The 56,622-nt window shown below is 63.1% G+C and carries 51 protein-coding genes and 1 tRNA gene (1 of these 52 only partly in view); 36 read left to right on the top strand and 16 right to left on the bottom strand.

Annotated elements, in window-relative coordinates:
- Both FOY53_RS00260 and FOY53_RS00255 read left to right on the top strand, forming a co-directional pair.
- Window positions 1-18: the final stretch of a sulfotransferase-like domain-containing protein gene (locus tag FOY53_RS00260; protein WP_146584487.1), read on the top strand. 699 nt of this gene lie to the left of the window's left edge; 18 of the gene's 717 nt are visible here — the last part of the coding sequence; its start codon lies off the left edge, out of view; its stop codon occupies window positions 16-18.
- Window positions 19-199: 181 nt separating this feature from the next.
- Window positions 200-613 carry a DUF7282 domain-containing protein gene (locus tag FOY53_RS00255; RefSeq protein WP_146584485.1) on the top strand — a complete coding sequence of 138 codons (414 nt, stop codon included), beginning with the start codon at window positions 200-202 and terminating at the stop codon, window positions 611-613.
- 120 nt (window positions 614-733) lie between these two features.
- Here the strand turns inward: FOY53_RS00255 and FOY53_RS00250 are convergent, their stop codons facing one another.
- Window positions 734-1,960 (bottom strand): argininosuccinate synthase, encoded by a 1,227-nt coding sequence (locus FOY53_RS00250; protein WP_146584483.1) that lies wholly within the window; start codon window positions 1,958-1,960, stop codon window positions 734-736.
- Between the two features lie 127 nt (window positions 1,961-2,087).
- On the opposite strand from FOY53_RS00250, the gene FOY53_RS00245 reads away from it, so the two are divergent.
- The 3 genes from FOY53_RS00245 to FOY53_RS00235 are packed head-to-tail and all read left to right on the top strand — an operon-like array spanning window position 2,088 to window position 4,921.
- Complete coding sequence (locus FOY53_RS00245) at window positions 2,088-2,840, top strand: hypothetical protein (protein WP_146584481.1); 753 nt, start codon at window positions 2,088-2,090, stop codon at window positions 2,838-2,840.
- 39 nt (window positions 2,841-2,879) lie between these two features.
- Window positions 2,880-4,103, top strand: coding sequence for a threonine ammonia-lyase IlvA (ilvA, locus tag FOY53_RS00240; RefSeq protein WP_146584479.1), 1,224 nt, complete (start codon window positions 2,880-2,882; stop codon window positions 4,101-4,103).
- A complete protein-coding gene (locus tag FOY53_RS00235) occupies window positions 4,103-4,921 on the top strand; it encodes an SDR family oxidoreductase (RefSeq protein ID WP_146584477.1) in 819 nt (272 codons plus the stop codon). The genes ilvA and FOY53_RS00235 overlap by 1 nt, the downstream gene beginning before the upstream one ends.
- A 4-nt stretch (window positions 4,922-4,925) precedes the next feature.
- On the opposite strand, the gene FOY53_RS00230 is transcribed toward FOY53_RS00235, so the two are convergent.
- A complete protein-coding gene (locus FOY53_RS00230) occupies window positions 4,926-5,264 on the bottom strand; it encodes an Hpt domain-containing protein (RefSeq protein ID WP_146584474.1) in 339 nt (112 codons plus the stop codon).
- Between the two features lie 175 nt (window positions 5,265-5,439).
- On the opposite strand from FOY53_RS00230, the gene FOY53_RS00225 reads away from it, so the two are divergent.
- Entirely contained in the window at window positions 5,440-6,696 is a 1,257-nt protein-coding gene (locus FOY53_RS00225; protein WP_146584472.1) for a PP2C family protein-serine/threonine phosphatase, read from the top strand.
- On the opposite strand, the gene FOY53_RS00220 is transcribed toward FOY53_RS00225, so the two are convergent.
- On the bottom strand, window positions 6,687-7,121 hold the full coding sequence (locus FOY53_RS00220; protein WP_146584470.1) for an NUDIX hydrolase: 435 nt from the start codon (window positions 7,119-7,121) through the stop codon (window positions 6,687-6,689). The two genes, FOY53_RS00225 and FOY53_RS00220, sit on opposite strands and share 10 nt — an antisense overlap.
- A 77-nt stretch (window positions 7,122-7,198) precedes the next feature.
- Between FOY53_RS00220 and hslO the strand changes: the two genes are divergently transcribed.
- The 8 genes from hslO (at window position 7,199) to FOY53_RS00180 (ending at window position 17,528) form a co-directional block, all read left to right on the top strand.
- On the top strand, window positions 7,199-8,200 hold the full coding sequence (gene hslO, locus FOY53_RS00215; RefSeq protein ID WP_146584468.1) for an Hsp33 family molecular chaperone HslO: 1,002 nt from the start codon (window positions 7,199-7,201) through the stop codon (window positions 8,198-8,200).
- Entirely contained in the window at window positions 8,193-8,789 is a 597-nt protein-coding gene (locus FOY53_RS00210; protein WP_146584466.1) for a CoA pyrophosphatase, read from the top strand. The genes hslO and FOY53_RS00210 overlap by 8 nt, the downstream gene beginning before the upstream one ends.
- On the top strand, window positions 8,786-9,940 hold the full coding sequence (locus tag FOY53_RS00205; protein WP_146584464.1) for a CCA tRNA nucleotidyltransferase: 1,155 nt from the start codon (window positions 8,786-8,788) through the stop codon (window positions 9,938-9,940). The genes FOY53_RS00210 and FOY53_RS00205 overlap by 4 nt, the downstream gene beginning before the upstream one ends.
- A gap of 143 nt (window positions 9,941-10,083) precedes the next feature.
- Window positions 10,084-11,928, top strand: coding sequence for an ABC transporter ATP-binding protein (locus FOY53_RS00200; RefSeq protein ID WP_146584462.1), 1,845 nt, complete (start codon window positions 10,084-10,086; stop codon window positions 11,926-11,928).
- Window positions 11,925-13,769 carry an ABC transporter ATP-binding protein gene (locus FOY53_RS00195; RefSeq protein ID WP_146584460.1) on the top strand — a complete coding sequence of 615 codons (1,845 nt, stop codon included), beginning with the start codon at window positions 11,925-11,927 and terminating at the stop codon, window positions 13,767-13,769. The genes FOY53_RS00200 and FOY53_RS00195 overlap by 4 nt, the downstream gene beginning before the upstream one ends.
- Entirely contained in the window at window positions 13,766-15,613 is a 1,848-nt protein-coding gene (locus FOY53_RS00190; RefSeq protein WP_146584458.1) for an ABC transporter ATP-binding protein, read from the top strand. The genes FOY53_RS00195 and FOY53_RS00190 overlap by 4 nt, the downstream gene beginning before the upstream one ends.
- Before the next feature lie 106 nt (window positions 15,614-15,719).
- Window positions 15,720-16,937, top strand: coding sequence for a class I SAM-dependent RNA methyltransferase (locus FOY53_RS00185; RefSeq protein ID WP_146584456.1), 1,218 nt, complete (start codon window positions 15,720-15,722; stop codon window positions 16,935-16,937).
- A 90-nt stretch (window positions 16,938-17,027) separates the two neighbouring features.
- Window positions 17,028-17,528: a L,D-transpeptidase family protein gene (locus FOY53_RS00180; protein ID WP_146584454.1), complete on the top strand. Its 501-nt coding sequence runs from the start codon at window positions 17,028-17,030 to the stop codon at window positions 17,526-17,528.
- A gap of 60 nt (window positions 17,529-17,588) precedes the next feature.
- Here FOY53_RS00180 and dalA read toward each other — a convergent pair whose 3' ends face one another.
- Entirely contained in the window at window positions 17,589-18,140 is a 552-nt protein-coding gene (dalA, locus tag FOY53_RS00175) for a divisome-associated lipoprotein DalA (RefSeq protein ID WP_146584452.1), read from the bottom strand.
- 166 nt (window positions 18,141-18,306) lie between these two features.
- Between dalA and FOY53_RS00170 the strand changes: the two genes are divergently transcribed.
- Both FOY53_RS00170 and FOY53_RS00165 read left to right on the top strand, forming a co-directional pair.
- Complete coding sequence (locus FOY53_RS00170) at window positions 18,307-18,909, top strand: L,D-transpeptidase (protein WP_146584450.1); 603 nt, start codon at window positions 18,307-18,309, stop codon at window positions 18,907-18,909.
- Between the two features lie 150 nt (window positions 18,910-19,059).
- Window positions 19,060-19,257: a ferrochelatase gene (locus FOY53_RS00165; protein ID WP_146584448.1), complete on the top strand. Its 198-nt coding sequence runs from the start codon at window positions 19,060-19,062 to the stop codon at window positions 19,255-19,257.
- Between the two features lie 186 nt (window positions 19,258-19,443).
- Here the strand turns inward: FOY53_RS00165 and hemH are convergent, their stop codons facing one another.
- Window positions 19,444-20,508 (bottom strand): ferrochelatase, encoded by a 1,065-nt coding sequence (gene hemH, locus FOY53_RS00160; RefSeq protein ID WP_146584446.1) that lies wholly within the window; start codon window positions 20,506-20,508, stop codon window positions 19,444-19,446.
- 56 nt (window positions 20,509-20,564) lie between these two features.
- Entirely contained in the window at window positions 20,565-21,386 is an 822-nt protein-coding gene (locus FOY53_RS00155; RefSeq protein ID WP_146584444.1) for a methyltransferase domain-containing protein, read from the bottom strand.
- A 48-nt stretch (window positions 21,387-21,434) separates the two neighbouring features.
- On the opposite strand from FOY53_RS00155, the gene FOY53_RS00150 reads away from it, so the two are divergent.
- From FOY53_RS00150 to FOY53_RS00140, 3 genes are all read left to right on the top strand, one after another.
- Entirely contained in the window at window positions 21,435-22,130 is a 696-nt protein-coding gene (locus tag FOY53_RS00150; protein ID WP_146584442.1) for a ComF family protein, read from the top strand.
- A 32-nt stretch (window positions 22,131-22,162) separates the two neighbouring features.
- Window positions 22,163-22,420 (top strand): glutaredoxin 3, encoded by a 258-nt coding sequence (grxC, locus tag FOY53_RS00145; RefSeq protein ID WP_146584440.1) that lies wholly within the window; start codon window positions 22,163-22,165, stop codon window positions 22,418-22,420.
- A 100-nt stretch (window positions 22,421-22,520) separates the two neighbouring features.
- Window positions 22,521-22,958 (top strand): MarR family winged helix-turn-helix transcriptional regulator, encoded by a 438-nt coding sequence (locus FOY53_RS00140; RefSeq protein WP_146584438.1) that lies wholly within the window; start codon window positions 22,521-22,523, stop codon window positions 22,956-22,958.
- Between the two features lie 204 nt (window positions 22,959-23,162).
- Here the strand turns inward: FOY53_RS00140 and FOY53_RS00135 are convergent, their stop codons facing one another.
- Window positions 23,163-23,696 carry an EF-hand domain-containing protein gene (locus tag FOY53_RS00135; RefSeq protein WP_146584436.1) on the bottom strand — a complete coding sequence of 178 codons (534 nt, stop codon included), beginning with the start codon at window positions 23,694-23,696 and terminating at the stop codon, window positions 23,163-23,165.
- Between the two features lie 240 nt (window positions 23,697-23,936).
- Between FOY53_RS00135 and FOY53_RS00130 the strand changes: the two genes are divergently transcribed.
- Both FOY53_RS00130 and FOY53_RS00125 read left to right on the top strand, forming a co-directional pair.
- On the top strand, window positions 23,937-24,659 hold the full coding sequence (locus FOY53_RS00130; RefSeq protein WP_146584434.1) for a response regulator: 723 nt from the start codon (window positions 23,937-23,939) through the stop codon (window positions 24,657-24,659).
- Window positions 24,656-26,038, top strand: coding sequence for an ATP-binding protein (locus FOY53_RS00125; protein WP_186766464.1), 1,383 nt, complete (start codon window positions 24,656-24,658; stop codon window positions 26,036-26,038). Before FOY53_RS00130 ends, FOY53_RS00125 begins: the two co-directional genes overlap by 4 nt.
- A gap of 169 nt (window positions 26,039-26,207) precedes the next feature.
- On the opposite strand, the gene FOY53_RS00120 is transcribed toward FOY53_RS00125, so the two are convergent.
- Window positions 26,208-27,233, bottom strand: coding sequence for a fatty acid desaturase (locus FOY53_RS00120; protein WP_146584430.1), 1,026 nt, complete (start codon window positions 27,231-27,233; stop codon window positions 26,208-26,210).
- A gap of 351 nt (window positions 27,234-27,584) precedes the next feature.
- Here FOY53_RS00120 and hisS point away from each other — a divergent pair, with 351 nt between their 5' ends.
- The 3 genes from hisS to FOY53_RS00105 all read left to right on the top strand — a co-directional run bounded on the left by hisS (window position 27,585) and on the right by FOY53_RS00105 (window position 30,537).
- Window positions 27,585-28,907 carry a histidine--tRNA ligase gene (gene hisS, locus FOY53_RS00115; RefSeq protein WP_146584428.1) on the top strand — a complete coding sequence of 441 codons (1,323 nt, stop codon included), beginning with the start codon at window positions 27,585-27,587 and terminating at the stop codon, window positions 28,905-28,907.
- A 173-nt stretch (window positions 28,908-29,080) separates the two neighbouring features.
- A tRNA-His gene (locus FOY53_RS00110) sits at window positions 29,081-29,155 on the top strand.
- 683 nt (window positions 29,156-29,838) lie between these two features.
- A complete protein-coding gene (locus tag FOY53_RS00105) occupies window positions 29,839-30,537 on the top strand; it encodes a sugar transferase (RefSeq protein WP_146584426.1) in 699 nt (232 codons plus the stop codon).
- A 60-nt stretch (window positions 30,538-30,597) separates the two neighbouring features.
- Here FOY53_RS00105 and FOY53_RS00100 read toward each other — a convergent pair whose 3' ends face one another.
- Window positions 30,598-31,338 carry a metallophosphoesterase family protein gene (locus FOY53_RS00100; RefSeq protein WP_146584423.1) on the bottom strand — a complete coding sequence of 247 codons (741 nt, stop codon included), beginning with the start codon at window positions 31,336-31,338 and terminating at the stop codon, window positions 30,598-30,600.
- 140 nt (window positions 31,339-31,478) lie between these two features.
- Here FOY53_RS00100 and FOY53_RS00095 point away from each other — a divergent pair, with 140 nt between their 5' ends.
- The 4 genes from FOY53_RS00095 (at window position 31,479) to FOY53_RS00080 (ending at window position 36,136) form a co-directional block, all read left to right on the top strand.
- Window positions 31,479-33,620 carry a YjbH domain-containing protein gene (locus FOY53_RS00095; protein ID WP_246107230.1) on the top strand — a complete coding sequence of 714 codons (2,142 nt, stop codon included), beginning with the start codon at window positions 31,479-31,481 and terminating at the stop codon, window positions 33,618-33,620.
- Entirely contained in the window at window positions 33,617-34,270 is a 654-nt protein-coding gene (locus FOY53_RS00090) for a YjbF family lipoprotein (protein WP_222435203.1), read from the top strand. Before FOY53_RS00095 ends, FOY53_RS00090 begins: the two co-directional genes overlap by 4 nt.
- A gap of 116 nt (window positions 34,271-34,386) precedes the next feature.
- Window positions 34,387-34,644 (top strand): hypothetical protein, encoded by a 258-nt coding sequence (locus FOY53_RS00085; RefSeq protein ID WP_146584419.1) that lies wholly within the window; start codon window positions 34,387-34,389, stop codon window positions 34,642-34,644.
- A gap of 130 nt (window positions 34,645-34,774) precedes the next feature.
- Window positions 34,775-36,136 carry a polysaccharide biosynthesis/export family protein gene (locus FOY53_RS00080; protein WP_186766463.1) on the top strand — a complete coding sequence of 454 codons (1,362 nt, stop codon included), beginning with the start codon at window positions 34,775-34,777 and terminating at the stop codon, window positions 36,134-36,136.
- 36 nt (window positions 36,137-36,172) lie between these two features.
- Here FOY53_RS00080 and FOY53_RS00075 read toward each other — a convergent pair whose 3' ends face one another.
- From FOY53_RS00075 to FOY53_RS00060, 4 genes are all read right to left on the bottom strand, one after another.
- On the bottom strand, window positions 36,173-36,832 hold the full coding sequence (locus tag FOY53_RS00075) for an ATP-binding cassette domain-containing protein (protein WP_146584417.1): 660 nt from the start codon (window positions 36,830-36,832) through the stop codon (window positions 36,173-36,175).
- Window positions 36,825-38,462 (bottom strand): ABC transporter permease, encoded by a 1,638-nt coding sequence (locus tag FOY53_RS00070; RefSeq protein ID WP_246107250.1) that lies wholly within the window; start codon window positions 38,460-38,462, stop codon window positions 36,825-36,827. The genes FOY53_RS00075 and FOY53_RS00070 overlap by 8 nt, the downstream gene beginning before the upstream one ends.
- A 109-nt stretch (window positions 38,463-38,571) precedes the next feature.
- Window positions 38,572-39,780 carry an ABC transporter substrate-binding protein gene (locus FOY53_RS00065; RefSeq protein WP_146584414.1) on the bottom strand — a complete coding sequence of 403 codons (1,209 nt, stop codon included), beginning with the start codon at window positions 39,778-39,780 and terminating at the stop codon, window positions 38,572-38,574.
- A 12-nt stretch (window positions 39,781-39,792) separates the two neighbouring features.
- Window positions 39,793-40,401 carry a CDP-alcohol phosphatidyltransferase family protein gene (locus FOY53_RS00060; protein WP_146584412.1) on the bottom strand — a complete coding sequence of 203 codons (609 nt, stop codon included), beginning with the start codon at window positions 40,399-40,401 and terminating at the stop codon, window positions 39,793-39,795.
- A gap of 259 nt (window positions 40,402-40,660) precedes the next feature.
- On the opposite strand from FOY53_RS00060, the gene FOY53_RS00055 reads away from it, so the two are divergent.
- A complete protein-coding gene (locus FOY53_RS00055; RefSeq protein ID WP_146584409.1) occupies window positions 40,661-41,872 on the top strand; it encodes an NAD(P)/FAD-dependent oxidoreductase in 1,212 nt (403 codons plus the stop codon).
- 146 nt (window positions 41,873-42,018) lie between these two features.
- On the top strand, window positions 42,019-42,369 hold the full coding sequence (locus FOY53_RS00050) for a RidA family protein (protein WP_146584407.1): 351 nt from the start codon (window positions 42,019-42,021) through the stop codon (window positions 42,367-42,369).
- Window positions 42,370-42,387: 18 nt separating this feature from the next.
- Here the strand turns inward: FOY53_RS00050 and FOY53_RS00045 are convergent, their stop codons facing one another.
- Both FOY53_RS00045 and mdoH read right to left on the bottom strand, forming a co-directional pair.
- On the bottom strand, window positions 42,388-43,902 hold the full coding sequence (locus tag FOY53_RS00045) for an OpgD/OpgG family glucan biosynthesis protein (protein ID WP_222435202.1): 1,515 nt from the start codon (window positions 43,900-43,902) through the stop codon (window positions 42,388-42,390).
- Between the two features lie 59 nt (window positions 43,903-43,961).
- Window positions 43,962-45,575, bottom strand: coding sequence for a glucans biosynthesis glucosyltransferase MdoH (mdoH, locus tag FOY53_RS00040; protein ID WP_222435201.1), 1,614 nt, complete (start codon window positions 45,573-45,575; stop codon window positions 43,962-43,964).
- Between the two features lie 382 nt (window positions 45,576-45,957).
- Here mdoH and FOY53_RS00035 point away from each other — a divergent pair, with 382 nt between their 5' ends.
- From FOY53_RS00035 to FOY53_RS00020, 4 genes are all read left to right on the top strand, one after another.
- Complete coding sequence (locus tag FOY53_RS00035) at window positions 45,958-46,899, top strand: lysylphosphatidylglycerol synthase transmembrane domain-containing protein (protein ID WP_146584401.1); 942 nt, start codon at window positions 45,958-45,960, stop codon at window positions 46,897-46,899.
- A 107-nt stretch (window positions 46,900-47,006) separates the two neighbouring features.
- Window positions 47,007-49,040, top strand: coding sequence for an NADH:flavin oxidoreductase (locus FOY53_RS00030; RefSeq protein WP_146584399.1), 2,034 nt, complete (start codon window positions 47,007-47,009; stop codon window positions 49,038-49,040).
- Window positions 49,041-49,208: 168 nt separating this feature from the next.
- Entirely contained in the window at window positions 49,209-50,453 is a 1,245-nt protein-coding gene (locus tag FOY53_RS00025) for an aromatic ring-hydroxylating oxygenase subunit alpha (RefSeq protein ID WP_146584397.1), read from the top strand.
- A 13-nt stretch (window positions 50,454-50,466) separates the two neighbouring features.
- Complete coding sequence (locus tag FOY53_RS00020; RefSeq protein ID WP_222435211.1) at window positions 50,467-51,531, top strand: FAD-binding oxidoreductase; 1,065 nt, start codon at window positions 50,467-50,469, stop codon at window positions 51,529-51,531.
- Between the two features lie 14 nt (window positions 51,532-51,545).
- Here FOY53_RS00020 and FOY53_RS00015 read toward each other — a convergent pair whose 3' ends face one another.
- On the bottom strand, window positions 51,546-52,190 hold the full coding sequence (locus tag FOY53_RS00015; RefSeq protein ID WP_146584393.1) for a TetR/AcrR family transcriptional regulator: 645 nt from the start codon (window positions 52,188-52,190) through the stop codon (window positions 51,546-51,548).
- Window positions 52,191-52,429: 239 nt separating this feature from the next.
- On the opposite strand from FOY53_RS00015, the gene FOY53_RS00010 reads away from it, so the two are divergent.
- Both FOY53_RS00010 and FOY53_RS00005 read left to right on the top strand, forming a co-directional pair.
- Window positions 52,430-53,596 carry an efflux RND transporter periplasmic adaptor subunit gene (locus FOY53_RS00010; protein ID WP_146584391.1) on the top strand — a complete coding sequence of 389 codons (1,167 nt, stop codon included), beginning with the start codon at window positions 52,430-52,432 and terminating at the stop codon, window positions 53,594-53,596.
- 40 nt (window positions 53,597-53,636) lie between these two features.
- On the top strand, window positions 53,637-56,622 hold a 2,986-nt coding region (locus FOY53_RS00005; protein WP_146584389.1), incomplete at its 3' end, for an efflux RND transporter permease subunit.

Genomic DNA, 56,622 nt, shown 5'->3' with positions numbered 1-56,622 from the left:
GCGCACAGACTGCGATAGCCGCGCGCCGTCGGTCAGGCGAAAAAAATTCCGACATCCTGAAACCTATCGGCGGCTTCGCCCGTGGCTTTCTTTGCAAGCAGCGGCACGGTGCCGATCTGCGCAGGTCTTGTGTCCGGACTTTCGCGCCGACACAGACAGTGCCCGGGCCGCAAACCCGACACCAACAGGAGAGACCCGGATGAAGACTCTTATTATGACAGTTGCCCTGACCCTGAACGCCGGCATGGCCTTTGCCGCCGCGCACAGCATGGCGCCGATGATCGAGGCGTCGAATCAGGCCGTCGCAAACGGCATCGTCACTGCGGAAAAGGTCATCGCTCCGGCCAATGGCTGGATGGTTGTGCACCGCACCGATGCCGAGATGAAGCCCGGCCCGGTGGTCGGCCACGCACCCCTGCGCGAGGGCGAGAACATGGATGTCGTCGCGATCCTGACCGAAGAGGTCAAGCCCGGTGACATGCTGATGCTCATGGTGCACGCCGAAGATGGCGGCATGAGCATGGGCGGATTCGAGTACACGCTGGGTGCCAAGGAAGACGGCCCCCTCAAGGTTGACGGCGCTCTGGTGATGACCACCGTTACAGCAGAGTAGTCGTCGGGCGTCGTCTGGCTGCGGAGCGGGCGGCGCTCACTGGACCGCCCGGCCTTTGGGTCGGGCGGTTCTTTTGGTTGCCGGCTGTTCCGGGCAAATGAGCCGAGGCAGCCGCGGTTCTTAGCCCTTGACGCGGCGGTTGCGTGCCGCAAGCAGTTTGAGACGCAGAGCGTTCAGCTGGATGAACCCCTGAGCGTCCTTCTGGTCGTAGGCGCCGGCGTCTTCTTCAAAGGTCACATGCGCTTCGGAATACAGCGAGTGGTCCGACCAGCGGGCCACGGTATTCACCGACCCCTTGTAGAGCTTGAGGCGGACTGTTCCCGACACGTGTTCCTGTGACTTGTCGATCAGCGCCTGCAGCATTTCGCGTTCCGGGCTGAACCAGAAGCCATTATAGATCAGCTCGGCGTAGCGCGGCATGATCGAATCCTTCAGGTGTCCGGCCCCGGAATCCAGGGTGATCTGTTCGATGCCGCGGTGCGCCTCAAGCAACAATGTGCCCCCCGGCGTCTCATAAATGCCGCGCGATTTCATGCCGACAAAGCGATTTTCCACAAAATCCAGCCGTCCGCAGCCGTGTTTTCCACCCAGCTCGTTGAGCTTGGTCAGGATGGTGGCCGGTGACATCGCCTCGCCGTTGATTGCAACGGCGTCGCCGCGCTCAAAGGTGATTTCGACCATCTCGGGTGTATCCGGTGCCGCCTCGGGTGCGACAGTGCGCTGATAGACGTAATCGGGCGCTTCCTCGCCGGGGTTTTCGAGCACCTTGCCCTCTGACGACGTGTGCAGAAGGTTCGCATCCACCGAAAACGGTGCTTCGCCGCGCTTGTCCTTGGCAATCGGAATCTGATTTTCTTCGGCAAATGCCAGCAGCTTGGTGCGCGAGGACAGATCCCACTCGCGCCACGGCGCGATCACCTTGATCTCGGGGTTCAGCGCATAGGCGCTGAGCTCGAAACGCACCTGATCGTTGCCTTTGCCGGTTGCGCCATGCGCGACAGCGTCGGCACCCGTCATTGCCGCAATTTCCACCAGACGCTTGGAAATCAGCGGTCGCGCAATGGAGGTGCCCAGCAGGTAAAGCCCCTCGTAGACGGCATTGGCGCGGAACATCGGGAACACGAAGTCGCGCACGAATTCCTCGCGCACATCTTCGATAAAGATGTTTTCCGGCTTGATCCCCAGAAGAACCGCCTTTTCGCGCGCCGGGTCGAGCTCTTCTCCCTGGCCCAGATCGGCGGTGAATGTCACCACTTCGCAGCCATATTCGGTCTGCAGCCATTTCAGGATGATCGAAGTATCAAGGCCACCGGAATAGGCCAGAACGACTTTTTTGGGCGCGGACATGGGCGTTTCCTCTGCAAGGTTTGGCGCGCGGAGTATCCGCTTTTGCAGCCAACAGCAAGCATTGCCCCTATCCGGGCCCGCGCGCACATGGTAGCCCTCCACCCACACGAAAGGGATGGAGAGCGACATGAAGGGCTGGCAGATTTTTACCCATTCGGTGCGACTCGTCTTTACCAATCTGGATCAGGCGCTGCGCGTCTCTATCGTGTTGTATCTTGTGCTGGCGGCGAGTCAGATCGCAACCTATCTCAACCCGCCCGAGATGGTGGAAATGGACGGCATGGACATGCCGCTGATGTCACCCGGCTACATGTCGCAAAACCTGATCTTCGCCATCCTGGCGATCGTCGCCAGTCTGTGGATTGCGGTTGCCTGGCACCGTTTCGTCCTTGCCGAAGAATATCCCGAGGGCTGGATTCCGCGCTGGCACGGTGCGCACATGCTGGGGTATCTCGGCCGGTCCATCCTGCTCGGGCTTGTGGTGACGATCGGCGTGACCGTGGCCGCCATTCCGTTCGGGTTGATCGCGTCCGGCCTGCCGCCCTTGATGATGTTGCTGCCCTTTGTGCTGGTCGGGCTCGGCTCGTTCCTGTTCTTTCGCCTTGGGGTGATGTTGCCCGGCGCCGCCCTGGGACGCAAAATCACTTTTGCCGAAGCCTGGACCGCGACGCGCGGCGAAAGCGGCACAATCCTGACACTGGCGCTGCTGGTTGTCGGAGCAAGCTTTCTGATCCAGCTGCCGACAATGTTGAGCGGGAACCCGCATTCGCTGATCAGCCTGATTTACGGTCTTGTGGTCAACTGGTTCGCGACAATCATCGGGATTTCCGTGTTGACGACCCTGTACGGTCATTTCATCGAAAACCGCCCCATTGACTGATCTCTTGCACAATTCCTGCCCCTGGGCCACAGAGCGGGCATGAGTGATTTTCAGGACAAGGCGCAGGCCGCCACCGCCGCGATGCGTGACGTCTTTCCCGCAACGCCCCTGTTGCGGAATGCCCATCTGTCCGACCGTTTCGGCGCTGACATCTGGCTGAAACGCGAAGACCTGTCACCTGTGCGCAGCTACAAGCTGCGCGGTGCATTCAACGCCATGCGCAAGCAGAGCGCGGACCGGTTCGTCGCAGCTTCGGCCGGAAATCACGCGCAGGGTGTTGCCTTCATGTGCCGGCATTTTGGCAAGAAGGGTGTGATCTTCATGCCGGTGACAACGCCGCAGCAGAAGATCCAGAAGACCCGCATCTTTGGCGGCGATGCCATCGAGATCCGCCTGATCGGCGACTACTTCGATGATACCCTTCGCGCGGCACAGACCTATTGCACCGACCAGGGCGCGCATTTCCTCTCGCCTTTCGACGACGAGGATGTGATCGAGGGTCAGGCCTCGGTCGCGGTGGAAATCGAAGATCAGCTGGGCCGGATCCCCGACCACATCATCATTCCGGTGGGGGGTGGCGGGCTGTCCGCCGGCACGCTCGGTTATTTTGGCACCGACACACAATACAGCTTTGTCGAACCTCTTGGCGGCGCCTGTCTGCGGGCGGCACTACAGGCAGGGCGTCCCGTAAAACTGGGCCATGTCAACACTTTTGCCGATGGCGCTGCTGTTGGTCAGATCGGAGAGCGGACCTTTGCAAGGCTCAAGGACGTCGGTCTTGCCAATGCGCTGACCATCCCCGAGGACCGGCTGTGCACCACCATGCTCGAGATGCTGAACGTCGAAGGGATTGTGCTGGAACCCGCCGGGGCACTGGCCGTTGATGCGCTCAAGGATCTTGGTCAGGCGATCCGGGGCCGGACTGTGGTCTGCGTCACATCGGGTGGCAATTTCGACTTTGAGCGCCTGCCCGAAGTCAAAGAGCGTGCGCAGCGGTTTTCGGGCGTGAAAAAGTACTTCATTCTGCGCCTGCCGCAGCGCCCCGGCGCGCTCAAGGACTTCCTGAACGTGCTGGGCCCGGAGGATGACATCGCGCGGTTCGAGTACCTCAAAAAGTCCGCCCGCAACTTCGGCTCGGTCCTCATCGGGATCGAGACCACCGATGCCGCCAATTTTTCCAGTTTTTTTGCCAAGCTTGAGACGGCCGGTTTCACCTATCAGGACATCACCGATGATGAGGTCCTGGCGCAGTTTCTGATCTGATGATTTTTGCCGGCAGGACCGCGATCGTGACCGGGGCCGGGCAGGGCATCGGTCGCGCGATCTGCCACGCGCTGGCGGCCGAAGGCATGCGCATCGTGGTCAGCGACCTGAACGCGGACCTGGCGCAGAAGGTTGCGACCGAAATCGGCGGGCTGTCGGTAACATGTGACGTGTCGGATCCGGGGCAGATCGAACGGTTGATCGGTCAGGCACGCGCGGCCTTTGGCCGGATCGACCTGTTTTGTTCAAATGCCGGGTTTGCCGCCGGAGAGCCGGATGGCGCCATGTCGGCCTCCGATGACCAGTGGCAGGCCAGTTGGGATGTACATGTCATGGCCCATGTGCGCGCCTGCCGCCTGGTGCTGCCCGAGATGATCGCCCGCGGCGAGGGATGCCTCGTCAACATCGCTTCGGCGGCGGGTCTGCTGAGCCAGATCGGCGACGCCGCCTATTCGGCCAGCAAACATGCCGCCGTCAGCGTCGCGCAGTCTTTGGCGATAACGCACGGTGATCAGGGCATTCAGGTCAGCGTGGTCTGCCCGCTTTATGTGGCGACACCATTGTTGGGATACGATGATGACAGCCCGGAAGGCATGCCGAACAGTCGGGTGCTCCGTCCGCAGGAGGTTGCACGGGCGCTGGTCGAGGGTTTGCAGCAGGGGCGGTTCCTGATTCTGCCCCACCCCGAGGCTCAGACGTTTGCACAACGTCGTGCCACGGACATGGACCGCTGGATTGCCGGTATGCGCGCGCTGCGCCGTACCGCGCTGAAAGAGGGTGCAGAGGCCAGTCTGCGCGACCTGCACCGGTTGATCTGAGCCGTCACGATACGGTCAGCTGCGCCGCAAGGTCGCGCAGGAATGCCGTTCGCGACTCGGCAAACACCTCGTGAACCTTGGCGACCTTCACGGTCTGGTGCTGCCCGGCGGCAGCGGCCAGTTCGCCGGCCTGACACAGCCGCGCCATTTCCGAAAACCCGAGGTTGAGCGCGCTGCCTTTCAAGAAATGAAGCCTTTCCTGCAATAGCTGCGCATTTATGGTGACGGAGGCCAGATCACCGAGAGAGTCCTCGACTTCGGACAGGAACAGATCGACAACTTCCTGAAAGTCATCTGCGCCGATTTCACTGTGCAACTCATGTATTCGCTGCCAGTCGATCATGAAGCCGCCCTCCTGTTGACCCCAAGTCTGGCGCGCATTCGTAAAGGCTTGGTTAGCGGCCCCTCAGAAGACTAAAGTTTTAGGTTTTACCGGCTGTTAAAGGACGGCCCGATAGACCGGATGGCGGTGCCGGGACTTTACTGAAAGGGGAAGTGCTTTGAATGCGACGCAGGAAATGCCGTCTGATCCCGGGGCGTGTCCCGCCCGGCCGCGGCGTGTCCTTGTGGTCGACGACAGCCGCGTGCAGCTGAAGATCGTGTCGGCCATGCTCGAACGCTGGGGGTTCGAGGTGTTTCAGGCCGAAAGCGGTGAAGCTGCGCTGAGGCTTTGCGCGCAGGTGGCGCCGGATGTCGTGCTGTCGGACTGGATGATGCCCGGCATGGACGGGCTGGAGTTCTGTCGCAGGTTCCGCGAAATGCCGAGCGACGGGTACGGCTACTTTATCCTGCTGACGTCCAAGGCGGAAAAGGCGGCTGTCGCTCATGGGCTGGATGCCGGCGCGGATGATTTCCTGACCAAACCGGTGCATGCCGACGAACTGCGCGCCAGAATCAACGCCGGCACCCGCGTGGTGTCGATGGAGCGGGAACTGAGCGACAAGAACCGGATGATCTCCGAGACACTGACCAAGCTTCAGACGGTCTATGATGCGATAGATGCCGACTTGCGGCAGGCCCGCCGCATCCAGGAAGCACAGGTGCCGCAGCGGGTCGGCGTGTTTGGCAGTTCGCGCATGAGCCTGCTGCTGAAACCCTGCGGCCATGTCGGGGGGGATCTGGTCGGCATGTTCAGTCCGAGCGATGGACGTCTGGCCGCATACAGCATCGATGTCTCGGGTCACGGCATCACCTCCGCTTTGGTCACCGCGCGGGTCGCGGGGTATCTGAGCAGCGCGCATCTGGACCAGAACCTGGCACTGGCCCACGGCAGTGATGGGCAGCTTTTGCGTGAACCCGAGGATGTGGCGCGATTGCTGAACGACCGGCTCGCCCCTGATCCCGGGGTCGAGGAATACCTCACCATGCTCTACTTCAACGCGGATCTGACGACGGGTCGGGTGCGCATGGTTCAGGCCGGACACCCGCCGCCGCTTTTGCTGCGCGCCCGGGGCGAGGCGACATTCCTGGGCAGTGGCGGCCTGCCCATCGGTCTTGTGGACGACGCGGTCTATCAGGGGCTGGATATCGACATGCAGCCCGGGGACCGGTTGCTGCTGTATTCGGACGGTTTCACCGAAGCGGTGCTGAAAGACGGCTCCATGCTGGAAGAAGACGGCTTGCTGCAACTGGTGCAGGCCTGTGCCGCTGATGTGGAGGGGCCGGAGTTTCTTGAGGATCTTTTCTGGCGGCTCAATGCGGCAATGCCGAGCGATGTGCCGATGGCCGACGATGTCTCGGCAGCCCTGTTCGAATTTGATGTTGTTCAGAGGTAACGTTTCACGAAGTGCCGGTCTCCCGGATTTCCCAGGCTATGCACCGCCACCTCTGGCGGCATCCATACCGCGTGGTGGCCCGGTTCACTGGGCGGGCCCAGCTGATATACGGGAAAAGCGAGGTATATCGTGCAGAGCTTTTCTGCCCAGATGTCGTAATCGGGCATAAAGGTGAATCGTCTCAGCGCACCCAGTCGGCGGGCCCCCGCGATCCGCCAGCCGGTTTCCTCCAGCACCTCGCGGTGCAGGGCGCGCAACGGCGATTCGCCAGGGTCAATACCACCGCCGGGCAATTGATATTCCGGTTCCGGATCGGCCTGATGGGTCAGTAACAGCGCGCCATCGCGTGGCAGAATCGCATAGACTCCGGGCCGCAGGGTATACTCGCGGCCACGTTCGGGCGGTGTTCCGAAACGTCGTGTCATGGGCAACCCCCTTGGACTTGGCCTTGTTGTGCCTATATCGACGCGATATGCCAAGTCGCGGCAGATAAGGAAACCCCATGACTCTTGGAACGAAACTTGCCTGGGACGACACTGTCCTGCCCTTTCAGCTGGACCGCTCGGACATCCGTGGCCGGGTTGCGCGCCTTGATGGCGTGTTGGCCGGTGTCCTGAAGCAGCACGACTACCCGGAGGTCGTCGAGGGGCTCGTCGCGGAAATGGCTGTCCTGACCGCCCTGATCGGTCAGACGATCAAGCTGCGCTGGAAGCTGTCCCTGCAGGTCCAGTCCAACGGCCCCGTGCGGATGATCGCCACCGACTTTTACGGGCCGCAGGACGACGGCACCCCGGCCCGCATCCGCGCCTATGCCAGCTATGATGCGGATCGCCTCACTGCCGGGGCCCCGAGGGACCAGGTTGGAGAGGGATACTTTGCGGTTCTTCTGGATCAGGGCGAAGGCACAACCCCCTATCAGGGGATCACACCGCTGCACGGCAAGACCCTGGCCAACTGTGCCGAGGCGTATTTTGCACAGTCCGAACAGCTTCCGACGCGTTTTGCGCTCAGCTTTGGCCGGGCCACAGAGCCCGGTGGGCCCGAGCACTGGCGCGCGGGCGGCGTCATGTTGCAGCACATGCCCAAGGCATCGCCCTTTGCCCAGGAGCTTCCCGGAGAGGGGGGAACGGGCGACGGCGGGCTGTTGCAGCCGGCCGACCTGCTCGAGGGTGACGCCGAAGAAAACTGGAACCGGGTGAACATTCTGCTCGACACGGTTGAAGAGCTGGAACTGATCGGCCCGACGCTGCCACCGACCGACCTTTTGGTGCGGCTGTTTCACGAGGAACAGCCCCGTGTCTTCGATGCAATGCCGGTCCGCTTCGGGTGCAGCTGCTCGGAATCCAAGGTGCGTCAGAGCCTGTCGATCTATTCCGCCCGCGACATCGAAAAGATGACGACGGATGACGGCCGCGTCACTGCTGACTGCCAGTTCTGCGGCGCCCACTATGACCTCGACCCAAAGAGTGTGGGATTCGAGGCCGAAGGGCAGTCGGATGGCTGACCAGATTGACGTGCTGCGGCAGGCGCTCGCGCGACCCACCGCCGCGTCGTCGGATTTTGACCTCAACCCCGGCGCGGTGCCGCCCGAAGGGCGTCTGCTGCGCGCCGCCGGGGTTCTGGTGCCGGTGATCCAGGGGGCGCAGGGTCTGGAACTTGTCCTGACCAAGCGTTCCTCGGCCCTGCGCCATCACCCCGGGCAAATCGCGTTTCCGGGCGGCAAACAGGATGAGGCCGATGCCGATGTGATCGGCGCAGCCCTGCGGGAGGCGCGCGAAGAGATCGGGCTGCAGACCGAGCAGGTGACGCTGCTGGGGCAATTGCCGACGCATGAAACGGTGACCAGTTTTCTCATGACGCCGGTCGTCGGGCTCATCACCGGAGATTTCACCCCGGTCGCCGAACCGGGAGAGGTCGACGAAGTGTTTCAGGTGCCGTTTTCTCATGTCGCCAACCTGGACAACTACAGCGTCCAGTCACGGCGCTGGCGCGGGCAGCGCCGCCAGTATTACACCGTGCCCTACGGGCCGTATTACGTCTGGGGGGCCACAGCGCGAATCCTGCGCGGCCTGGCGGAACGTTTGGCGGCATGACGGTCATCCGCGCAGAATGGCTGACCGCGCGGGCGCCTCAGGCCGTTATGGCGGCCCTGACGGACGGCGGCCACCAGGCCTATGTCGTTGGCGGCTGCGTGCGCAACGCGCTGCTGGGCGCCCCGGTGGCCGATGTTGATATCGCCACCGATGCACGCCCGGCCCGGATCATCGCCCTGGCCCGGGAAGCCGGTCTGAAATCTGTGCCCACGGGCATTGATCACGGCACGGTCACGGTTGTGGCGGATGGTCGGGGCTACGAGGTCACGACCTTCCGCGCCGACGTGGACACGGACGGGCGTCATGCCGTCGTGCGGTTCTCGAATACGCTGGAAGAGGACGCGCGCCGCCGCGATTTCACCATGAACGCGCTGTATGCGGATGCCGATGGTCAGGTGATTGATCCGTTGAACGGGCTGGCCGATATCATCGCCCGCCGCATCCGGTTTATCGAGGATCCGGTCCGCCGCATCCGCGAGGACTACCTGCGCATTCTGCGGTTTTTCAGGTTTTCCGCCTGGTATGCCGCGCCCGAACTGGGCTTTGACGCAGATGCCCTTGCCGCGATCGCGGGCAATCTGGACGGGCTTGGGCAATTGTCACGCGAGCGCATCAGCGGCGAACTGACCAAGTTGCTGTCTGCGCCCGACCCCGCACCCGCGGTGGCCACAATGGCGCAGACCGGCGTGTTGCCCCGGCTCTTGCCCGGCGCCACGGCCGAGGCGCTGCCGCTGCTGGTCGATGGTGAAAACCAGACCGAAACGGGGCCGGAACCGATACGCAGGCTCGCGGCGCTGGGCGGGTTCGACAGTGCGCAATTGCGCCTGTCGCGCGCTGACGGCAAACGCCTTGCACTGCTCCGGGAAGGGGTCGGATCAGGAATGGGTGTGGCCGAACTGGCCTACCGATTGGGCTATGACACCGCCCGCGACGTCTTGCTGCTGCGCTCTGCCTTGTTGGAACAGCCGCTTGATCCGGACTCGCTGCGGGTTGCCGAGGTTGCCGCCCACCAGAAGTTTCCGGTGCGGGCACAGGATTTGATGCCGGGGTATAGCGGGCGCGAACTCGGCGCGCGGCTGGACCATCTGCAGGATCTCTGGATCGCTTCCGGTTTCTCGCTAAGTCGCGCGGACTTGCTGAAAAAGCCATAAGCCCCCGGCGCACGGAACACTCTTCTCGACCCGGCCTGAATATTCGGCGAGGCGCGCGCGTCCTTCAGACATGGCCTTTCCGACCACAATAAGGGAAAGTCCGGGTATTAGACCAAAAGCCGCGTTCCCGAAGGAAAGCATCTGTGTTCCGGTTCTTTGAAAATCTGGTGGACCCCTACACCACCTATCCGCACACCAACCGGCCGCCGACCCGGCTGTGGCGCTTCATGCTGGATTACACGAAACCCTTTCGCCGGGTGTTTGTCGGTGCCGCGGTGATGTCGGTTGTGGTGGCGGTGGTCGAACTCTGGCTGATCTGGGTCATGGGCTGGGTGGTCGATATCCTCGCGGGTGAACCGGCACAGGTCTGGGCGACGCACGGCACGGCACTGATCCTGCTGGCGCTATTCATACTGCTGATCCGGCCGGCGCTGCAGGCGCTGGACGTGCTGATCCTGAACAATGCAATCATGCCCAACTTGGGCACGCTGTTCCGCTGGCGCGCCCACCGCCATGTGCTGCGACAGTCCGTCGGCTGGTTCGAGAATGATTTTGCCGGACGCATCGCCAACCGCATCATGCAGACCCCGCCCGCCGCCGGCGAGGCGGTGTTTCAGGTCTTCGATGCCATCACCTTTTCGCTCGCCTATGTTATCGGCGCGCTGGTGTTGCTGGGGCAGGCCGATCCCTGGCTGATGCTGCCCCTGGTGATCTGGTTCGCGCTCTACGCGGCGCTGATGACCTGGACCATTCGCCGCGTCGGCCCCGCATCCAAGGCCGCGTCGGATGCCCGCAGCCTTGTCACCGGGCGCGTGGTCGACAGCTATACCAACATCCATTCGGTCAAGATGTTCGCCCACCACGATCAGGAAATCCTATACGCAAAAGAGGCAATCGACAGGACCCGCGCGACATTTCAGACAGAAATGCGGATCTACACGATCATGGATGTCACCCTGGTGGCGCTGAACGGTTTGCTCATCGTCGGTGTGACCGGGCTGGCTTTGACCCTGTGGATGCAGGGTGCGGCCAGTGTCGGGGCGGTGGCGGCAGCGACGGCACTAACCTTGCGGCTCAACGCGATGACCGGTTGGATCATGTGGGCGCTCACCAGCCTGTTTCGCGAACTCGGCGTGGTGGCCGAGGGAATGGAGACCATTGCCCAGCCTATCACCCTGACGGATTCGCCCGATGCCGTGCCGCTGAAGTTGACGAAGGGAGAGATCAGGATCCGGAATCTGTCACACCACTACGGTCGCGAGTCCGGGGGGCTGGACGACGTCTCGATCACCATTCGTCCGGGCGAAATGATCGGGCTTGTCGGCCGTTCGGGGGGTGGGAAATCGACTCTCGTCAAGTTGCTCCTGCGGTTTTACGACGCCGAACAGGGCTGCATTCTGATTGATGGGCAGGATATTTCACAGGTCACGCAGGACAGCCTGCGCCGTCATATCGGTATGGTCCAGCAGGATTCCTCGCTGCTGCACCGATCGGTGCGCGACAATATCCGTTACGGGCGCAGCGACGCGACCGAAGATGAGATCGTTCAGGCTGCCAGGCAGGCGCAGGCACACGACTTCATTCTTGGCCTGAGCGACAGTTACGGCAACACCGGATACGAGGCCCTGGTCGGAGAACGCGGAGTCAAATTGTCCGGCGGACAGCGACAGCGGATCACCCTTGCCCGCGTGATCCTCAAGAATGCACCGATCCTGTTGCTGGACGAGGCGACCAGCGCGCTGGATTCCGAGGTGGAGGCGGCGATCCAGGATACGCTTTATGGCATGATGGAGGGCAAGACGGTGATCGCCATCGCCCACCGCCTGTCCACCATTGCCCACCTCGACCGCATTCTGGTGATGGACCAGGGCCGCATCGTCGAACAGGGCAGCCATGACGCGCTTTTGGCTCAGCAAGGTCTATATGCAGGTTTCTGGTCCCGCCAGTCCGGCGGGTTTCTCGACACCAGGACAAGGATCGCGCCGTGAAACCTGCCCGTTGGATCGACCCCTTTGCCCTGGCGCCGGGCCCGCCGCCGCGCCGCCTCTGGCCGTTCTTTCGCTGGAGCCTTGCCGGCAGCGAGCCGGCCTTGTTGCTGTCCTCCGTCGTGTCCATCGTTTCGGGCATTGTCGAAGTGATGGCCGCGCTGATCTTGGGACGGGTCGTCGACGCCGCGCTGGGCTCGGCCGCGGACGCGGTGTTTTCCGATCAATCCGGGATCCTGCTGTTTTCGCTGCTGTTCTTTCTGGTGCTGCGGCCGGTGATCTTTGGCGCCAACGCTTACCTGCAATCCATCGTTGTGGCACCGAATGTCTTCAACCTCGTGCTGTCGCGGCTGCACCGCTACACCCTCGGCCAGTCCGTCACCTTTTTCGACGACGATTTTGCCGGGCGTATCGCCCAGAAAGAGATGCAGACCGCGCGGGCGCTGACGGATTCGGTGGTCGAAATCGTCCAGACGGTTTTGTTTGCGCTCGCGTCGGTGGTCGGGGCGGTGCTGATGCTGGGCACGGTCGATGTCCGCATCGCGCTGGGGCTGATCGTCTGGATTGTCGGGTATTTGCTGATGATCCGCTATTTCATGCCGCGCATCCGTTCGCTGTCCAAGAACCGCGCCAGCGCTCGGGCGATGGTGACCGGGCAGGTTGTGGACACCGTGACCAACATCAAGACGGTGAAGCTGTTTGCCCATGCCGATCACGAAGACCGTGCGGCGCTGGGCGCAATGGACAGGTTCCGGGACAGCTCGCTCGACTTCGGGCGGCTGTCGGTGACGTTTCGTTTCTGGCTGATGGCCGTCGCCGGTGTCTTGCCGGTGCTGCTGGTGGGCGGAGCGCTGTGGTACTGGTCGCTCGGCCTGGTCACCGCCGGGGACATCGCTGCAACCGGTGCGGTGGCGCTGCGTCTGGCGCAGATGACCGGTTGGGTCAGTTTCACGCTCATGGGGCTCTACGCCAATGTCGGCGAGGTCGAAGACGGCATGCGCACGCTGACGCCCGCGCACACCCTGATCGACCGTGCCGGGGCCGGTGATCTGGCCGTGGGGCAGGGGGCAATCACAATCGAGGATCTCGGCTTTGCCTACGGGCGCAGGACCGGCGGGGTCGAGCATCTGTCGTTGCAGATCGCGGCGGGCGAAAAGCTGGGCATCGTCGGCGCGTCCGGCGCGGGCAAGTCCACGCTGGTTGCGTTGCTGTTGCGGCTCTATGATGCGGAGCAGGGCCGGATCCAGATCGATGGCACCGATATCCGCGACGTGACTCAGGAAAGTCTGCGCCGCAATATCGGAATGGTCACCCAGGAGACCGCAATGTTCAACCGCTCGGCGCTGGACAACATCCGCTATGGCCGGCCCGAAGCGACACAGGCCGAGGTTGAGCGCGCCGCCGAACAGGCAGAAGCGCATGAATTCATCCTCGGATTACGGGACCACAAGGGTCGCACCGGATATGCTGCCCATCTGGGTGAGCGCGGGGTCAAGCTGTCCGGCGGTCAGCGGCAGCGCATCGCCCTGGCCCGAGCCATTCTCAAGGATGCGCCGATCCTGATCATGGACGAGGCCACGTCGGCGCTGGATTCCGAAGTCGAGGCATCAATCCAGACCGCACTCGACCGGGTGATGCGGGGCAAGACCGTTCTCGCCATCGCGCACCGGCTGTCCACCCTGTCGAGCATGGACCGGATCGTGGTTCTGGATCAGGGTCGGCTGGCCGAAATCGGCAGTCACGAAGACCTGCTTGCCCGGGGCGGGTTGTATGCGCGGTATTGGAACCGTCAGTCCGGTGGATTCATCGGCCTGGACATCAACACCATGGAGATGGCGGAATGACCGCAGCGTACCGCTGGTTTCTGAGCTTGATCGACCCGTTTGCGCCCGCAGACGGAGCGCCGCCACAGGCGCTCTGGCCCTTTGTCAGATGGGCACTGAACGGGGCGCAAAAGGCCATCGGCCTGACACTTGCCGTCACCTTCACGGCGGGGTTGTCCGAACTTGTGGCCGCGTCGTTCACCGGCTGGATCATTGATGGCACGGCGGCGGGCAACCACGCCGGATTCTGGGAACCGTTCTGGCCGGTGATCCTGTTCGGGGTGGTGTTCTTTCTGATCGTGCGGCCGATCCTGTTCGCGGCCGATGCCGGTGTCACCAGCATCCTGTTGGGGCCGCATCTGTTCCCGCTGGTGCTGAGCCGGCTGAACCGGCACACGCTGGGTCATTCGATGCGCTATTTCGAAAATGACTTTGCCGGGCGCATCAGCCAGAAGGCTTTGCAAACGTCACGTGCGCTGACCGATGTCGTGACCGAGGTGGCGGACGTCGGAGTCTACTCGCTGGCGGTTTTCGGGGGCTCCCTGCTGCTTATGGCCAGCATCGATTCGCGGCTGCTGCTGATCTTTGTCATCTGGGGCGCCCTCTACTTTTTCGCGCTGCGCCATTTCATTCCGCGGGTCAAACTGCGCTCGGCTGCGCGGGCCGGGGCGCGGACACAGGTCACCGGTCAGATCGTGGATACCCTGTCCAACGTCGCGGCGGTCAAGCTGTTCGCGCACAACACGTTCGAAGATCGCGCCACCCTGCGGGAGCTCGAAACCTTTCGTCGCAGGGCGCTGGAGTTCGGTGTGCTGTCCTCGACGTTTCGCATGGTGCTGATGACGCTTGGCGGCATGCTGCCGTTGTTCAGCATTCTCGGCGCGCTCTACCTCTGGACCGCGGGCACCGCCACGCCCGGCGACATCACCATGACGGCGATGGTCGCGACGCGTCTCAGCCAGCTTACCAACCGCATCGGGCGCGTCGCCATCTCGATCTATACCAATCTGGGGGAAATCCAGGATGGGATCGACACGCTGGCGCCGGCGCACGAAATCACTGACAGGCCCGATGCCGCCACGGCCGCCGCGGGCCAGGGCGCCCTCCGGTTCGAGCACATCCAATTCGCCTATGGCGGCAAGGTGACAGCGCTGCATGACCTGTCGCTGGACATCCGCGCCGGCGAAAAGATCGGCCTTGTGGGCGCGTCCGGGGCCGGGAAATCCACTGTCGTATCGCTGCTGCTGCGGCTTTACGAGGTGGAACAGGGTCGAATACTGGTCGACGGCACCGATATCCGCGACCTCACCCAGGAAGCGTTGCGCCAAAGCATTTCCGTCGTCCGGCAGGAAACCTCGATGTTCAACCGTTCGGCGCTGGACAACATCCGCTATGGCCGCCCCGACGCCACCGACGCCGAGGTATTCGACGCGGCCCGCCGCGCCTCGGCGCATGATTTCATCCTGACCCTGCAGGACCACAAGGGGCGCTCGGGCTATGATGCGCGCCTCGGAGAGCGCGGGGTGAAGCTTTCGGGTGGGCAACGGCAGCGGATCGCCCTGGCCCGCGCCATCCTCAAGGATGCGCCGGTGCTGGTGCTGGACGAGGCGACAAGCGCGCTGGACAGTGAAGTCGAGGCCGAGATTCAGGCGGCGCTGGCGCAGGTGATGCAGGGCAAGACGGTGATCGCCATTGCGCACCGGCTGTCCACCATCGCCCAGATGGATCGCATCATCGTGCTGGATCAGGGCCGGATCGTCGAAGCCGGCAGCCATGCCGATCTTTTGGCGCGCAAGGGCCTGTATGCGCGGTTCTGGGACCGGCAGTCCGGCGGGTTCCTGGGGGCACAGGCGGCGGCAGAGTGAGGCTGGCCAGCCTGTTGCGAACGACGGTGACACAAAAGCCGCTGGTGATGCGGGCGACGCGGCAGGCCCCTCGACGCTGGGCCGGAAACCGGGCAAGAGGCGGTCCATGAACACATTGCACATCGAGCGGCTGGGGCATCAGGGCGACGGAATCGCGCCCGGTCCCGTCTATGTGCCCGGCACCCTGCCGGGCGAAGAGGTGACGGGCGAGATCAGCGGCGGCGTCATGGCGGCGCCAAAGATCGTCACACCCTCGCCAGACCGGGTCAAGGCGCCTTGCAGTCACGCGAAATCCTGCGGCGGTTGCCAGCTTCAGCATGCAAGCGAACCGTTTGTCGCCGACTGGAAAGTGGGTGTGGTGCGTCAGGCGTTGCAGGCACATGGGATCGTCGCCGAGATGCGCCTCATCCAGACCTCGGCGCCACGCAGCCGCCGCCGCGCCAGCTTTTCCGCGAAGCGTACCAAGAAGGGCGCGCTGGCAGGGTTTCACATGAAGGGGTCGGATGTGGTGGTTGCGGTGCCGCACTGCCAGCTGGTGCATCCCGACATAGCCGCCGCCCTGCCGATGGTCGAACAGCTCGCCACCCTGGCGGCAAGCCGCAAAGGCGAACTTTCGGTGATGCTGACCCGGACAGATAACGGGCTGGACGTCGCGGTCAGGGGTGGGAAGCCGCTGGATGCCCAGCTTCAGGCCGATCTTGGCGACCTGTCCCGCCAGCACGACCTGCCGCGAATCAGCTGGGACGGAGAAGCTGCCCTGTTGTCGCGCCCGCCATTTCTGCGCATCGGCAAAGCCCGGGTCGTGACGCCCCCCGGCGCCTTTCTTCAGGCCACGCCGGAAGGCGAAGCCGCGCTCTGGTCCGCGGTGCAGGAGATCACCCGGGGCGCAAGCCGCGTGGCGGACCTGTTTGCCGGATGCGGCACCTTTGCCCTGCGGCTGGCCGAAACCGCAACCGTGCACGCAGTCGAAGGTGAGGCGGCAATGCTGCAGGCACTGGATGAGGGCAAGCGCAATGCCCAGGGGCTCAAGCCTCTGAGCATCGAGCGTCGCGATCTGTTTCGGAATCCGATGCTGCCGGAAGAGCTTGCGCGCTTTGGTGCCGTGGTGATCGATCCCCCGCGCGCCGGTGCCCAGGCCCAGGTCGAGCAGATCGCGCTGGCCCGTGTCCCGCGCGTCGCGCATGTTTCCTGCAACCCGGTCAGCTTCGCACGCGACTGCGCAACCCTGGTGGCGGCAGGTTACAGGCTGGACTGGGTGCAGGTGGTGGACCAGTTCCGCTGGTCAACCCATGCCGAGATCGTTGCCAGCCTTAGTCTTGGGTGACCGGTAAACGACGCGTGAACACCAATCTATCATCTGTCGTGACGTTGCTTTTCGGGTTATAAAGCGAAAAAAAACGAGCGGGCAGTGCAGATGAAATTATCCAGATTCGCGATTCTTGCAATGTTGGCGCTGTTGCTGGCAGGGTGCGGCGCGCCGAGCAAGTTCAGAACCTACAACGGTCCGGCGGTCACGCAGGTCGTGGTACAGAAAAGTGCGCGCAAGATGTACCTGCTGCACAACGGCAAGGTGCTGCGCGACTATGACATCGGGCTGGGCTTTGCCCCCGCCGGACACAAGCAGATCGAAGGCGACGGGCGCACACCCGAAGGCAGCTACATCATTGACCGGCGCAATCCGAATTCGCGGTTTCACCTGTCGATCGGCGTTTCCTATCCGAATGAACTGGACAGGGCCCTGGCCGATGAGTTGGGCAAAAGCCCGGGCGGCGACATCTTCATTCACGGGCGTCCGAAGCAATATCGCAACAATGTGCGTGACTGGACCTGGGGCTGCATTGCCGTCACCGACCGCGAGATCGAAGACATCTATGCGATGGTCCGCGACGGGACGCCGATCCACATCAATCCCTGATCCATTTTCCGTCCGGCGAAAAACCCTGCGCCCCGTGCGATCTGCGGGGGCGGCGGTGGTTCAGGACGGAAAGCCCACGGCCTGCGACGACTGCGATGCACCGCCGACGATCAGCGTCCACCAGATCTTGCCGTTGGATTCCTGGAACCAGGAAAACCCCAGATCGCGACCGTTGGCGTCAAGGATGACGTCACGGGTTGCGGGGGTTTCCATCCAGGCCGCCAGAGTTTCAAGCTCTGTCTCGTAAGTCTCGGATATATTCTCGCCCAGCATGATGCCGGTGTAACCGACCCGCTGCACCCGGTCGATCGGAGACGAGCCGTCCGAGCCGAAGTGCCATGGCCGGTTCTGCACCGACATGTCGCGCGAATGGGTGGCGGCTGCGGCGTTCAGCGCGGCGTTCAGTTGCAGCGCGGGCGCGCCACGGGCCGCGCGCAGCGAATTTACCGCGTCGAGCATGCGGAACTCGACCCGCGCCTCATCCCCGCTGGCGATTCGGTACACTTTTGGCAGCGGCTTGCCGTCCGGCCCCATCGTCGGGGGCAGAGGTTCCGGCGCACAGGCGGCGAGGGCCAGCAGAAGAGGTACGAAAAGGAATGAGATCCGCGTCATGAGCAAGCCACCTGAAGTTTTGTCCCGACCTGCCTTACCGTGTCGGGCGTTGCTTATCAAACCCACATCGGCGTGAGCCCGCCTTCTGACGGGGGTTTGATTTGCGACTGAGACATTCCGGACATATTATGCCCGGAATGTTTTCTGCAACTATGGAGTCGATGACATGACGAAATCGGCAAAACCGAATTTCAACCGTCGGGCGTTTCTGGCGGGGACGGCCGCGATGATCGGCGCGCCTACGCTGGCGCAGGACGTCAACGGCGCGGGCACCGTCGAGATCGAGCGCGATATTTCCAGCGCTGTACGTCGCAACATCTCCAGCTTCCGCTCGCTGGACTGGCAACCCTATTTCTCTAATCTGAACAAGGGCGCGATTCTGGTCGATACCACCAGCCGGGCGCTGCACTACTGGTCCGAGGACGGGGGCGGCTACAGGTTGTATCCGACATCGGTGCCCCTGACCGAGGATTTGACCCGCCGCGGTCGCACCAGCATCGTGCTCAAGGATCCCGAACCGGACTGGCGTCCGACCCCGTCCATGAAAATCCGCAATCCCGAGTGGCCGGACTACGTGCCTCCCGGTCCGGACAACCCTCTTGGTACCCGCGCGATGCACCTCAGCTGGACCTACTACCGCATCCACGGAACCCACGACACGCGCAAGATCGGGCGGCGATCATCCAACGGCTGCATCGGTCTCTACAACCAGCATATTGAAGAACTTTATCAGCTGGCGCAGGTCGGAACACAGGTGTTGCTAATTTGACGACATTCCTCTGACGACGGCAAGATCGGCCTCAAGATGAGTTTGCATTCCCCGGTTTATACTGCATAGAACGAGTCACGAGGTAAGTCTTGGGTGCCTGCCGTTTATCACTCCTTACAGGGTGCGGCAGGCGAATATCTGGAGGATACTATGAAGAAACTCGCTCTCGCCGCCGCAATGACCGGTGCTGCCACTTCCGCAATGGCCGGTTCGTATGCAAAAGATGACGTGATGATGGAGCCTGTTGTGGTCGTTGAAGAGACCCAGCAAGCGTCGTCCTCCTCGGGCATCCTGGTTCCGCTCCTGCTGCTCGCCCTGGTGGCCGCAGCTGTTGCATCCCAGAACTAAGTTTTCCCGCTTCGGCGGAAAACTGGAAAGGCGGTGCGCAAGCGCCGCCTTTTTCGTTGTGTGAACCTTGCCTGACGACCACTCCGGGGCAGGGCCGTACTCGGGGCCGCCTCCGGATATCCTTCCGGAATGCCCCCGGGTGATCTGTGCGGCCGTGTCAGGCCGCAGAGCGGGGGATCACTGCTCTCACTCCAGCCAGCCCGCCAGGTTCTCTTCGATCACTGCGGACAGCGCCCGGATATGCGCCGGATCGTCGTTCAGGCAGGGAATATAAGTGAACTGCTCGCCGCCGGCATGTTCAAAGCTTTCCCGGATCTCTTCATTGATCTCTTCCAGCGTCTCGATGCAGTCAGCCGAAAAGGCCGGGGCACAGATCGCAATGCTTTTCTTGCCGTCCTCCGAGGCGAGCCGTGCGACTTCCTCGACTGTGTAGGGCTTCAGCCATTCCTCGGGGCCGAATTTCGACTGAAACGTCGTCTTGATCTGCGATTCGTCCCAGCCCAGCCGTTCGCGCAGCAGGCGCGTCGTCTTCTGGCATTGGCAATGATAGGGGTCACCCTCGCGCAGATAGCGTTCCGGCACGCCGTGATAGGAACAGCACAGGATATCCGGCTTCCGCTCAAGCTTGGCATAAGCCGTCTCGATCGACTGGGCCAGGGCTTCGATATAAAGCGGGTGCTGGAAATACGGGTCGACCGTCCGCACCGTTGGTTGCCATTTCTCTTGCGCCAGAGCGGCAAAGAAGGCGTCGTTGGCCGTGGCCGAAGTCGCGCCGGCATACTGCGGATAGAGCGGAAAGAACAGGATCTTGCGGCATCCCGCCTCGACCATTGCCCGGACCTTTGATCGGGTCGAGGGGTTGCCGTAGCGCATGCAGTAATCAACGATCACCTGATCGCCATAGCGGTCCTGCATCGAGACCGCCAGGGCGGCGGTCTGCGCCTTGGTGATGGTCATCAGCGGGCTTTCTCCGGCCGCGTGGTTCCAGATCGACTTGTAGGCTTCACCCGACGTGAAGGGACGCTTGCTCAGGATCACCAGTTGCAACAGCGGCTGCCAGAGCCAGGGCGAATAATCAATCACCCGCCGGTCCGACAGGAATTCGCCGAGATACCGTCGCATCGACCAGTAGTCGTAGTTGTCGGGTGTGCCGAGGTTCGCCACCAGCACGCCGATCTTTGGCGTGGTCACATTCGGGTGATCCGACGGCGCGTGTCCGGGCCGGGCTGCGGTGGATTTTGCGTCCAGCATGGTCTGATCCTGATCATTCTTTGTACCGGTCGTAAGTAAAGTCTCTGACGCGCAGGTCAATCGCTCAGAGGTGTTTCCCGCGTCCCCAGCGCATCCGCGAGCCGTGCCGCCGCCGATCCCGGGCGCAACGGCTTCGGCTGGCTGGCATCCGGTGCCCAGCCGGTCAGCACGATGATATCAAAGGTGGCAGGTATGCGCCCGTCAGCATCGCCATAGGTCGCGGCGTAAAGCTCGGCCGCGCGCAGCAGGACCGCGCGTCGGGTCGGTTTGCGCAGCCGGGCGCTCAGGGCGTTGTTCTCGGCCATCGCGCGCAGGTCCTGCATCAGCCCGAGCGCCGAGCCGTAACTGACCCTGAGCGGCATCGAATCAGCCACCGGTAGCGCCAGCCCTGCGCGCTGCAGCAACCCGCCGAGATCACGGATCTCGCCCATGGGGGCAACGCGCGGCGACAATCCGCCGGTCACTTCGATTTCGGCCTGCCCCAGAACGCTGCGCAACTCGTGCAGCGTCTGACCGCCAAAGGCCAAAGTCAGGCACAACCCGTCCGGCATCAGGGCGCGGCGGCACTGGATCAGTTGACCGACAGGATCGTTGGCCCAATGCAGTGCAAGGCAATGCACCACGAGATCATGCGCGCCCTCGTCCAGATCCAGAACCTCGCCATCGTCCAGGATCCGGGCTTCGGGCCAGCTGTCGCGCCAGACCTGGGGAAAGGGCGTGACAATCGCCGGGGCCTTAAAGGTTTTGGTAATCATTGCCAGCCGATCCTGAACTTCGTCACGGACAGCTTCGTGCAGGAACAGCGCGGGGGCGGACTGGGCGCGGCGACGGTGCAGCCGCAGCGCAGCTAGATCGGTCAGGGGGATCGGTTGGCTCATGGAGGAGTAGATAGGATGCTGAGGCAGCGGTTGCAAACAGCCGTTCAGATGGTCTATCCGCCGCGCTGCCTTGTCTGCGGCGGTCTGGTGGAAAGCGACTTTGGTCTGTGCGGCACCTGCTGGCGCGATACGCCGTTTATCACCGGCCTGGTCTGTGACCTCTGCGGCGTGCCGCTGCCCGGGACGTCCGATCTGGCCGAACATTGTGACGAATGTCTGAAAACCGTGCGACCATGGGTCCGGGGTCGCGCCGCGCTCTGCTATCGTGACAATGGCCGAAAACTTGTTCTCGGGCTCAAACATGGCGATCGCCACGATATTGTGCCGACAGCATCGCTCTGGATGGCGCGGGTCGCGCGGCCAATGCTGACGCAGGACATGGTCATTGTCCCGGTGCCGCTGCATTTCTATCGTCTGCTGCAACGTCGTTTCAACCAGTCCGCGGTGTTGGCGCAGGCAATGGCGCGCCAGACCGGGCTGAGCTGCTGTCCCGACGCGCTGATCCGCACGACCCATACCGCGTCGCTTGACGGCAAGTCGCGGGAGGATCGCTTTGCCACCCTGTCAGGTGCGCTGGCGGCGCATCCGAAAGGGGCGCAGCACCTGGCAGGCAAAACCGTGCTTCTGGTCGATGACGTGATGACCTCGGGGGCAACGCTCAGCGCCGCGGCCGAGGTGTGTCTGGCCGCCGGGGCGAGGGAGGTTTGCGTCACGGTACTGGCGCGCGTTGCAAAGGATGCCTAAATCCCTGACAAAGGGCGTCAAAGGAAACCGACATGCAAACCGTTGAAATCTACACTTCGCCGCTCTGCGGCTTCTGCCACGCGGCCAAGCGGCTGCTCACCCAGAAAGGCGTCGCCTTTTCTGAAATCGACGTGCTGGCCCACCCCGAGCGCAAGCCCGAAATGATCCAGCGCGCCAAAGGCGGACGCACCGTGCCGCAGATCTTCATTGGCGAAAGCCATGTAGGGGGGTGTGATGACCTGTTTGCACTTGATCGGGCAGGCAAGCTCGACGTTATGTTGACCGGATGATGCGCAAGGCGCAGTTCGAACCGGAAACTTTGAACTGGCGAACGCCTGTGCGCAGGGGCGCCGCACCCGAAGATTTCATGCGACCCGCCACAGGCCCGGTATGAGCGACAGCAATGCCCTCGCCATATCGTTGTTCAGTGAGCTTTTGACGGCGGATCAGCTGGTGCGAAACCGGCTGACCCGTGTCCTGCCTGACCGGATGGAAATCTCGCATTTCTCGGTGCTCAATCATCTCGCCCGTGGCGGCGGCGAGCGCAGTCCGGCCCAACTGGCGCGCAGTTTTCACGTGACCCGTGGCGCTATGACCAACACATTGGCCAAGCTGGAAATTTCCGGATACATCCACATCCGTCCCGATTGGGACGATGCCCGCCGCAAGATGGTGTCGATCAGCCTGGCGGGCACGCGGGCGCGGGATGCGGCACTGGATGCGATCACGCCGTTGATGACCGAACTGGTCTCGGAGCTTGGCGATGCCAAGGTCCGCGCCGCTTTGCCGGTCCTGCGCGAATTGCGCACCAAACTCGAAAACGACTGAGAATCGCGCCTTCTGGCCTGATGGCGACAGAGGATGAGAGTATCCCTGTTGAGGCGTAGGCCGGGGAAATCATCGGCATCGGGAAAAACCCCGGAATCCGGGATGTTCAAACCGGTGGTGCAAGCAGCGCAAGCCGGTCGGGGCAGAGGCGTTTCCACCTCTGCCCGGTCCTGTCAGCCGCGGCGACCGCCATGCCGCGAGCCGTCATGCCCCTTTTCCCATGTGGCCCCGTCCACCATGGTCCGCCCGGTCCAGCTTGCCATCGTCATTGCGGTCCATCCGCGTGACAACGTCGCCGAACCGTTCGTCCATCTCGGCTTGTGTCACGACGCCGTTTCCGTCCTCGTCCAGAGTCTGAAATGCGTCGACCATCTGACTGCGCATCAGATCAAGGTAGATGGTCGCGAACTCCTCAAGCGAGATGTCGCCCTCGCCGGAGGCATCGGCGCCAGCGACTATCGTCGCCCGGAATGTGTCGATTTCCGCTTGGGTCACTGCGCGATCACCATCTGCGTCAACCTGTTTCAGCACCTGCCCCAGGAGGCCGCGACCGCCGTGATCTTCGCGACCACCGCGTGCACCCCGGAAATCGCCGCGGGCTCCGTCCGGAGCATGCGCTTCGATGACCGAGGACTTTGGTGTCGTGTCGATGGCCGTCTGAGCGGTGGCAAGGCTCAGCCCGCCAAAGACGGCGATGATGGCCAGGAAGCTGACGGGGAGGAATTTGGAAGGTTTCATGTCGTGTCCTTTCGGGTTTCCGACGAGGCAGCTGCGCCTCGGTGATCCACACTTAGGGGCTGTTGCGCGGTAAGGTTTGTCAGCGACACCGTCACTTTGTCGCCACCTGTCGCAGGAGCGCAGCCTGAGACATCTTGCGACAATCCAGGGCCCGACACGCCCCGTCACCGATTGGAAACTTCTGTGAAAAGGGGGTTATATCCGGAACAGTGGCGTCGCCGCCGCCTGAGGAGACAGCATATGACCGACCCGATTGCGCCGCAGATCCTGATCGTTGACGACGCGCGCGACATTCGCGAACCGCTGGGTCAGTATCTGCGCAAGCAGGGGTTCCGGACCCGGCTGGCCGCCCACGCGGCCGAGGCACGCGAGATTCTGGCAGAAGCGGCCATTCATCTGGTGGTGCTGGATGTCATGATGCCGGGCGAGGACGGGCTGAGCCTGTGCCGTTGGGTGGTCGCCCGCGGCGGACCGCCGGTGCTGCTGCTGACAGCGATGGCGGATGAAACCGACCGCATTGTGGGGCTGGAGCTTGGTGCCGATGACTACCTCGTCAAACCTTTCAATCCGCGTGAACTGCTGGCGCGGGTGCGCGCCATCCTGCGCCGCGCCCCGCCGGAACTGGCCGCGCCGCCCAGCGGGCGGCGGCAGTTTGCTGACTGGGTCCACGATCCTGACGCCCAGCACCTGACCGGCGCGGATGGTCGGGTCGTCGCACTGACCACAGCCGAAAACCGGCTGTTGGGCATTTTCCTCGACCAACCGCGCGCCGTGCTGAGCAGGTCGACCCTGCTGGATCTGACGGCGGGCCGCGAAGCAAAAGCGTATGACCGCGCCATCGACAACCAGATCAGCCGCCTGCGCCGCAAGATCGAATCCGACCCCAAAGCGCCGCAACTTCTGGTGACCGAATGGGGCGGCGGTTACCGGCTGGTTGCCGATGTGACGGACCCGCGCGCATGAAGCGCCTCGGACGCCTGTTCCCGGATGCACTTGCCGGCCGCATCGTCTTGCTGCTCACCACGGCCATCCTTGTTGCCAATCTGATCGCGCTGGTGGTGCTGGGTTTCCAGCAACAGCGGTTTGACCGCCAGGCCAGCGAAGACCGCGAGATCGAGCGGATCGCCGCGCTTGTCCCGGCAATGGAGGCGGTGAATGCACGGGTCCGGCAGGTGATCGCCCGTGACGCGTCGACGCGCTTTGCCCGCGTCAGCGTGGACGATGTCCCGCTGTTGAACGCGACGGGGTCTGACAGCCGGTCGCGATACATTGCGCAAGGACTGGCCGATACGCTGGGGCGTGACGATCTGGCCGTCGCCATCATCGACCGCCTGCCGCCCCGCGGCAGCCCGGATCACCGCAGCGCATTCCGCAAAGAGCGCGTCATTGGCATCTCTGTCCGGCTGAGCGCACGCGAGGGGCAGGGCGCATGGCTCAACGTGATGACAAGCGGCGCCTCACCGCGCCCGGGCCGTGTAGACGGCAAACCGTTCCTGACCATTCTCGGGCTGTCGCTGCTCTGCGTCCTTGGCATGGGATTTGTTCTGGCCCGTCGTCTGACAAAGCCGCTTGGGCAACTTTCCGAAGCGGCTCAGGCTGCCGGACGCGGCGACCGCTCTGCGCGGGTTCCCGAGGAAGGTCCGCGCGAGATGCGCGAAGCGGCCCGCGCCTTCAATGCCATGCAGATCGAAATCTCGCAGTTCGATGCGGAACGCATGCGGATGCTGGCCGCTGTGGGGCATGACCTGCGCACGCCGATGACCAGCCTGCGGATCCGGGCGGAAATGGTGGACGATGATCAGCAACGGGAAGCAATGGTGCGGACGCTCGACGAGATGACCGTCATGGCGGACGGCCTTGTCAGCTATGCGCGAGAGGGGCAGGACGGGGAAAAGATGCAGACGCTGGACCTTGGTCCGCTGCTGACTCAGCTTTGCGCCGACCGGGGTGCCGTCTGTGATGCCGCCTCGAACGTGCGGGTGACCGGCCGCCGCGTCGGCCTGCTTCGGGCTTTCGGCAATCTTGTCGACAATGCCTTGCGATACGGACAGGACGCCACCGTTTCCCTGTCTCGCGACCGGCAGGTTGCCATCGTGAGAATCACGGACTCAGGCCCCGGTATTCCGCCGGACCGGCTGGAGGACATGTTCCGCCCCTTCACGCGCGGGGATGACAGCCGCAATATCGAAACCGGCGGTGCCGGGCTCGGGCTGTCCATTGCCCAGACGATCATCCTTGCCCATGGCGGGCGGATCACCCTGGAAAACCGGGCCGAGGGCGGGCTGTGTGCAACCGTGACCCTGCCACTGCAACCCGCGCAGGACCCGGCGCCCAGGCTGTAACGCAGCAGGGTACAGGGCGAGAGGCCGCCGCAGCGGTCGCGCCGGAATGCGCGCGCATCTCAGGGTGACGCTACGCCGATGACTGGGGTGGGCAGCCTGCTTTCTCGTGCAAATTCCTGACGCGGAGCCGCACAGGCCAGAACCTGTGCGGATCTGGCCCGAGTTAGTCTCAGAGAGCCATCTTGCGTGCCGCAGCAAACGAGACCAGGCGGCGGCTCTTTTCGTCCCACAGATCCAGACTGGCGCACTTGAAGCTTTGAAGCAGCGTCATCCGGCTGCATTCCACCAGTTCCTTGTGATCGCGCAGAACTTCGGACAGGCGGTAGAACGGGATGCGGCTGTAGAGGTGGTGGACATGGTGAATGCCGATGTTGGCCGTGAACCAGCGCAGGATCGGCGGCAGGTCATAATGCGAACTGCCGTGTAGTGCTGCCTCGTGCAGCTGCCAGTCCGGATTTTGTTCCCAGTGGGTCGTCTCGAACTGGTGCTGGACATAGAACAGCCAGACACCGATCGACGCCGCGATCAGCGTGGTCGGCAGAAACACCAGGAACAGGGCCTGCAGGCCGCCGAAATAGACGATCAGGGACACCACGCCGAGGATGCCGAGATTTGTGCCCATCGCACTGATCCAGTATTTCTTGCCCTGGGTCATCAATCCCAGTGGCAACCGGTTCTGCAGGAAGAACAGGTATGTCGGACCAAGCCCGAACATCACCAGCGGATGTCGGTAGGCGCGGTACAGCAAGCGGCCGAAAGCGGTGCGCTGGTGATACTCTTCGATGGTGAGGGTCATCACGTCGCCGATCCCGCGGTGATCCAGATCGCCGGCATGGCTGTGATGAATGGAATGCGTCCGGCGCCACACGTCGTAAGGTGTCAGCGTGACCACCCCCAGTGCGCGCCCGATCCAGTCGCTCAGGTTCCGGTTGCCGTAGAACGAGCCGTGCCCGCAGTCATGCTGGATGCAGAACAGGCGCAGCAGAAAACATCCGTTCACCGCCGAAATCAGCAATGCCCCGACATAGGAATACTGCGCCACCCAACAGGCCAGCACCCAGAGCGCCACGAACGGGATCAGGCTGACCGCCAGTTCAAAGCTGCTGCGCAAGGTGTTTGGTTCGCGATACCGAGCGAGGATGCGCACCCAATCGGCGGGGGCACGGGTCGATCCGTCAATGGTGTGATGTGTCATGGCCTGCTTCGTATTGTTTCCTGCATTCGGATACGCGAACTCTGTTGCATAGCAAGCAAAAACACGCGTCCTGGCAAAAAGGAGCGGATTATGTCGGGCAGAAAGGCTCTTTGTTACAGTTGTAACCTCGTCTCCGCTAAAATCTTGCTAACGCGCTGCCTGCGGGTTCTGCCGGTCTTCCGCCTCCGGGCCCCGGTCCTGACGGTTCTGCGCCACCGGTCCGGCCCCTGCAGGCACAGTATTTCCAGTTGTGGCGGACACCCTTTCGCCGTACACCCGCCCTGTCAAAAAACCGGGGCACTGGGTCCGTCACAGACCTCCTTCGGGCAATGAATCAAGGGGCACGACACAATGGCAGGCGCCAAGACAAAGCTCAGCTTCGCAATCAGCGGCTTTCCGGAATTCACCCCCGAGCTGCGGGATGTGGAACGGCAGTGGCTCGCCACCCTGGCGCAGGTTTTCGAGAGCTATGGCTACGCCAACATTGAAACGCCCTCGGTCGAGACGGTGCAGACACTGGCCTCGAAGGGCGAGGATGTGGACAAGGAAATCTATGCCCTCACCCGTCTTGCCGCCGTGGGCGAAGGCACGGCCAAGCTTGCCCTGCACTACGATCTGACCGTGCCGACCGCGCGGTATGTGGCCAAGCAGCATGGCAACCTGACGTTCCCGTTCAAACGCTACCAGATGCAGCGTTGCTGGCGTGGCGAACGCCCGCAAGAGGGCCGCTACCGCGAATTCACCCAGTGCGACATCGACGTGATTGACGCGGACACGGTTTCGCTCGCTTATGACGCCGAGATGCTCGAAATGGCTGTCGTTGCCCTGACGAGGCTCAAGGTCGGGCCGGTGAAATTTCAGGTCTCCAACCGCAGGATCATGGATGGTCTTGCAACCCATCTTGGCCTGCCAGACGGCACGCTTCTGGCCCGCATCCTCGACAAGGTCGAGAAGCTGAGCACCGAGCAACTGTCCGAACGCCTGACCAGCGAACTGGGGCTGGACGCGGGCGGCATCGACACCTGCATCCGCTTCTGCCAGATCAAGGGCGGCCCCGATGCCATTGCCGATGGCATGGACGCGCTGGGCCTCTCCAATCCTGACGCCGATGCCGGGCGCGACGCGCTGTGCACATTGCTTGCCCGCGTCGAGAAGAGCCGCCCCGCGGATTTCATAATCGACGGGGATCTCGCGATCTCGCGCGGATTCGACTATTATACCGGTGTGGTCTACGAGGCGCGCTTTATCGATTTCCCCGGCTATCCGTCGATCTGCGCCGGCGGGCGGTATGAAAACCTTGTGGGCCAGTTCATGAAGCGCAAGCTTCCCGGCGTCGGCATCTCGATCGGGCTGACCCGGATCTTTACCAAGTTGCTGAGCGAAGGGCTTCTGGAATCCGGGCGTCGCAGCCCGACCGAGGTGCTGGTGGCCGGCGACGAGTCGCTTGCGGCGGCCGAAGCCGAGAGCCTTGCGGCGCAGATCCGCGCGACCGGCGCCAATGTCGAGATCCTGCCGGATGTCAGCCGACTGGACAAACAACTGAAATACGCCAATGACAAGGGCATCCCCTATGTCTGGATCGTCCGCGACGGGCAGCACATGCTCAAGGACATGACCACGGGCACACAACAGGACGTAACCGTGGAATCGTTCGCCGCTGCGCGGGCACATTAGGTCGGCTTGTAGGCCGTTAAATCCGCGCCCACGGCCAAGTCGGCCGGGGCGCTTGGTCTAACAGACTGATAAGGCGTGTAATTCACCTCATCACGGTTGGGGATTTAACTTCGATTTTCTGCCATAACCCTATGGACAACCATCGCCGCATTCGATAAATCCGGCGCACTGTGGCGACTGTAGCTCAGTGGTAGAGCTCTCGGTTGTGGTCCGAGTGGTCGCGGGTTCGAAACCCGTCAGTCGCCCCAATTACCCCCCGTTCAGAAAATTCGCTGTGCCTGTGTCCCTGGACGTGTCGGCGACAAGCGCCAGGTCGGGGCGCCAGGATCAATTCTCGCTGCGCCTGCCTGCACTGTCCGACACCATGCCTCCTTCGGTCCCGACTTGGACGGCAGCCGATTCAACACCGGCCAGCGGACCAGCATGGACCCGCGCAACCGCCCGAACCGCACGGACGCATGATGCCGGACTTGTCGGGTGTTCTTTTACCGCCGGAAAAATAAGCCTGTGCTTGCTTCCGACAGCAACCGCATAAAAAAATATCCACCGACACGGTGGACCATTTCCGGGGAAAGCTGCGTAAGACCCTGTCGCCGGATGCCCCCACGGCATGCGTAACACTCAACTTAATCAAGGTTATCAAAAGGTTAATTTCTCCCGCGCCTCCACCCATCCTTAACGGCGAAGGAGCTTGTGCGCCGGGCGCCACCGCATTTCCGAAAAATTGTACGCTTCACAACATTTTTTTTCCGCGCTCATACTTCCCAAGCTGACACACAAAGTCTAGGGAAGAGCGATATCGTGCCTTGTAAAACGTTAAATGTTAAATGCGGATTTTTTTGAAGGTTCTTTAGCAACCGTTCAAAGCATTGTACCCAACCGAAATGCACTAACTTATTGAAGATGCCGCGCTTGACCTGGAGTTTTCGTCATGAAACATTTACATACTGGTAATTGGATCGGCACTCTTTACGCCCCGTCCAAGTCAGTGGAGTCCGGACGGGAAGTCCAACCCGAAGGCATTTATGCCCGCTATGGGAAGCGCACATTTGATATTGTTCTGGCTCTGCTGCTTTTGCCGGTCATTGCCCCGGTGCTATTCGGCCTTTGGTTGATTGTGCGCCGCGATGGTGGACCCGGCTTCTTTGCGCACCGCAGGATTGGCCGCAATGGCAGGGTCTTTCCCTGCTGGAAAGTCCGCTCAATGGTGTTCGACGCCGAACGGAAATTGCGCGCTTATCTCGCCGAAAACCCGGAAGCGGCCCGGGAATGGAGTCGTGACCACAAACTGACAAACGACCCCCGTATCACCCCCTTTGGAAACTTCCTGCGCAAGAGCAGCCTTGATGAGCTGCCGCAGATCTGGAACGTTCTGAGGGGCGACATGAGCTTTGTCGGGCCACGTCCGATTGTCCGCGAAGAACTCAAGCGTTACGGCCCGTACAGGCGGATCTACATGTCCATGGCGCCCGGGATCACCGGACTGTGGCAGGTGTCGGGCCGCAACGATGTGACCTATGACGAACGTGTCCACATGGATGTCGAATATGTCGGCTCGATGACTTTTGTCACTGACACCAGGATCATTCTGGCGACCGCAAAATCGGTGATCAACCGGACCGGCCGGTAGGGTCATCGGAATAGACGTGAGCGAGACGAGCCTGTGACCCATCCAGCGTCCATCCGGCGGTCAGAAGAACGTCACAGCGCCACTCTCTATATGTGCGGCGGTGAGCCGCCCGGTGGCGTAGGCACCGGTATCGACTGCAATGCGCCCCTGAGCCGATTGCGGAACGTCAGTGATCGTGTGCCCATGCACCACCCAGACGGAATCGCGTCTCGGGACAGTTTCAAAATCTTCGTGGCCCCAGAGCAACGTCCGCTCGTACTGATCACCGATCGGCAGCGCCGGATCTGCTGCCGCATGCACAACCGCGACGTTGCCGCTCTGCCAGACAAGCGGCAGCGCCCGCAGCCAGGATTCTGTCGGCCCCAGAGCCGCGCGGAAATTGTCCCGCACATCGGCCCATTTTTCGGACGAAGCCGGACCCGAGACCGGGCTGATCCGGTAACTGGCCAGCGTCTGCAGCCCGCCGTGGCGCAGCCATCGCGGGCCATGCACCTCGGGCTCTTCCAGAAAGTCCAGCAGCATCCGCTCGTGGTTTCCCATCAAACAGACAACTCTGTCCGGAGTTCGCGAGTGCAGATCCTGCAACAGTTCCAGAACCTCGCGACTCTGGTCGCCCCGGTCAACATAGTCGCCGACAAAGACCAGATGAGTCGCACGGGTGCTGTCCTCGAGGCGCGGCAACAGACCTGTCAGCAAATCGGCCCGGCCATGAACGTCGCCCACCACGAAGAACGGCGCATCCGGCGCCAGAACTGCGTCAAATTTGGGTCTGGGGGCACGTTTCCAATGAAAAATTCGCATGCGCCTGAGTTATTCGGTTTCATCCGGACGTCCAAGACATCATTGGTCAAAACGACGCGAGGATCAGCAATGAAATCCTGCGCATGCGCCGCGGTGCACGCTGCGCAACAGGTAGAATTCAGAACCGCAAAAGGGTTTCCATGACGATTGTCCCTCAGGCTCGGTTTGCCCGGTACACGATGATTTCAACGGCACTGGCTCTGGTTTTGGCGACATCGGTTGCGGCCCGGGAACGGCCAACCCCGCGCCCGCCACTGAATTTCCTCGGGGTTCCCGGTCTGATCGACATGCCGACCGGCCACGCGATGCCGGATGCGGATCTGTCCTTTACCGCAGGTATCTTTGACGGCACCGTCCGCAATACGGCACATTTCCAGATCACGCCGCGCCTGTCGGGTGTGTTCCGATACGCCTACATTCGCGATTACGGCGGGTCCGGCGCTTATTATGACCGCAGCTTTGACCTGCGCTATCTGCTCAACCCGGAGTCCGACACCCTGCCGGCCGTGTCGCTGGGGATGCAGGATTTCGGCGGCACCGGAATTTACGCGGGTGAATACATTGTCGCGACCAAGACCATAGGGCGGCTGCGGGCCACCGGCGGGATCGGTTGGGGTCGATTTGGCAGTCATAACAGCTTTGACAATCCGCTGGGGATTCTGGCGGACCGGTTCAAGACCCGGCCGGAACAGACCGGCGGCATTTCGCAGACCGGCAGGCTGGACGTCGGCCAGTGGTTTCGTGGCGATGCCGCACTGTTCGGCGGCCTGCAGTACCAACTGGGCGAGAATCTTGTACTGACGGCGGAATATTCCTCGGACGCCTATAAGTCCGAGACCGCGCGCGGACTTTTCAAGCGGACCGCACCCGTGAACATTGGCGCGAGTTACCGATTTGAGAATGGTCTCGATCTCAGCGCAGCTTATCTTTACGGCTCAACGGTCGCGGTGCGCCTGAGCTATTCCATCAACCCGAAATCGACCTCTGCGGTGCGCGGCGGGCTGGAAACCGCGCCGCCGATTGTCGCGGTGCGCGCACCCGGCGCGGCGGACGATCTTGGCTGGACCCGACAGGCCGACGGCAAGGAAATCCTGCGCAGCAATGTCGCGCAGACCTTTTGGGAGTCGGGACTGCGGCTGGACGCCTTCGCTGTCGATGCCCGCAGCGTGCAGGTGCGTTTCCGCAACCTGCGCTACACCAATTCGGCTCAGGCCCTCGGGCGGGCGACCCGTATCCTCACCAGTCTGATGCCGGCATCGGTCGATACCTTTGTCCTGACGCCGATCACCGATGACGGCACCGCCGCAGCGCGCATCACCTTCAAACGCAGCGATGTCGAAGAGCTGGCGCATGCCCCGGACGGTTCCTGGCAAGCCCTTGCCAGAGCCGGTATCGACGACGCCTATCCCGCTGACGGGGCAGCCGTTTCCCAGGATGTATTCCCGGGATTCACCTGGGGCGTCGGTCCCTATCTGTCCGCCACATACTTTGACCCAAAGCAACCCATTCGCCTGGATCTCGGCGTGCAGGCCAACGCCCGGTACGAACCGCAACCCGGGCTGGTGTTCCAGGGGCAGATCCGACACCGGCTGACCGGCACTCAGGGTGACGTCGACCCGTCGAATTCCATCATCCGCCACGTGCGGTCGGATGTCGGCATCTACGCCCGCGAAGGGCAAACCGCGCTCACCAGCCTCACCGCCGCCAGATATTTCCGCCCCGGCAGTGATCTCTACGGCCGTTTGACCCTTGGCTATCTGGAATCGATGTACGGCGGACTGTCGGGCGAACTGCTCTGGAAACCCGTGACCAGCCGACTCGCCTTTGGGGTCGAGGCAAACTATGTCCGCCAGCGGAATTTCCGGCAGGACTTCGGCTTTCAGGACTACGATGTGCTGACCGGGCATCTTTCGACATATTTTGATGCCGACGACGGGTTCACCTATCAGCTGGACGCCGGGCGCTATCTGGCCGGTGACTGGGGTGCGACGCTGTCGGTCAGCCGCGAATTCGGCAACGGCATCCGTATCGGCGCCTTTGCGTCGCTGACCACTGTGTCCTTCGACGACTTTGGCGAGGGGTCGTTCGACAAGGGTATCCAGTTCGAAGTGCCGCTCTCGGTTCTTTCGGGGCAAGTGAGCAAACGCAAGATCGCACGCGCCATTCGCCCGGTGCAGCGCGATGGCGGGGCCCGGCTGGATGTGCAGGGCCGACTGTACGACGGGGTGCGGGCCTATCACCAGCCGGAACTGCAATCGCAATGGGGGCGCTTCTGGCGATGAAGAAATCTCTGGTTATCCTTGCCTGCGCCGTCTTGCTCTCTGCCTGCAGCAGCAACGGCACTGGTCAGCCGCCGCCCTTGGTTCGTCAGGCGCTTGGCGCAATTTTGTCGCGGCAGCAGGTCACCGATCTGCGCCAGACGATCACACCGCAGTTTGTCGCCGACCTGGACCAGCCTGCACTGTTCGTCGAACTTCCAGACCGCGGCGCACAGGCCGGTGCGGTTTTGGTTCAAGACCATGACCGCCGACGGATATGGGCGACGCGGGACGGCGTAACGCTGACCCTTGTCAGTGGCGTTCTTACCGAAAGCCGCGGGCTGGGTGGCGATTTGATGAGTACAGACCTGAGTGAAGCCGGGTTGGCGCTTGGCGGGGAAGTCGAAAGTGCCGTGCGCATCCACCGCTATTTGACGGGTGACAATTCCTTGGATGCGATGGCGTTTGTCTGCAACTACCGTCGACAGGACCGGGTGCCGGTCGTTACCCTTACCGGAAGCTTTATGGCGAAGTACGTTTCGGAAGACTGTGTCGGACCCGACATCAGGTTCGAGAATCGATATTGGATGACAAGCACGGGCGCGCCGCTGAAATCCATCCAATGGGTTGGTCCTGACATTGGATACGCGCTGATCGAGCATCTGCGCGATTAATAATTCGCCACTGTGGAAAAAAAACCCGAAAAACAATCAATTCCCGGACTTGGCAATTGTAGGGAATGCTCAAACTGGTTAACCAGATCGAATATAGTCCTGTCAGGAGATGCGACATGCAAAAGAAATTTCTGAGCCTCGCCACCTGCGCCGTACTGATGTTGGGTACAATTGCGCAGGCGGAACAAATCAAGCCGCTGAATAAGGCGAATGGCACGGTATCAACTCAGGGGGCGCCTTTTCTGATCGGCGGACTCGGTGCTGCTGGATCGGCAGCCGTGATAGGTGGTGTCATCCTGACGGTCGGCGCGGTTGCGTCAAACGTCGGTGGTGGTGGCGGCGGTTCTTCTGCACCGCAGACGCCAAGCCAATAACCCGGACTCCATAAATTATGCAGAAAGCGAATCCGGGACAGGGTTCGCTTTTTCTTTGTGCAAGGATCGCCCTGATCCCGCAATCTTGCCAGAATGCCCGCGACGACAGGATCGAAGGATTATAGCCAACATGATCAGAACGATTTTGGTCACCCTGATTTTTTTCGGTCTCTCGGCCTGTGGCGTGGCGTACAATTCACCTTCGGTGAATTCTTTTGCCAGCACCGATGCGAAAGTGCGGGTATTGCCAGTCACTCCGGAATCGGTCCTTGTCGCCAACCGATCCGACTACAGCCCCAAAACCCTGCCCGCGGTGTTTTTCCAGACTGCGGGAACCGGCAGCGGTCCGCGCGGCGCGGGGGCAGTGCCGAATTCGGTGCTCGACCAGCGGGTCAAGCCACAGTCGATGGACACACGTCTGCCGCCTCCGACAACGCCGCAACCCTATCAGATCGGGATTGGCGATGTCATTCTGCTGGCCACCCCGCAGGCCGGATCAACAGTGGAGCAGCTGACCGGTCTGCTGGCAGCGTCTAATTCCCGTCAGGGCTATACCGTTCAGGATGACGGTTCGATCTCGATTCCGAACGTCGGGCGCGTGGTGGTTTCGGGGATGACGCTCGAATCCGCCGAGGCCGAGCTGTTCCAGCGTCTCGTCGAAAACCAGATTGATCCGACTTTCAGCCTGGAGATTGCCGAATTCAACTCCAAGAAGGTGTCGATCGGCGGGGCGGTGTCCAACCCGACGGTGGCGCCGATTTCGCTGACACCGCTTTATCTGGACGAAGCCCTCGCCGCCGCAGGTGGCATCACCGTGACGGACCAGGACTATGCTTCGGTCCGCATTTATCGGGACGGCAGCCTGTATCAGATCCCTCTCAACGAACTGTACTCGAAACGCGGTCTGCAACGCATTCCGCTTATCGACGGTGACAGCGTGTTTGTCGACACGGCCTACGAGCTGGACCTGGCGCAGGCCTATTTCGCCGAGCAGATCCAGATCGCACAGTTTCGCCAGCAGGCGCGCATTGCCGCGCTCAACGAGTTGAACGCCGAAGTGTCGATCCGCCGCGGGGCGCTGAGCGAGGCGCGCGACAACTACATGACCCGGCTCGAGCTGGATTCGGTCGGGCGCGACTATGTCTATCTTGCCGGCGAAGTCAGCAAGCAAAGCCGTTTCGCCCTGCCGTTCGGCAACACGGCCAGCCTTGCCGATGCGCTTTACAGCCAGGGAGGGGTCCCGACCACCACTGGCAACGTCAGCAAGATTTATGTGCTGCGCGGTTCGCCGGATCCCCGGGAGTTTTCGGCGCTCACAGCCTGGCAGCTGGATGGCAGCAATGCTGCCAACCTGCTGTTGGCCACCCGGTTCGAACTGCGGCCAAACGACGTGATCTTTGTCGCGGAACAGCCGATCACCCGCTGGAACCGCGTGATCAACCAGATCACTCCGACGATCATCAACACCACCGTGGCCGCTGCAACCAACTGAACCGGCACCGGATTCGCGCCCGCCGCCCGGCTTTGCTCAGTCGGCGGGCGCAGGCATGGACTCTGTGGCCAGCTGGATGACGGTGCCTGCTGCGGCGTCGGCATCGTCCGCGTCATGCGTGACCATCAGCACCGGAAGATCCATTTCGCGGGCGCGATCAAAGACAAGGCTGCGCATCTGCCGGCGCAACGCGGCGTCCAGGCCGGAAAACGCCTCGTCCAGCAACAGCGCACGCGGTTCCGACAGCAGCATCCGCATCAGCGCCACCCGCGCCTTCTGTCCACCGGACAGGGTTTCGGGATCCCGATCCGCATAGCCGGTCAAGCCGATGTCGGACAAAGCCGTCTCGATCCTCTTGTTCCGCCAGGCACGGGACCCGCCGGGACGCAGGCCAAAGGCCAGGTTTGCTCCGACCGACAGGTGCGGAAACAGCAGGTCATCCTGAAACAGGATGCCGATTTGCCGCTGTGCCGCCGGCAGCGTCGTGATGTCGGTCGTGCCCAGACAGACCATCCCGGTGGCTTCGAAATCCGCCGCCAGCGTGCCCGCGACATAGGACAGAAGGGTGGATTTTCCGACACCGGACGGCCCCATCACTGTCAGCACTTCACCCGGTGCGATGGATTGGTCGATCGACACCAGCGGAACCCCGCCCCTGGTGATGCGGACATTGTGCAGGATTAGAGCCTCAGACATGCAGACCTCGTCGATTGCGCCAGACCACAGCCGGAACCGCCAGCGCCAGGATGAATGGCCCCAGAACCGCCAGCGTCTGGGCGACACCATAGACCCCGATGGCCCTGCGGTCGCCGCCCGAAGCGAGGGCCACCGCCTCGGTTGTCAGCGTGGGAACGCGCCCGCCGCCCACCAGAAGGGTTGGCAGATACTGCCCGACGGACACCGCCACCGCCACCGCGGCTGTTGTCAGGATGGGCCGCAGAAGCATCGGCAGGCGCACCCGCCACAAGACGCCCCATTCCGACGCCCCCAGCGCGGCGGCGACGGTCCCGTTGCGCCGGTCCCAGGCGCGCCACGGATCCCCCAGCGACAAAAAGACATACGGCAGGACAAACACCAGATGCGCCAGCACCACCGCCCAAAGGGTGCGGTCAGCGCCCAGGCTCAAGAGCAGTGTCTGCAACCCCGGCAGAAACGCGGTCTGCGGCACAAGCAGCGGCAGGTAGATCAGCCACAGACCACGCCGGGTCAGGCTGTGGCCGCTGCGATACTCTGCCTCCAGACACCCGAGGACCAGGGCCAGCGCCAGCAACGTGGCCAGTACCGCGATCAGGACCGTGGTGCCGGTCGCCGACACGATGCCGGGCAGATGGCGGGACCAGCTGCGCAGGTCAAAGCTTTGCGGCAGGGCATCGGGAAACGCCCAGAAGCCGGCCAGGGACCAGACCGCCAGAACCGCGATTCCGGCCAGCACGACAAAGGCCGTCAAAAGCCCCAGGGCAAGCCCGACCGGTCGCAACACCGGGTCTGATGCGCCTCTGTTTCCCTTTGAAATCCAAATGCAGCCCAAACGCGCGACCACAGATTCTCCGCACCGCCACAGGCCCAGCGCGCCAAGCACCAGCGCCCCCTGCAACAACGCTGCGGCCGCGGCGGTCAGGCGCTGCGCGAGATCAGGATCGCTCATCCAGCGCACGATCTGAACGGACAGGGTCGGCGGGGTCGAGGGGCCCAGGATCATCGCGACGTCGACCACCGACATCGAATAGGCCAGCACGACGTATACCGGCAGCCTGATCTGCGAATAGACCGCCGGAAACACCGTCTTCAACCAGGCCGCGATCCGGTTGTAGCCCAGCGCCTGCGCCACACGAATCCGGCGGCGTGTGTCAACCTGCCCAAGCGCCGCCAGCGCCATGAGCAATAGAAACGGCACCTCTTTCACCACCAGGCCTGCCGTCAGGGTCAAACCCCAGGGATCCTGCACGATCAACAGATCCGGCGGCCTGTCCCACCCCGTCAGCGGCGATGCCAGTCGCGACAGCCATCCGGAGGGCGCAATCAGGAAGGCAAATCCAAACGCAGTCGCCGCATGTGGCACGGACAACAACGGCGACAGCAACCGTTCCAGCATCCGGAAAGGCCCGGAGCCGTGCCAACCTGCCAGCGTCAGCGTCACGATGGCCAGTGACAGCGCGGTGGCAAGCAGACCGGTTGTCAGCGACAGACGCAGCGCCGCCCCGAGGCCGGGCCAGTCGAGCAGCGCCGCGATCGGATCAAGGCTCGGCGTCGACAACCCAGCGGCGGGCAGAATGCCAAAGGCAGGCAGGAACGTGCAGAGCAATCCGGCGCAGACCGGCCCCAGCATGGCCAGCAGGGTCAGCGCGGGCACCAGACCCAGACCGGAGGGTGACCACTGAAAGCCGGCCCGCAATGCCCCGAGGGCAGAGATATGCCGGGCCAGCGCACGCATCAGGTCATTTGCCGGAGCCGTAGCGACGGGTCCAGTCTTCGGTGATGCGGGTCATCCAGCTGGGGTGCGGTTCGGGCAGTGCGACACCCAGTTCCGCGGGGCTGAGCGTGGCAATGCCCAGATCCAGTGCTTCGAATGCCGCGCGATCCGGTTCGGACAGCGCTTCCATGTCCAGTACGGTGCCATAGCCAAGCACGGCCGGATCCTGTGCCCGCGCCTGCGCGGCAGGCGACAGCAGCGTGTTGGCGACCACCATTGCCCCGGCCTTGGACCCCGAATTGTAGGGAATCGCCACATAGGACGCGTTGCCCAGGGTGCCATTCTCCAGAACGAAGGTGCGCACGGTGTCCGGCAGCTGATTGTTGGCTATCGCCGTCGATGCCTCTCCCGGGCTGAAGGAAATTGCGAGGTCGATCTCGTTGTCCGCCAGCAGTTGCAGCTGCGCCGGGCCTGTGGCGGGATAGGCCGATCCCGAGCGCCACAGCACCGGCGTCAGCGCGTCAAGATATTCCCATAGCGGTGCCGTCACCGCAGCATAGTCGGCATCGTCCGCGGCTTTGGACAGGGTGTCGCTGTTGTCCGTCAGTTCGATCAACGTCTGCTTGAGAAAGGTGGCACCCAGGAAATCCGGCGGCTGCGGATAGGTGAAACGACCGGGATTTGCCTGTGCCCATTTCAGGATCGCCTCGGCGGAGGGCTGCGGGTCCATGTCGGCGCTGTCATACATGTAAACGACCTGCGCCATCGCCCAGGGCGATTCGTATCCCTCTGTCGGCACGGTGAAATCCGACTGAACCGTTTTGCCAGCAACGTCGACGAACTGCCAGTTCGGCAGGTTTTCCGCAAAGGGGCCAAACAGCAGGTCCGCTTCCTTCATCGCGGCAAAGTTCGGTCCGTTGATCCAGATCATGTCCACTGCGCTGTCATCGTTCTGACCCGCCTGCCTTTCGTTCAGCACCCGGGTCACCGCATCGGCGGTGTCCGCCAGCTTGACATGTTCCAGCGTGACACCCTGTTCCGCCACCTGATCGCCAATCCAGGCTATGAAATCATTGGTGGCGGTCGATCCGCCCCAGGCGTGCCAGTAGACGGTCTGCCCCCGGGCATGTTGCAGCACGGTATCCCAATCTGCCGGATCGGGGTCGGCGGCAAGCACGGGCATTGGCGCCAGCAGGGCGGCCAGCAGGGGTAGGGCAGTAGCAAGGCGTGTCATGTCGTCTCCGCTTCAGTCATTGAAAATCTTGTAGGCGGCCAGCATCCGAAGGGTGGCAGTGGCAAAGCAAAGCGTGCCGAAAATCCAGCCGAGGGTTGAGAAGTGCTGAGGCAGCAGGCACAGAAGCACAAAAAAGCCGATGGTTTCGGTGCCCTCCAGCAGGCCATTGGAAAAGTAGAGCGATTTGGAGCCTTGAGAAGAGGTCTCCATCCCGCGCTTTGCCGCCAGAATCGCATAGCCGAGAAAACTGGTGCCGTTGAAGTAGAAGGACGCCAGCAGGAATGCCCCCGCCGCGCCATTGGCAACCGGATCCATCAGCACAAAGGCCAGCGGCACAGCGCCGTAAAACAAGAAGTCGCAGGCAATATCGAGATAGCCGCCAAAGTCGCTTTTGCTGCTGGCACGGGCAACTGCGCCGTCCAGCCCGTCGGCCAGCCGGGACAACAACAACGGCAGCAGCGCGGCAAGCGGCGCCCCGGCCCAGATCATCGCCGCCGACAGCAAACCCAGGGCGAGCCCAAGCAGGGTGATCTGGTTGGCGGAAATGCCCAGCGCGGCCACGCGCCGCCCGACCGCGTTCAGCGGCGGGTCAATCAGTCTGCGGGCGGCGGCATCGAACATCCTCAACTCCTGTCGGACAGGGGCATAAAGGCATGAGCCGATAGGCCGGGCAATGGCCATACGGGAATGTGACATGCTGTGTTCTCGCACGCTGTGACCGGACGGATTTGCATCTGCAGCAAAAAGCCGGTCTGGTGCGCATTGGACCCTGTAAGAATTGAGCCACACTTAAAATCCACGAAAGCGAGGCGACGATGTTTCCCAACCCCGGTCCGACGGTCGCCCGGCGCTGCCCGCGCATCGATGAGCCGCGCCGGTCATGAGCGACGTTCTGGTTCTGGGTGCGGGGATGGCGGGGCTGGGTGCGGCTCTGGCATTGCAGGCGCGTGGGTACGACTGCACCGTCCTGGACCGAGTCGGACCCGGACAAGAGACCAGCCATGGCAACGCCGGCATCCTGCAGTCCGAAGCTTCCGAACCCTATGCCTTGCCGCGCGCACCGCTGACGCTGTTGAGGATGGCCCTGGGCAAGGACAATGCTGTCGCGCTGGACCCGCTGGCTCTTCCTGGTCAGGCAGCCGCGTTGTTGCGGTACTGGTGGGCGTCGCAGCCCGGGCGGCACGCCGCGACGACCGTGCTGTACCGCCAGTTGATTTCCGAGGCGATCCCGGCGCATGCCCCCCTGATCGCCGCCGCCGGGGCGGACGGGCTGGTTCAACGCGACGGCTATTGGGAGGTCTACCGCACCGGCCGCACCTTTGAGGCTGCGGAAAGCGCTGCGCGTCGCATGGCGCAGCTATATGCCCAACCCTACACGGTGTTCGACGGTGATGCCTTGCGGCACGCCGAACCGGCGCTCAGATCCCGGCTGGCGGGGGCAATCCTGTGGACCGGCCCATGGCGGGTCACCGACCCGGGCGGACTGGTGCGGGCCTATGCTCGCCTGTTCGAACAGCGCGGCGGCCGCGTTGTCACCGGCGACGCCACCACGTTGCAACGACAGGGGGCAGGCTGGCGCGCCGGTGGATACGCGGCCGAGCGGGCGGTTGTGGCGCTTGGACCCTGGTCGCCGGCGCTGTTGCGCCAGTTTGGCTACCACGTTCCGATGGTTGCCAAGCGCGGCTATCATATGCATTTCAACGCTGCCCATGGCTTGCGCCGGTCGGTTGTCGATGCCGAGCACAGTCTCGTTCTGTCGCCCATGCGGCAGGGGCTGCGGCTGGCCACCGGGGCCGAGCTTTCGCGCCGGGCCGCCGCCTGTCCACGCCAGTTGCGCCGTGGCGAACGGGCCGCCCGGGAACTGCTGGACATAGGTCAGCCGGTGGAAAAGGTGGCCTGGTCGGGCATCCGGCCCTGCCTGCCGGGCATGCTGCCGCTGGTGATGCAGGCCCGGAATCACGACGGTCTGTGGCTGCATTTCGGGCATGGCCATCAGGGCTTTACCCTTGGACCGGCCACCGGAGAGCGTCTGGCGCGGGCGATGAGCGGTGACGCCTCTGCGGTCGCCGGGCTGGATCGGGGGATGATCTAGCGGAAACTGACGCGGCCGGTGCAGCGCGTGCCAGGGTTTCACGAGGCGGCGCGAAGAAACGGAAACCGTATTTCTGCGTCCCGGCCTCTGGGTTTCCTCGACGCCTTGGCGTACCCCGACACAGAGAAAATCAACAGGAGCCAGAAATGTCCCAGATCACCCGCCATCACACCGGCCCCCGCATGAGCCAGATCGTCGAACACGGTCAGACGATCTATCTTGCCGGACAGGTCGGGAAACCCGGCGATGACGTCACCGCCCAGACCAGAACCTGCCTCGAGTCCATCGACGTGCTGCTGGCCGAAGTCGGTGCCGACAAGACCCGCCTGCTGCAAGTCACCATCTGGCTGGCTGACATGGCGGATTTTGCCGCGATGAACGCGGTCTGGGACGCCTGGGTCGCGCCCGGTCACACCCCGGCGCGGGCCTGCGGCGAGGCCAAGCTTGCCACCTCCGACTATCTGGTCGAGTTTCTCGTGACCGCCGCAAAGCCCTGACACCCGTGGCGGTGTCGCTCAGACACCGCCGTCGCGTGCCCTGGTCCAGCGATGTATCCAGACCGGGGCAAGCGCCTGGCTTTGCGGTCCACGCATGACCAGACGCAGGTCCGACCGGTCTGCATTGCCCGGCCGCAGCTTGAACGCCACGCGCAGCCGCGTTGGTGCGTGTTTCCCGGCGGCTTCCCGCTCGCCCGCGGGCAAGGGAAGAAGCACCGGGTCAGACGCCTGCGCTCCGTCGGTCGCGGCAAGTTCCGGCCAGACGTTTTCCGGCAGGCCTTCGAAATCGACGACAAACTGCAATGACTGGCGGTCGTTCGGATCGATTCCGCTGCGGGTCTGGAAAATCCGCGCCCCGTTTTCCGGTGGCGGCGACAGCGTCCAGACCAGATCATAGTCAAAGCGGTGCTCGGACCCTTTTTCCAGCGACTGGCTTGGCCGCCAGAAGGCGACGATGTTGTCCATGAACTCGTCCCCGGTGGGGATTTCGATCAGGATCACCGCTCCGTTGCCCCAATCGCCACGCGGCTCGACCCGGGCCGAAGGACGTTGCCCGTATTTTGCCTCGGTGTCCTGAAAGGCGGCAAACCGGCGGTCGGACTGGTAGAGCCCGAAACTGCGCGGATCCGTGTCGTTGAAGGACGAGCTCTGCACCTTGGCCGGATTGCCGACCGGCCGCCAAAGCGTCTCGCCCGCGCCGTTCTGGACAACCAGCACGTCGCTGTCATGCACCGCCGGCCGGAAGTCGTCGCCGACCGAGGACCGCAGCGGCCCCTTGAAATACATCGAGGTGAGCGGCGCCACACCAATCGAATCCAGTGTCTTGCGGGGAAAGATGGTGACCGAGATCGCCTGCCGGGTGTCGTCACCCGGGGTGACGCGCATGTCGATGTGTGCCGACAGGGACGGGCTGTCGATCAGCCCCTCAATGCGCAACTTGCCATCAACGGGGGTGTGCAGGCGCAAATGGATGATCTCGGGAAATTCTTCGGGAGCTCCGCCGCCGGTGCCCAGCGCGACCGAGCGCGCGGACAGGCCGTAGACCATGTCGCGGCCGATGGCGCGGAAATAGCTCGCTCCCTGAATGACCAGAAATTCGTTCTTCTCGTCCGGATGATTCAGCGCCGTCCGCAACCGCACACCCGAAAAGCCCGCATTCGGCGCTTCGGCCGGAATCTCGTCAAAATATCGCAGGTCGAAGGAAAACAGATCGGGCGAAAAGCCATAGGGCTCGATGCCGTTTTCGGTCACCCGGTCGACGGTCACCGGAGTCTTGAAGAACAGCCCGGGCGGCAGCAGGTCCACGGCATAAACTCCGCCGTGGTCCAGCATGGCCGCCAGTCCGGGAAGCGGCCGGATGCCACGATACGAATCATAGTCGAGACCGGCGAAAGGCGGCGGAAGCGTCCGGTTCCCGGGCCGGTAGGGCTCGGAAGAAAGCTTTCGCGCCCGCGACAGCAGGTCATCGTCGGATCCGGAGTCGGACTGCGCATATCCGCCGCGCGCGCCCAGCAGAGTCGCGGCGGCGGTCACTGTGGTTAGAAAACTGCGTCTGTGCATTGTGTTACCGGTCAGTTCTGAGGGGGCCTGTTTCACCGGTCAAGATACGGGACAAGGACCGGCGCCGCCAGTAGCGGGACAGCAACAGGCAGAACAAACAGCAGCGCGGACGGATTGAGAACCCACACCACGGCCACAAGCGCCGTGCCTGCCAGCGCCTCGAGTGCGCCGCTGGGCAAAGTCAGGCTGCGGGTGCCAGGGTTTTTCCAGCCGCAGTCGCGGCCGCTCAGAACCGAGCCGACGGCCAGCACGTGACGAATCATGACGATGGGCGCCAGCAGGGACGAGAGCACCAGTTCAGCAAGGCTGGCGCGCAACAGGATCCGGCGTCCTCTTGCATGGTGTGTTGCGCGCAGTGACCGCAGCAACCCGCACAGTTTCGGAGTGAGCAGCAGCCCCGCCACCGCCAGCAATGGCCAGACGGTCGCGGTCGGCACCGACCCGGCGGCCAGCAGCACCACCAGCGCCAGCCAGATCGGACCCGCCACATAGCCCATGATGCCGACCGCCATGTGCAGACGGCTGATCGGATGCAGGCCCTGCGCCCCGATCAGACGGCTGTGTTGCAGGTTGCCCTGGCACCAACGCCGGTCACGTTTGTGAAATTCGGCCAGCGTCTGGGGACCATCCTCGGCGCTGGCGCGGGTATCGGCATCGATCTCGATCTTCCAGCCGGCGCGGCGCATGAGGGCTGCCTCGACGAAGTCGTGACTGAGAATGTCGCCGCCAAAGGGTGCCTGGCCGCTGAGTCTGGGCAGATGGCCCGCCTCGCGGAAGGCCTTGACCCGGATCAGCGCATTGTGGCCCCAGTAGTTGCCGGTATCTCCGGTCCAAAGCGCAAAGCCGGTCAGGAACGTCGGGCCCATCAGCCGCGCCGACAGGCGCTGCAGCTTGCCAAAGCGGGACTGCGCAGGAATCAGGCGCATCCCCGCCTGCAGCAGGCCGGTCTGCGGCGAGCGCTCCATCCGGGCGACCATGGCGGCGATGCGCGATGCGCCCATGCGGCTGTCGGCATCCAGCGTCATCATGTAATCGAAACGGTCACCAGAACTGTGCAGCCAATCCGCGATGTTGCCGGGTTTGCGGCCGGTGTTCACGGCACGGCGACGGTAGGTGACTTGTCCTGCTTCGATCAGGGGGGCCAGTGCCTGCGTCTCGACGGCAATTTTTTCGGCATCGCGGGTGTCGGACAACACGAACAGGGTGGTGGTGTGCTTGATTCCCTGACGCTCAAGATCGGTGGCAAGGTCGGCCAGCATCCGGGCAGGACCGGCAGGATTCTCGCCGCAGAGAGTGAGCAGAACCGCCGTGCGGCCGTTCGGAGCCCATCCCGGGGCGGCGCGGAACGGTGTCTGCCGCGGCGCCATCAGTCCGATCAGCGCGGTGGTGGCACCCAGCGCCAGCGTCAGCGTGGTCAGCGTCATCAGCACGAAGGCAAGGCCGCTGGCCAGGGTCCAGTCGTCGATCGCGGCGGCAAACCCCGTTGCCACAAGCAGGGTCAGGGTCAGGGTCAGCGCGGCCTGAAGCCAGGCCAGAGAATGGCCCTGACCCGGATGCGGATAAGACGACGGGACCAGAACCGATCGCTGCGACCGACGGCGCAATGGGACCGGTGGCAGAACCGCCCGCAAAGGGGTCGGTGCCACCCGGTGAGGGGAGACATGCAAAGTCATAGTGAACCTTCGTGCGTTCGGAGCGTGCGTTGGAGACGGCTCCTTTAGTCTGCATTTACCGCTTCGCTGCGCCGCCGCAATGGGGTATGAAAAAAAACCTGAAGCGCTTGCCAATTGGCGGGATCCGCGTGGGCGAATTTCCGCCACAAGACTGTAATCGCTCAAAAAATTATCACATTGCAACGGAACCTTTTAGCAGTTCGCTGCAACTGCACAATAGCAATCTCTTGCGGTCCACGCCGGGCTGTGCTTTTCCCTGAGCCAGGATGAAGAGACCGGCCCGGAAAATCACGACGCGCACAATGACCGCCACATGCCGGGCGCTCTTGATCGCCCGTGCCGCGGCTGGTTGGCCATGATGCGCCCTGTGCCCCGGCTGGGAAAACGCGCATTCCGCGCAGCTCAGATCCTGGTCAGTATCGCCCTGCTTGCGGTTCTCTGGAACGCCGTCGGGGGGGCCGAGGCGCTTGGCAGCCTGATGCGCGCCAAGGCCGATTGGCTGCTGCTGGCCTATGTCGCGCTGACCCTGCAGACGGTGCTGTCCGGTCTGCGCTGGAAATTGACAGCACAGGGCCTTGGGCAACGGTTCACATCGGGGCAGGCGGTGCGCGAATATTACCTCGCTCAGTTCGTGAACCAATCGCTGCCCGGCGGCATGGTGGGTGATGCAGGCCGCGCGTTGCGGGCGCGACACCAGGCTGGCCTGATGCGTGCATCCCAGGGTGTGGTGTTCGAGCGGCTGTCAGGTCAGGTGGCGGTCTTTGCGGTCATGGCGCTGGCCTTTTTGGTGACTTCCCTCGCCCCCGGTGGTCTGGATTGGCCGCTCTGGGTGCGGTCCTTTGTGGTGCCGCTGATCCTTTTCGGAGTGGCGGCTCCGGTGGTGTTCTGGTTGGGGGGGCTGCTGCCCGGACCGCAAAGTCGCGCGCTTGACAGTCTGTGGGCAGCGCTGCACGCCGCGCTGCTGGCGCCCCGGGTTCTGGGCTGGCAAATCCTTCTGGGGCTTGCCACCACGGCCTGTACCCTGTCAGCTTTTGCCTTTTGCGCGCGGGCCACGGGCACCGACCTGTCGCTGGCCGAGATTCTGGGGATCGTGCCGCTGATCCTGTTCACCATGTTGATTCCGGTCTCTGTCTCGGGCTGGGGGTTGCGCGAAGGTGCGGCTGCGGCGCTGTTCCCGGTCGCCGGGGCTTCGGCGGCCAGCGGACTGGCGGCCAGCATCGCCTTTGGTCTCGTGTTCATAGCCGTGGTTCTTCCCGGGGTGCTGCCGCTGCTGCAAGGCCGCCGGAAATCGCCCTGAAAACACTCATGTCGTAAAATACGACACTGGTGACGTTTTCCGTCGGGACGCGGTCACGGGTTCGGGGCAGGATGGTTGCATGAGCCCATCAGCAGCGGAGTTGCCATATGTCCCGGGATCCCCTTCTTCAGCCCTATGCTTTGGGGTCCCTGACCTTGAAGAACCGGATCATGACCACCAGTCACGAACCGGCCTACCCCGAAGACGGCATGCCAAAGGACAGGTATCGCGCCTATCACGCCGCCCGGGCAAAGGCCGGTGTGGCTCTGACCATGACCGCCGGGTCGGCGGCAGTTTCGCGAAACTCGCCACCGGTTTTCAACAACGTGCTGGCCTACCGCGACGAGGTGGTGCCCTGGATGAAGGCTCTGGCTGACGAGTGTCACGGCCATGGCTGCGCGGTGATGATCCAGCTTACCCATCTGGGCCGGCGCACGCAGTGGAACAAGGGGGACTGGCTGCCGGTGGTGTCACCTGGCCCGTTTCGCGAACCGTCACACCGCGCCTTTCCCAAGGTGATCGAAGACTGGGAAATAGACCGCATCATTCAGGACTATGCCGACGCGGCAGAACGGATGCAGGCGGCGGGACTCGATGGTGTCGAGTTCGAGTGTTACGGCCACCTGATGGATCAATTCCTGTCCCCGCTGACCAACGCTCTGGACGCACCCTGGGGCGGATCGCTGGAAAACCGTGCCCGTTTCGCGCTCGAGGTTTACCGCGCCTGTCGCAAGCGCGTGGGCAAGGGGTTCCTGCTGGGGATGCGGTATTCGGCGGACGAGGTGGCCAAGGGTGGCATCGATGCGGAAGAAGGCATCGCCATCGGTCATCTTTTCAAGGAGGCGGGTGTCGACTTCCTGAACATCATCCGGGGGCAGATCCACACCGATGCGGCGTTGACAGACGTGATCCCGGTGCAGGGCATGAAATCGGCCCCGCATCTGGATTTTGCCGGGCGCATCCGCGCCGAAGTCGGTCTGCCGACGTTCCATGCCGCGCGGATCCCGGATGTGGCCACGGCACGCCACGCGGTGGCCAGCGGTCAGCTTGACATGGTGGGCATGACCCGCGCCCACATGGCCGATCCGCAGGTGGTGCAAAAGATCATCGAGGGCCGCGAAGAGGATATCCGTCCCTGTGTCGGCGCGACGTACTGTCTGGACCGGATCTATCAGGCGGGTGATGCCCTGTGCATCCACAATGCGGCGACGGGGCGCGAGTTGTCGATGCCGCACGACATCCCTGCGGCGACCCTGCGCCGGAAGGTGGTGGTCGTCGGTGCCGGACCTGCCGGGCTCGAGGCGGCGCGGGTGGCCGCCGAACGCGGCCATGACGTCACGGTGTTCGAGGCGGCGGGCGACCCCGGCGGGCAGGTCCGCCTGACCGCGCTGGACCCGAGGCGCAAGGAGATGATCGGCATCATCGACTGGCGCATGGCGCAATGTGCCGCGCGCGACGTTACCTTTCACTTCAACACCTATGCCGAGGCTGCGGATGTGACCGCGCTGTCACCCGATGTGGTGATCGTCGCCACAGGGGGATTGCCCAACACCGATGTGCTCGAGACCGGCAATGATCTGGTGGTCTCGGCCTGGGACATCCTGGCCGGCGATGTCAAACCGGGCACCTCTGTACTGCTTTACGACGATGCGGGGGACCATGCGGCAATGCAGGCGGCGGACCTGATCGCCCACGCGGGCAAACACGTGGAGATCATGACGCCGGACCGCAGCTTTGCTCCCGACGTGATGGCGATGAACCTGGTGCCCTACATGCGCAACCTTCAGAACAAGGATGTGCGCTTTACCGTGACCTACCGACTGATGGCGGTGGAAAAGGACGGCAATCGCCTGCGCGCGGTGATCGGCACCGATTATTCCAACCACAGGGAAGAGCGGCACTTTGATCAGATTGTCGTCAATCACGGCACCCTGCCGCTGGACGAGCTGTATTTCGCGCTGAAGCCCCTTTCCAGCAATCTTGGCGCCGTGGATCAGGACGCGCTGATCGCCGGGCGGGCGCAGAGGGACAGGCGCAATGTGCAGGGAACCTTCCAGCTGTTCCGGATCGGTGATGCGGTGTCAGCGCGCAACACCCACGCGGCGATTTACGATGCGCTGCGGCTGATGAAGGATGTCTAGCGGCCGTGTGTGCCGGGCAGCTGTCGCGCCCCGGTGTGACGCGAAAGTCCCCGATGTCCATTCCGGTCGATGAAACACCGCAAATGAACCAACGGCCCGGCGGCAAATGTCCCAAAGATCACCGCAACGGACCGTGATTCCCAACCCGCCAACGCAGGACCCCTTTCCATGCTCAGAGACGCCGACGTTCTCTCTCTTCTCTTGTCGCGCCAGCCCGGCTATTCGCTGGAACAGCCGTTCTATCAGGACCCGGGCCTGTACGACTCTGACCTGCGCCACATCTGGTACAGGGACTGGCTGATGACCGCAGTCAGCGCCGAACTGCCCAAGACAGGCAGCTATGTCACCCGGCAGATCGGCGACCATTCGGTGATCGTGGTGCGCGGTGCCGACGGCGTGGTGCGCGCGTTCCACAATTCGTGCCGTCACCGGGGCAGCCGGATCTGTTCCGCCGCCAAGGGCAACAGCCCGAAACTGGTCTGCCCCTACCACCAGTGGACCTACGAACTTGACGGCCGGCTGCTCTATGCCCGCGAGATGGGCGCGGATTTCAAGCCTGCCGAGTTTGGCCTGAAGCCGGTGCATTGCGAAGAGGTGGCTGGCCTGATCATGATCTGCCTTGCCGACGAGGCGCCGGATTTTGCCCCCATGCGTGCCCAGGCGGAAAAATACGTCGGACCGCACGGCCTTAAGGACTGCAAGGTCGCGTTCGAGTCGACCATTGTCGAACAGGGCAACTGGAAGCTGGTGATGGAGAACAACCGCGAATGTTACCATTGCGCCGGCTCGCACCCGTCGTTGTGCCGCACCTTCCCCGAGGATCCCAACCTGTTTGGCGGCGCCGATGGCAAGGGCTCGGCCGTTCTCGAGGACCACATTGCCAAGTGCGAGGCGGCGGGGCTGCCGTCGAAATTCAGCATCGCGTCGGACGAACAATGGCGGTTCATCCGCATTCCGTTTCTGGGGCAGGCAACAAGCTATACAATGGATGGCAAGCCGGCGGTGTCCAGACGGGTCGGCGACGTGCCGTTTGACGCCGCAGGAAGCTGCCTGCTGTATCACTTCCCCAACAACTGGAATCATTTCCTGAGCGATCAGGGCCTGGTGTTCCGCATGACTCCGATTTCACCGACCGAGACCGAAGTGACAACGGTCTGGCTGGTGCACAAGGACGCGGTCGAGGGCGTGGATTACGACCTTCAGCGCCTGACCGAAGTCTGGGTGGCGACGAACTCCGAAGACCGCGCCATTGTCGAGGAAAACCAGCGCGGCATCCGCTCGCCTGCCTACGTCCCCGGCCCCTATTCGGCGCATCAGGAAAGCGGCGTGATCCAGTTTGTCGACTGGTATGCCCGCACCCTGCAGCGGCGTTTGACCGGACGCGGCAAGCGCGGCCTGATGGCGGCGGAGTGATCCCATGATCCCGATGCCGAAAGAGGATTCGCCGATCTGGAAAGATTCCGAGTTGCTGGAATGCGTGCAGTGCATTCCGGAAGCACCGGATGTTGTCAGCTTCGTCTTTCGCCCGCCGTCGGGCTCACGGTTCCTCTACAAGGCCGGGCAGTTCGTGACGCTGGACCTTCCGGTGCCGGGCGGAAACATCCAGCGGACCTATACGATCTCGTCCAACCCGGCGGCCACGGCCTATATCACCGTGACGGTGAAGGCGCAGAAGCAAAGCGTGGCAACCCGCTGGATGCTGGACCACCTGAAACCTGGCATGCGGCTCAAGGTGTTCGGCCCCACCGGCCTTTTCCATCTGCCACCGCAGCCGGATGACAAATATCTGTTCATTTCGGCGGGCTCGGGCGTCACGCCGATGATGTCGATGGCGGCGTTCCTGTGGGAGCGTGGCGAAGATCCTGACATCACCTTCATCTCTGCTGCGCGACGTCCGTCCGAGCTGATTTTTCGCCGCAAGCTGGAACACATGGCCAGCCGGGTGCAGGGCATCAAGCTGAACTTCGTGGTGAAAGAGGATGATCCCTACGACGCCTGGACCGGCTATCGCGGGCGGTTCAACCAGTTGATGCTGGGCCTGATGGCGCCGGATTACCTGGAGCGCGAAGTCTATTGCTGCGGACCTGAAAGCTTCATGGCTTCGGTGCGCGACATGCTCAACAGCCTGGGCTACGACATGGCGCACTACCATCAGGAAAGCTTTGCCGCGCCTGCGGAAACCAAGGAAGAGCTGACCGAGTTCGATGATGTGGTGCCGCAGGACCGTGCCGTGGCGGAGCTGGTGTTCACCAGGTCCGGAAAATCCGTGGCTTGCCACGAGACGGACACCGTGCTGGCCATAGCCAAGGCTTCCGGGCTGAACATTCCGTCCGGCTGCACCTTTGGCGTCTGCGGCACTTGCAAGGTCCGCAAGGTCTCTGGCGAGGCGCATATGGTACACAACGGCGGGATTTCAGAGGACGACATCGCCGACGGCTACATTCTGGCGTGCTGTTCCAACCCGATCGGACGGCTGGAGGTCGAAGCATAGCGGGCGACGGTACCTCACCCCTGATCCGGTCGCAAATCCTGTAGCGTCATGCCGTGGCGCGACACGAACCGGGCAAGTTCGCTGTCGCTGGCCGCAGTCCCGGTAAAGGTCTGCACGTAATAGGGCATCCGGGGCAGGCGCAGTTCCGGCGGTTCGACCACCATCATCGAGACATAGCCGATCTGCGTGTAATAGACCGTAAAAGCCCGCACTTCGGCCTCGGCGGGGGCGTATCCGAAGCGTTCGAACATCGCGCGGATGGCGGCAATCCTGTCCTGATCCGTGCTTTCCAGCACGGCGCGCAAAGCGGGATCGCCCAATGCCCAGTTGCGGATCGCAAAATCCAGTTGAGCGTCGAACAGACCGGGTTGCAGCCAGCAGTCGAACAGGTTCAGCACCGCTTCGGCGATCGTTTCGGCAAAGGCCCGGGTCCGCGCCACCATGTTGCCGGTGTTCTTGTCCTGCCAGCGGGCGATCAGCGCCGCAAGCAGCGCCTCGCGGCTGTCGAAATGTCCGTAGAAGCTGGTCCGTGACAGGCCGACACGCTTGGCCAGCGGCATCACCTTGACGGCCTCGACCCCCTGTTCGATCAGCAGCTGGTATGCGGCTTCGAGCCAGAGTTCCTCGGACCCGCGCCAGCCACTTGTTTTTACCGCCATGCCGTGCCCCTGTTGCTGGCGACCTGAGTATCCGGGTCAGGCCGTCGATGCAATTCGCAGCACGGTTTTGCCTGTCGGATGTGCATTCAGAAACAGCTTCTGTGCATCGGGCTGTTGTGCCTTGTGCCCCGGCATTATTGCTGCAATGCAGCACGGATGTGGTCTTTGCCGCGCCGTCAATTGTCCTTTAGCGATCCTGCGCGCACCTGGCGCGGTTCAGCCTGAACGAGGAAACCCCGATGCAACCAAACCGTTTCCCTTTGCCCACCGTCCTGGCGCTGGTTCTGGCCGCTGCCCTGCCTGGCGCCGCTGCGGCGCAGGGCTCGGAACGGCCGCCGACACCGGTCACAGTGGTCACGTTACAGCCGGAAAATGTCACGTTGACCTCGACCCTGCCGGGCCGGGTTGTCGCCTCGGCTGCCGCCGAAGTGCGTCCGCAGGTGGCCGGGATCATCACCGAGCGGCTGTTCACCGAAGGTGGGCGTGTCGAAGTCGGCGATGTTCTCTTCACCATCGATCCCGCCACCTACGAGGCAAACCTGGCACAGGCCAAGGCGCAGGTGTCGCTGGCGCAGGCACAGTTGAACGCCGCGGAAAAGGAACTGACCCGGTTCGAGGAACTGCGCCAGCGCAACGTCGCCTCGGATCAGGCCTATGATTCAGCTCTGGCCACCCGCGAGGCCAATGCCGCCAGCCTGCAAGTTGCACTGGCGCAGTTGCAGGGCGCGCAGATCGAGCTGGACCGCACCCGGATCCGCGCCAGGCTGTCGGGCGAGATCGGCCGGTCCCTGACCAGCCAGGGCGCGTTGGTGACCGCCAGTCAGGCCGCTCCTCTGGCCGTGATCCGCAACATCGACACCGTATACGTCGACGTGACCCAATCCGCCGCCGAAGTGCTGCAATGGCGCCGTGGTGCCGGAGTCGAGGGGCTGGGCGAAATTGACCGCGCGGTGTCGCTGACGCTGGCTGATGGCAGTGTGTTCGATCAGACCGGCAGCCTGACGGCCGCCGAGCCGGATGTGGACGAACAGACCGGTGTGGTCGTGCTGCGGATGAGCTTTGACAACCCTGACAAGCTGCTGCTGCCGGGGATGTATGTTCAGGTCGAAATGCCGACCCGCCCCATCGTGGGTGCCTTCCGCGTCCCCCAGGAGGGGGTCAGCCGCGACCGGCGCGGCCAGCCCATCGCCATGATCGTGACCGGTGACAATACGGTCGAGCAGGTGCCGCTGACCATCGCGCAGGATCTGGGGTCGGACTGGATTGTCACAGACGGGCTGAGCGCCGGCGCAAAGGTGATCGTCGAGGGCCTGCAAAAGGTTCAGCCCGGCGCCACCGTTGCCGCGTCCGAGCGGGCGCAACTGGCCAAAGCGGCGGACCCCGTCGCCAACGCCAGGACCGAATAACCCAGAACCGTCGACCCAGACCCGATCCGGAGCACCGCACATGGCCCGCTTTTTCATCGACCGCCCGATCTTTGCCTGGGTTCTTTCGATTTTCATCATGGGGATCGGCGTGCTGTCGATCCTGACCCTGCCGATCGCGCAATATCCGCAGATCGCGCCGCCCACGGTGTCGGTCAGCGCCGCCTACCCCGGGGCATCGGCGGACACGGTGGCCAACACCGTCACGCAGGTGATCGAACAACAGATGACCGGCCTGGACGGTCTGCGCTATATCTCGTCCAGTTCGACCTCGTCCGGCGGTGCGTCGATCACCCTGACGTTTGAAACCGGCACCGACCCGGACATCGCGCAGGTGCAGGTGCAGAACAAGCTGGCACAGGCCACGGCGCTGCTGCCCGAACCGGTGACGCGGCAGGGCGTGACGGTGCGCAAATCCTCTTCCGGCTTCCTGATGGTGGTCGGCCTGATCTCGGAAGACGGCACCTTCGATGCGACCGACCTGTCGGACTACCTTGTGTCAAACATGGTGAACGAGATCAGCCGGGTCGAGGGTGTCGGCAACGTGCAGGTGTTCGGGGCGCAATACGCCATGCGCATCTGGCTGGACCCGTCCAAGCTGGCGGCGTTCGAACTGACTCCGACGGATGTTGTCGCCGCCGTATCCGCCGAAAACGCCCAGATCTCCGCGGGCTCCTTCGGGTCGCGCCCCGCGGTCGAGGGTCAGCAGCTGAACGCCACGATCACAGCGCAGTCGCTGCTGCGCACTCCCGAAGACTTTCGCCAGATCGTGCTGCGGGCCGAGACCGACGGCGGGCTTGTGCTGCTCAACGACGTGGCGCGGGTGGAAATCGGGGCCGAGAACTACAGCACGATCTCGCGTTTCAACGCTGCACCGGCTTCGGGGATGGCGATCAGCCTCGCCCCCGGTGCCAACGCTCTGGACACCGCCGCAGCCGTGAAGGCGCGGATCGACGATTTTGCCCGGGTGTTCCCCGATGGCATTGGTTACGTGATCCCGTTCGACACCACGCCCTTTGTGACCATCTCGATCGAGGAAGTGGTGAAAACCCTGGCCGAGGCCATCGTGCTGGTCTTTCTGGTGATGTTCCTGTTCCTTCAGAACTTGCGGGCGACGCTGATCCCGACGCTTGCGGTTCCGGTCGTGCTGCTGGGCACCTTCGGGGTGCTTGCGGCCTTTGGCTTTTCGATCAACACGCTGACCATGCTGGCCATGGTTCTGGCGATCGGTCTGCTGGTCGACGATGCCATCGTCGTGGTGGAAAATGTCGAACGGATCATGGAGCAGGAGGGGCTGAGCCCGCTCGAGGCCACCCGCAAGTCCATGGACCAGATCACCGGTGCGCTGATCGGCATCGCCGTGGTGCTGTCGGTGGTGTTTGTACCGATGGTGTTCTTCCCCGGTTCGACCGGGGTGATTTACAAACAATTCGCCGTGACCATCATCAGCGCCATGGCGCTGTCTGTGGTGGTGGCGCTGACCCTGACGCCGGCGCTGTGCGCAACGCTGCTGAAAAAGCCTGCGCACGACAAGAAACGCGGGGTGTTCGGGCTGTTCAACCGCGGGTTCGACAAAACCGTCAACGGCTATGGCCACAGCGTCGCCTACATAGTGCGCCGACCGTTCCGTATGGTCCTCGTCTATGGCGCGATCCTTGCCGCCATGGGGTTCCTGTTCATGCGCACCCCCGAAGGATTCCTGCCGGCCGAAGATCAGGGCATTCTCTTTACCCTGATCCAGGGTCCGACCGGGGCAACGGCAGAGCGCACGCTCGAGGTGGTGAAGCAGGTCGAAAGCTACTATCTCGAACAGGAAGGCGATCTGGTGGAATCCGCTTTCGGCGTTGTCGGTTTCAGCTTTGCCGGGCAGGGTCAGAACATGGGGCTGGCGTTTGTCCGGCTCAAGGATTGGGATCAACGCACCGCCCCCGGATCCTCGGTTCAGGCCATCGCCGGGCGCGCCTTTGGCGCCTTCAGCCAGATTCAGGATGCCATGGTGTTTCCGATCGTGCCGCCGTCGGTGATCGAACTTGGCAACGTGTCGGGGTTTGACTTTTTCCTTCAGGCCCGCGCCGGGCAGACACATGAACAACTGTTGCAGGCGCGCAACCAGATGCTCGGGCTGGCCGCGCAAAGCCCGCTGATCGCGTCGGCCCGGCCTTCGGGGCTGGAGGACGCGGCGCAGTTCAACCTGGACATCGACTGGCGCAAGGCCGGGGCGATGGGCGTGTCGGCCACGGATGTCGGTAACCTGCTGTCGGTGGCATGGGCCGGGCGCTACGTGAACGATTTCATCGACCAGGGCCGGATCAAGCGGGTCTACGTCCAGGGCGAGGCGGATGCACGCGCCACGCCGTCAGATCTGGAGAAATGGCGGGTGCGCAACGACAGCGGCGGGCTGGTGCCGTTTTCCAACTTTGCCTCCGGCAACTGGACCTTTGGCGCGCAGGGGGTAAACCGCTACAACGGCGTCCCCGCGATGCAGATCCAGGGCTCGCCCGCGCCCGGCGTTTCCACCGGCGAGGCCATTGCCGCAATCGAAGCCATGGTCGACCAGTTGCCCCCGGGCTATCAGGTGGCCTGGACCGGCCTGTCGCTCGAGGAACAGCAATCGGGCAACCAGGCGCCGCTGCTTTACGCGCTCAGCCTCGCCGCGGTGTTTCTGGCGCTGGCGGCACTCTATGAAAGCTGGTCGATTCCCTTTGCGGTGATGCTGGCCATGCCCATCGGCGTGCTGGGCGCGCTGGGCGGCGCGTATCTGGGCAGCTTTGAAAATGGCGTGTTCTTTCAGGTCGGCCTGCTGACGGTGATCGGTCTGACCGGCAAGAACGCGATCCTGATCGTGGAATTCGCCCGTGAACAGCGCGAGGCAGGCAGGCCCCTGTTCGAGGCGGTGACCGAAGCCGCGAAACAGCGGTTCCGGCCGATTCTCAGTTCCCATTCATTCTGCCCATGTCGGGCAGGTTTATCGGGTTCATTATCGATGGCATGCCTATTTTGGCGCGGAC

This window comes from Puniceibacterium confluentis, from assembly GCF_007923445.1.
In the GTDB taxonomy this organism is placed as follows: domain Bacteria; phylum Pseudomonadota; class Alphaproteobacteria; order Rhodobacterales; family Rhodobacteraceae; genus Puniceibacterium; species Puniceibacterium confluentis.
This window is presented reverse-complemented; position numbering and strand designations above follow the sequence as displayed.

Excerpts from the sequence above, each read along its gene's own strand:
- FOY53_RS00255 (WP_146584485.1), top strand. The coding sequence starts at position 200 with ATGAAGACTCTTATTATGACAGTTGCCCTGACCCTGAACGCCGGCATG.
- FOY53_RS00250 (WP_146584483.1), bottom strand. The coding sequence starts at position 1,960 with ATGTCCGCGCCCAAAAAAGTCGTTCTGGCCTATTCCGGTGGCCTTGAT.
- FOY53_RS00245 (WP_146584481.1), top strand. The coding sequence starts at position 2,088 with ATGAAGGGCTGGCAGATTTTTACCCATTCGGTGCGACTCGTCTTTACC.
- ilvA (WP_146584479.1), top strand. The coding sequence starts at position 2,880 with ATGAGTGATTTTCAGGACAAGGCGCAGGCCGCCACCGCCGCGATGCGT.
- FOY53_RS00235 (WP_146584477.1), top strand. The coding sequence starts at position 4,103 with ATGATTTTTGCCGGCAGGACCGCGATCGTGACCGGGGCCGGGCAGGGC.
- FOY53_RS00230 (WP_146584474.1), bottom strand. The coding sequence starts at position 5,264 with ATGATCGACTGGCAGCGAATACATGAGTTGCACAGTGAAATCGGCGCA.
- FOY53_RS00225 (WP_146584472.1), top strand. The coding sequence starts at position 5,440 with ATGCCGTCTGATCCCGGGGCGTGTCCCGCCCGGCCGCGGCGTGTCCTT.
- FOY53_RS00220 (WP_146584470.1), bottom strand. The coding sequence starts at position 7,121 with ATGACACGACGTTTCGGAACACCGCCCGAACGTGGCCGCGAGTATACC.
- hslO (WP_146584468.1), top strand. The coding sequence starts at position 7,199 with ATGACTCTTGGAACGAAACTTGCCTGGGACGACACTGTCCTGCCCTTT.
- FOY53_RS00210 (WP_146584466.1), top strand. The coding sequence starts at position 8,193 with ATGGCTGACCAGATTGACGTGCTGCGGCAGGCGCTCGCGCGACCCACC.
- FOY53_RS00205 (WP_146584464.1), top strand. The coding sequence starts at position 8,786 with ATGACGGTCATCCGCGCAGAATGGCTGACCGCGCGGGCGCCTCAGGCC.
- FOY53_RS00190 (WP_146584458.1), top strand. The coding sequence starts at position 13,766 with ATGACCGCAGCGTACCGCTGGTTTCTGAGCTTGATCGACCCGTTTGCG.
- FOY53_RS00185 (WP_146584456.1), top strand. The coding sequence starts at position 15,720 with ATGAACACATTGCACATCGAGCGGCTGGGGCATCAGGGCGACGGAATC.
- FOY53_RS00180 (WP_146584454.1), top strand. The coding sequence starts at position 17,028 with ATGAAATTATCCAGATTCGCGATTCTTGCAATGTTGGCGCTGTTGCTG.
- dalA (WP_146584452.1), bottom strand. The coding sequence starts at position 18,140 with ATGACGCGGATCTCATTCCTTTTCGTACCTCTTCTGCTGGCCCTCGCC.
- FOY53_RS00170 (WP_146584450.1), top strand. The coding sequence starts at position 18,307 with ATGACGAAATCGGCAAAACCGAATTTCAACCGTCGGGCGTTTCTGGCG.
- FOY53_RS00165 (WP_146584448.1), top strand. The coding sequence starts at position 19,060 with ATGAAGAAACTCGCTCTCGCCGCCGCAATGACCGGTGCTGCCACTTCC.
- hemH (WP_146584446.1), bottom strand. The coding sequence starts at position 20,508 with ATGCTGGACGCAAAATCCACCGCAGCCCGGCCCGGACACGCGCCGTCG.
- FOY53_RS00155 (WP_146584444.1), bottom strand. The coding sequence starts at position 21,386 with ATGAGCCAACCGATCCCCCTGACCGATCTAGCTGCGCTGCGGCTGCAC.
- FOY53_RS00150 (WP_146584442.1), top strand. The coding sequence starts at position 21,435 with ATGGTCTATCCGCCGCGCTGCCTTGTCTGCGGCGGTCTGGTGGAAAGC.
- grxC (WP_146584440.1), top strand. The coding sequence starts at position 22,163 with ATGCAAACCGTTGAAATCTACACTTCGCCGCTCTGCGGCTTCTGCCAC.
- FOY53_RS00140 (WP_146584438.1), top strand. The coding sequence starts at position 22,521 with ATGAGCGACAGCAATGCCCTCGCCATATCGTTGTTCAGTGAGCTTTTG.
- FOY53_RS00135 (WP_146584436.1), bottom strand. The coding sequence starts at position 23,696 with ATGAAACCTTCCAAATTCCTCCCCGTCAGCTTCCTGGCCATCATCGCC.
- FOY53_RS00130 (WP_146584434.1), top strand. The coding sequence starts at position 23,937 with ATGACCGACCCGATTGCGCCGCAGATCCTGATCGTTGACGACGCGCGC.
- FOY53_RS00125 (WP_186766464.1), top strand. The coding sequence starts at position 24,656 with ATGAAGCGCCTCGGACGCCTGTTCCCGGATGCACTTGCCGGCCGCATC.
- FOY53_RS00120 (WP_146584430.1), bottom strand. The coding sequence starts at position 27,233 with ATGACACATCACACCATTGACGGATCGACCCGTGCCCCCGCCGATTGG.
- hisS (WP_146584428.1), top strand. The coding sequence starts at position 27,585 with ATGGCAGGCGCCAAGACAAAGCTCAGCTTCGCAATCAGCGGCTTTCCG.
- FOY53_RS00105 (WP_146584426.1), top strand. The coding sequence starts at position 29,839 with ATGAAACATTTACATACTGGTAATTGGATCGGCACTCTTTACGCCCCG.
- FOY53_RS00100 (WP_146584423.1), bottom strand. The coding sequence starts at position 31,338 with ATGCGAATTTTTCATTGGAAACGTGCCCCCAGACCCAAATTTGACGCA.
- FOY53_RS00095 (WP_246107230.1), top strand. The coding sequence starts at position 31,479 with ATGACGATTGTCCCTCAGGCTCGGTTTGCCCGGTACACGATGATTTCA.
- FOY53_RS00090 (WP_222435203.1), top strand. The coding sequence starts at position 33,617 with ATGAAGAAATCTCTGGTTATCCTTGCCTGCGCCGTCTTGCTCTCTGCC.
- FOY53_RS00085 (WP_146584419.1), top strand. The coding sequence starts at position 34,387 with ATGCAAAAGAAATTTCTGAGCCTCGCCACCTGCGCCGTACTGATGTTG.
- FOY53_RS00080 (WP_186766463.1), top strand. The coding sequence starts at position 34,775 with ATGATCAGAACGATTTTGGTCACCCTGATTTTTTTCGGTCTCTCGGCC.
- FOY53_RS00075 (WP_146584417.1), bottom strand. The coding sequence starts at position 36,832 with ATGTCTGAGGCTCTAATCCTGCACAATGTCCGCATCACCAGGGGCGGG.
- FOY53_RS00070 (WP_246107250.1), bottom strand. The coding sequence starts at position 38,462 with ATGCTGGGGCCGGTCTGCGCCGGATTGCTCTGCACGTTCCTGCCTGCC.
- FOY53_RS00065 (WP_146584414.1), bottom strand. The coding sequence starts at position 39,780 with ATGACACGCCTTGCTACTGCCCTACCCCTGCTGGCCGCCCTGCTGGCG.
- FOY53_RS00060 (WP_146584412.1), bottom strand. The coding sequence starts at position 40,401 with ATGTTCGATGCCGCCGCCCGCAGACTGATTGACCCGCCGCTGAACGCG.
- FOY53_RS00055 (WP_146584409.1), top strand. The coding sequence starts at position 40,661 with ATGAGCGACGTTCTGGTTCTGGGTGCGGGGATGGCGGGGCTGGGTGCG.
- FOY53_RS00050 (WP_146584407.1), top strand. The coding sequence starts at position 42,019 with ATGTCCCAGATCACCCGCCATCACACCGGCCCCCGCATGAGCCAGATC.
- FOY53_RS00035 (WP_146584401.1), top strand. The coding sequence starts at position 45,958 with ATGATGCGCCCTGTGCCCCGGCTGGGAAAACGCGCATTCCGCGCAGCT.
- FOY53_RS00030 (WP_146584399.1), top strand. The coding sequence starts at position 47,007 with ATGTCCCGGGATCCCCTTCTTCAGCCCTATGCTTTGGGGTCCCTGACC.
- FOY53_RS00025 (WP_146584397.1), top strand. The coding sequence starts at position 49,209 with ATGCTCAGAGACGCCGACGTTCTCTCTCTTCTCTTGTCGCGCCAGCCC.
- FOY53_RS00020 (WP_222435211.1), top strand. The coding sequence starts at position 50,467 with ATGCCGAAAGAGGATTCGCCGATCTGGAAAGATTCCGAGTTGCTGGAA.
- FOY53_RS00015 (WP_146584393.1), bottom strand. The coding sequence starts at position 52,190 with ATGGCGGTAAAAACAAGTGGCTGGCGCGGGTCCGAGGAACTCTGGCTC.
- FOY53_RS00010 (WP_146584391.1), top strand. The coding sequence starts at position 52,430 with ATGCAACCAAACCGTTTCCCTTTGCCCACCGTCCTGGCGCTGGTTCTG.